Origin of the sequence: Mesonia phycicola (assembly GCF_900141885.1) — a bacterium.
Classification (GTDB): Bacteria; Bacteroidota; Bacteroidia; order Flavobacteriales; family Flavobacteriaceae; genus Mesonia; species Mesonia phycicola.
The window spans coordinates 173,015-230,685 of sequence record NZ_FQYY01000005.1; the positions used below are offsets into that span (position 1 = coordinate 173,015).

The window sequence follows — 57,671 nt, forward strand, 5'->3', positions numbered from 1 at the left end:
TCCGTCTAAATCATACATTATCCATTCTCCATGTAATTTCCCTTCTTTATAGGTTCCTTCTTGGCTTACGGTTCCGTTATCGTGAAAATAAGTTCCTTTTATTAAATCTCCTTCTTTTTCAAAATTAGGTTTTACTTCTTGTGCACTCACACTTACTCCTAGTAATACCACCATCATCAATATTATCTTCTTCATCATATTCTTTTTTTAAGTTAACTTCACAAATATAAGTATTATTTACATTAAATCAATATTTAGGTAACATTAAATTAACATTAGAGTTGTTTTTAATTGATTAACAAAGGTTTAATGATGTTGCTAATCGTAATATTTATACATATTTTATCTCCATATTTGTAGTGCAAAACAGTATATCTTCTTATTTTTGCGCCAAATTTCAATTACAATAATAGATGTATAGAACGCATACAAACGGAGAATTAAGGCTAAGTCATAAAGAAGAAACAGTAACTTTAGCTGGTTGGGTACAAAAAGTAAGAGATAAAGGTTTCATGATATGGGTAGACCTTCGTGATCGTTATGGTATTACTCAGCTTATTTTTGATGAAGAGCGTACTCCTGCAGAGGTTATGCAGCAAGCAAAAAATTTAGGTAGAGAATTTGTTATTCAAATTGAAGGAAAAGTAATTGAGAGAGAATCTAAAAATGATAACATGCCAACTGGTGATGTAGAAATTTTAGTGACTCAACTAACAGTTTTAAATGAAGCATTAGTGCCTCCTTTTACTATTGAAGATGAAACAGATGGAGGAGAAGAATTACGAATGAAATATCGTTACTTGGATATTCGTCGTAATCCAGTAAAAAATAGCCTTATCTTCAGATCTAAAGTAACTCAAGAAGTAAGAAATTACTTGTCTAAAGAAGGGTTTATTGAGGTAGAAACACCATATTTAATAAAATCTACCCCAGAAGGGGCGCGTGACTTTGTGGTACCTTCTAGAATGAATGAAGGTCAGTTTTACGCACTTCCACAATCACCACAAACCTTCAAGCAGTTGCTAATGGTAGGTGGTATGGATAAATACTTTCAAATAGTAAAATGTTTTAGAGATGAAGATTTAAGAGCAGATAGACAGCCAGAATTTACACAAATTGATTGTGAAATGGCTTTTATCGAGCAAGAAGATATTTTAAATGCTTTTGAAGGTTTAACACGTCATTTATTAAAAGAAGTAAACGGAGTAGAGGTAGAAAAATTCCCAAGAATGCTTTATGATGATGCTATGCGTTTATACGGTAACGATAAACCAGATATTCGTTTTGGGATGCAGTTTGGAGAGTTAAATGAAGTAGCCCAACATAAAGATTTTGGAGTATTTAATAATGCCGAGTTGGTAGTAGGTATTGCTGTACCTGGCGGAAATAAATACACAAGAAAAGAAATAGATAAATTAATAGATTGGGTAAAGCGTCCGCAAGTAGGTGCCTTAGGGATGGTTTACTGTAGATGTAATGAAGATGGAAGTTTCAAGTCTTCTGTAGATAAATTTTACGATCAAGAAGATTTAGCTAAATGGGCAGAAGTTACAGGAGCAAAGCCAGGAGATTTAATTTGTATTTTGTCTGGAAATACTAACAAAGTAAGAGCTCAATTAAGTGCTTTACGTATGGAGTTAGCAACTCGTTTAGGTTTAAGAGACCCAAAAGTATTTGCACCATTATGGGTAATAGATTTCCCGTTATTAGAACTTGACGAAGAAACAGGGCATTACCACGCAATGCACCACCCATTTACTTCTCCTAAACCAGGACAAATAGAATTATTAGATACGCACCCAGGTGAAGTAAAAGCAAATGCTTACGATTTAGTATTAAACGGAAATGAAATAGGTGGAGGTTCTATAAGAATTCACGATAAAGAAACTCAAGCCATTATGCTAAAGCATTTAGGTTTTTCTGAAGAAGAAGCAAAAGCGCAATTTGGTTTCTTAATGGATGCTTTTCAATACGGAGCACCACCACACGGAGGCTTAGCTTTTGGTTTAGATAGATTAGTTGCAATTTTAGGAGGACAAGAAACTATTAGAGATTTTATAGCTTTCCCTAAAAATAATGCAGGTAGAGATGTAATGATAGATGCACCTGCTGCTATAGATGAAGAGCAACTTAATGAGCTACACCTCAAAGTAGAGATAAAATAATAGTGAAATAAAAAAAATCCTGTGACAGCAGGATTTTTTTAGCACTAGAAATGAGCAAAATTTTATGTTGAAGAAAAAAACTCCTTTTACACGTTTTTTAATTTGGAGATACAAGCATATTTCTACCAAAAACTTTACTTATATGTTAAGTATTTTGGTAGGTCTTCTTGCTGGGCTTTCTTCTGTAGCTTTAAAAAATATAACACATTATATTGCTATGTTTTTTGAAAATGGAGCTTTGCATAGTTACCATGCCTATTTATATTTTGTATTTCCTTTTCTAGGATTGTTTTTGGTGCTTTTGGTAAAAAAGTTTCTTTTAAAACAAGAAGTAGGGCACGGTATACCTATGGCGTTACTAGCTATTTCTCAGAAAAACGGAAAGATGGAAAGGCGTAATTTAATAAGTTCTTTACTTACTGCGCCATTAACCGTTGGTTTTGGGGGTTCTGTTGGGTTAGAAGGGCCTTCGGTTGCAACAGGAGCTTCATTTGGATCTAACATTGCAAAAATGTTTCATATGAATCCGCAAACTAGAAAATTACTTTTAGTTTGTGCTGCAGCAGGATCTCTTTCTGCTATTTTTAAAGCCCCAATTGCTGCTATTTTATTTGCTATAGAAGTATTTAGTTTAGACTTAACCTTTGCTTCATTATTACCATTATTAATGGCATCTGTAGCGGCTGTGGTAACGAGAATGTTTTTTATAGGAGAGCAGTATATTGTTGATTTTCATTCTATTCAAAACTTTAATATTCAAAATATATTATTTTACGCCATACTTGGGGTAATTACTGCAGGGGTTTCTATTTACTTTTCTAAAGTTTATTTTGCTACAGAAAAATATTTTAAAAAAATTAAAAATGATTATTTAAAAGTAATCACAGCAGGTCTAATTATAGGGCTATTAACATTTTTAGTGCCGCCATTATATGGTGAAGGTTTTACGTTTATGAATCAGTTAATTGCTCAAAACTACAACCAAGCCTTTGATGCGTTTTTGTATAAAGATATTTTAGGTAGTAGTTGGGTGGTTATCGGACTTATTTTAGGCTTAATAATATTAAAACCTATTGCAACCTCGGTAACTTTAAGTGGCGGTGGTGTTGGTGGTATTTTTGCGCCAGTTTTGTTTTTGGGAGCTGTAACTGGTAGCTTTTTTGTTAACTTGTTTAGGCAATTAGGTTTTACCCTATCTTCAGAAAATTTTACGATGGTAGGTATGGCAGGGCTTATGGCAGGAGTATTGCAAGCCCCAATGACGGCAATTTTCTTAATTGCAGAAATTACAGGAGGCTATCAATTATTTGTACCATTAATGATTACTGTAACTATTGCTTTTTTATTATCTAAAGCAAGTACAGATTATAATATTTATACTAAAGAATTAAAAGACCAAAATGCATTATTAACGCATAATAAAGATCAAGCTGTTTTAACCTTGCTAAAATTAGATAAGATTATAGAAACTAATTTTATAAGTTTAAAACCAGAAATGACGCTTAAAGAAATGGTGTACCAAGCCGTAGCAAAATCTAAAAGAAACTTATTTCCGGTTTTAAATGATGAGAATGAATTGGTGGGGGTAATTGGTTTAGATGATATTAGAGAAATGATGTTTAATACAGAGTTGCAAGATTCTGTATTGGTTAAGTTTATTATGCATGATGCTCCAGATTATATTATTTATGGGCAAGATAGTATGCAAACCGTAATGAATAGATTTCAAAATACAGGAGCGTGGAATTTACCAGTAATAAAAGATGGGAAATATGCAGGCTTTGTTTCTAAATCTAAAATGCTTACAGCATATAGAAGAAAGTTAATTTCTTATTAATTTAAAAATTGAAAGAATGAAATATGTAATCTCAGTTATATTTATACTAGTAGTATTGGCAATAGGTGTTGGTTTTTACTTCAGAATTTTTGAAGACGATGAAAAAACAGGTGATATTATTATTGGTATTTCTGTACTGGTAAGCTGTTTTATTATGATGCCACTTTTTATTTATCACCGTTGGAAAGGTAAAAACTTAAAAGATTATACCCTAAGTCCTGAAAATATTCAGAAAATGAAAGACAAAGGTTTGTATTAATTTATTATACAAACCTTTGTTTTTCATTAATTATTTAAACTAATAAGCATCATTTTATTTTTGGTGTAATCTGTAGAGAAAGTTTCACTCTCTTTATAATCAGTATCTAAAGAATTATAATAAGTAAGATTTTCTTCTAATAGCTGTTTAGTTTTTTCAAGATCATTTTTTGCTGCATACACTTGTGCTAAAAAATAGTTGTATTTGTGGTACTCTATTTTATTTTCCATCGTATTATCTGTCTTTTTTAATGCCGACTTATAATTTTCACAAAGTTTCATTACTTTGTCTCCTTCTATATTCTTGTTTTGTAAATAAAAAATCTTGGCCATCAAGCCTAAAAGCTCACCATTCTGCATAGTAGGTTTTGTTTGGTAATTTTTTTTGGCCTTTAAAAAAAGAGGTTTTACAAATTCTTCTGCTGTAGTAAAATCTTTGTGATTTAAAGCGGTTTTCACAGCAATGCTTCTAAATTCATCTAATTCTTCTTTTTCAAAATATTTTTTAGCACTTAGTGCATCTTTAGTAGCGGTTAAGTAATTTTTATAATTATTGTTCTCTAATTCTTGTGAGATATAGTCTAAAAACACTTTTTTTATGTACCATTCTTGAGGTTGTAATGCATTTTCTTTAATAAGAGATTTATTATAAGAACTGTCTGAGACTCTCTGCTTAAAAACTTGATAGGTGTAAGAACTAATTTTTTCTTGCTGAATAATTTCATCTAAATAATACGGATATACATCTTCAATTTTCAGGTATTTAAAATTTTGACTAACCTCACCAGGCTTGTATAAATTATAACTTGTTTTAAAGTATTTGGTATTATTATTAGAAGTTATAGTGTATTTTGTAGCGCCAATACTATTGTGATTAATAATATTGTATTGTGAGGTTTGTAATTCTTTAAAAACACTATCGTTTACATCTTTTTTGTATTGGTAATCTTTGTAAAAAGTTTTTTCAATAAAATTATTATCATCATATTTTATTTTCTGAACAAACCCTTCTTCTGTATTCGCTGAAAATGAATAAAGCTTAAAGCTACTTGTTAATTGATCTTTATCATCATATGAATAATAGATATAACCTTTAGGACCTTCGCTAGTTTCAGAAATTACATTGTAATTTTCTAATTTTTCCGTTTCTAGTGGTAAATAATCTTTATTGGTTTTTTTTACTATTTCAATATTATACTGTGGTTCTTCTAAATCTGGAGTTTCCTTTTTTTCAAGTATAGAAATTAAAACTCCACTTTTGTAGATATAATGTTGCGTGTATTTGGTGTCATTTCCATAATCTGTAGAAATATTTTTTATATACCCATTCGGGTAAAAACTAACAATTTGTGTAAAAGATTTAGAAGTCTTGTAATCTTTTGATGTCTGCGTGCTAATTACCTGTTGTACAGGTTTGTTGTTATATGTTTTCCAACTATTTTGACTATACCCCAAAAAAGAAAAACCTATAAGAAAAACAGTTGCTAAAATTCTAATCATAATAAATAAATCTTGATGTTTTATCTTCAATTTACTTGTATTACAATAGATTATGCTTTTTCAAGATGGTGTTTAGTATAAGTTTAGGAGTGTTTCTTAATGTTAACTATAAACCATCTAAAAAATATGTAAATTTAAAGGTCTTCTTAACTAAATCATTATATATGGCAGAGAACTGTTTAGAGTGCGGTGAAAAAATTGTAGGTAGAGCAGATAAAAAATTTTGTAGCGATTATTGTAGAAATAGTTATAACAATAAGTTGAACAAAGACAGTAAAAACTTAATTAGAAACATAAATAATCGACTGAGAAAAAATTATAGAATTTTAGAAGAGCTGAACCCTCAGGCAAAGTCTAAAGCTACCAAATCTCAATTATTGAGTAAAGGTTTTAATTTTGAATACATTACAAGTATTTATACAACCAAAAAAGGAACCGTATATTATTTTGTTTACGATCAAGGATATTTACCCTTAGAGAATGATTATTTTGCACTAGTAAAAAGGTTAGATTCTTAATATGAAAAATGTAATTTCTAAAATAGGCGTACTTATAGCCATTTTTGTATTGGTATTTGTTAGTTTTTATTCACTTACACCAAAACCTAACGATTTTGCTAAACATAACAATCTTGGTTTTTCGTTAGAAAATGCAAATAAGCATATCAAAAATATAAGCAAAAAACCACACTCTATAGGTACCAAAGCACATAGTGAGGTTAGAAATTATATTGTACAAGAACTACAAAAAATGGGTTTGCAAGTGCAAACTCAAAAAGGATACAACTTAAACAAAGAAGGAGTTTTTACAGCTCCAGAAAATATAATTACTAAAATAAAAGGCTCTAACCCTCAACCTAAAAGTGACCTTATGGTCATGACTCATTATGATAGTGCAGTACACTCCTCTTTTGGAGCTAGTGACGCTGGATCTGGCGTAGCAACTATTTTAGAAACTTTAAGGGCTTTTTTAGAAAAAGAAACTAAACATACCAACAACATCATAGTGTGTTTTACAGATGCAGAAGAAATTGGTTTAAATGGAGCAGATTTGTTTGTAAAAGGTCACCCTTGGGCTAATGAGGTAGGATTGGTATTAAATTTTGAAGCAAGAGGTAGCGGAGGCCCTTCTAATACTATTCTAGAAGCCAATAGCGGAAATCAAAATTTAATTAATGCTTTTGCAAAAGCAAAGCCAGCTTACCCAGTTGCAACTTCTTTAATGTATTCTGTATATAAAAAATTACCAAATGATACTGATGCAACTGTTTTACGAGAAGAGAAAAATATACCCAGCTTTTTCTTTGCATTTATAGACGATCATTTTGATTATCATACCGCTAATGATACTTTTGAAAATCTAGATCAAAATTCATTAGCGCATCAAGCAAGCTATTTAACCGCGCTGCTTCCTTATTTTTCTAATATAAATTTAACCGATTTAACTTCAGAAAAAGACAATGTTTATTTTAATTTTCTTGGTATAGGGATGTTGAGTTACTCTAATTCTTTGATATTTCCTTTGGTGATTTTAGCTTGGGTAATTTTTATAGCTATTAGTGTTTACGGTTTCAGAAAAAAAACTTTTACGCCATTCTCATTAGTGAAAGGTGTTGCTTGGTATATATTAATTTTAATAATCACATCTTTAGCAACGTACTTTCTTTACCAATTAGTTTACCAGTGTTACCCAGAATATATAGAAAATCAAAATGGTTTTACTTCTAACGGGCATCAATATATTGCAGCATTTGTAGCTTTTACTTTAGCGCTTACATTTTTGTTTTATCAATTAATTTATAAAACAGAAAAACCAATAAAATCTATAGGGGCTCCTATATTTATTTGGTTAGTAATAAATACTGTTATCGCATTTGTATTTAAAGGGGCTGCATATTTTATATGGCCTGTGTTTTTTGCTTTAATAGGTTATTTTTTAGTAGCCAAACAAAACACACCCAAGCTTTGGTTGTTATTGCTACTAAGTATTCCTGCATTATTTTTATTAGCACCACTAGTGCAGTTTTTTCCTGTAGGTTTGGGGCTTAAAATGTTAGTGATTAGTAGTTTTTTTACCGTGTTAATAGTAGGTCTTCTTATGCCAATTTTTTCATTTTATAAGAAAAAACATATATTATCTCTTTTCTTTTTCTTAATTGCTTTAGGTTTTTTTGTAACAGCTCATATCAATGCAGATTTTTCTAAAAGTAATCCAAAACCCAATAGCTTATTGTATTTATTAGATGTAGACCAAAATAAAGCTTGGTGGGCAACGCACGATTATCAATTAGATAGTTTTAATAAAGACTTTTTTGCAGAAGATAATAAGGTGGTAGATTCGGTGGTGTTTGACAGTAAATACCATTTACAGTTTACCAAACAAAACAAAGCACCTTTAAAACCAATAAAGCACGCTAGTGTAATTGTAGAAAAAGATACAAGTGTTACAGATCTTGTTTTTCAGCAATTTGAAGTAAAAATAGCTCCGCAGAGAAAAATAAATAGAATAGAGTTATTTGCAGATGCACAAATAGATTTTTATAATTTTGAAGTAAACGGAAAAACTATAGATTCTACAAATAGTAATTTATTTTATCAGCACAGAAAAAACGATAAATTGTTAACCTATTACGCTATAGATAAAGATACGTTGAGGTTAAAGTTTCAATTGAAAAATGGAGTGCGCTTGCCGTTAAAAATTTATGAGTCTAGTAATAATTTGCTAACTAATCGTAATTTTAAAATACCTAAAAGAACCAAAGCTATGATGCCAAAACCTTTTATTTTAAACGATGCAATTATTACAAAACAAACATTAACGATTAATACTGATTAAAATGAAATTTTTTAGTTTAGAATATAGAATGAAAAATAAATGGAAGTTTTTTGCTTGGGAATTATTTTTATATGCTTTACCACTTTCGCTATTTTTAGAGTGGATGCATGCAGATTGGGAAATTGATAATACAAATGTTGTTAGGTTTTTATTCTATTTCTTTTGTTTTACTTTATTTGGAATGCTAAGAAGTTACCTTTTCTTGAGGTCTAGAGAAAATCAACTAAAAGAATGGGAGAATAGATAATGAAAACAGTTTCTATTTTAGGTTGTGGTTGGTTAGGACTTCCGTTAGCAGAAAGGCTTATAGAAAAAAGATTTACTATAAACGGATCTACAACTACTTTAGATAAAATAAAAATTTTAAAGAGTAAGGGAATAAATTCTTTTTATGTTGAATTAACTGAGGAAGAAATTAAAGGTGAAGTTTTTTCTTTTTTAAATGGAGTAAAGATCTTGGTAATAGATATACCACCAGGGTTGCGCAAAAATCCAAATTCTAATTTTGTAAAAAAAGCAGAACATCTAATAAAGAAAATAGAACTATCTTGTATTGAAAAAGTAGTTTTTATAAGCTCAACTTCTGTTTTTGAAGATGCGTTAGATTTTCCTGAATATAATGAAACTTCTATCCCTAACGGTAAAAGTAATTCTGCACAGCAGTTATTAAGCGTAGAAAAACTTTTACAAAGCAATTCTCATTTTAAAACTACTATTGTAAGAATGGGAGGTTTAATAGGGGAAAATAGGCATCCCGTAAAATTTTTATCAGGCAGAAAAGGTATTTCAAGTGGAGATGCTCCTGTTAATTTAATTCAGCAAAAAGATTGTATTGCATTAATAGAGAAAGTGTTAGAGTTAGATGCTTTTGCAGAAGTTTTTCACGGAGTGTATCCGTCTCACCCAACTAAAAAAGATTATTACCAAGAGCAAGCAAATGATAGAAATTTAGAACTTCCTGAATTTGATGAAAATTCAACTTCTACAGGAAAAATTATATCTTCTACTTTTACGGAAGAAAAGTTGAATTTTTCTTTTACTTGTGAGATATAAAAAAGGCTTGTCGAAATTGACAAGCCTTTGGTTTTAAAAGTTCTATATAATTACCAAATAGAAACTCTATCTTTTGGTGCTACATACATAGAATCTCCTTCTTTAATATCAAAAGCTTCATAAAAACCTTCTATATTTTGTAAAGGCACGTAAGCTCTATACATACCTGGTGAGTGTGTATCTCCTTTAATTCTAGAACGTAATGCCTCCTCTCTCATTTTGGTTCTCCACACAGTAGCCCAAGAAAGGAAAAAACGTTGTTCTGGTGTAAACCCATCAATATTTTCTGGACGTCCGTGTTCTTCTAAATACATTTGAAGACCATCATACGCAGCTAAAACACCACCTAAATCTCCAATATTTTCTCCTAAGGTAAATTTACCATTAATATATACGCTATCTAAAACTTCAATAGCGCTATATTGTTCTGCTAATTTATCTCCTCTTTCTGTAAATTTTTCCAGGTCAGCATCTGTCCACCAATTTTTAAGATTTCCATCGGCATCAAAACGAGCACCACTATCATCAAATGCGTGAGAAATTTCGTGTCCAATTACTGCTCCAATTCCACCGTAATTTACAGCAGCATCAGCTTTATAATTATAAAAAGGTGGCTGTAAAATAGCTGCAGGGAAAACAATCTCGTTATTAAACGGATTGAAGTATGCGTTTACTGTTTGTGGAGACATACCCCATTCTTTCTTGTCTACAGGCTCATTAATCTCAGCAAGATTTTTCTTGTAGCTCCAAGAAGAAACAGCAACCATATTATTGTAATATCCTTTATCTGCAGAAACTTCTAAGTTAGAATAATCTTCCCACTCGTCAGGGTAACCAATTTTCACAGTAAATTTATCTAGTTTTTCAATAGCTTTTAATTTAGTGCTATCTGTCATCCAGTCTAGACGCTCAATTCTTTTTTGAAAAGAAGTGATTACATTTGCAATCATTTCTTCTGCTTTTTCTTTTGCTTCTGGCGGAAATTTTTCATCTACATAAAGTTTTCCTAAAGCTTCACCAACAGATCCGTTTACGGTAGATAATGCACGCTCTTTTGCAGGAAGTTGTTTTTTAGCTCCGTTTAAAGTTTTGCTATAAAAATCCCAATTTGCTTTTTCAATTTCTGTAGTTAACATACCAGCAGCATTGTTTAAAGTAGCCCAACGCATAACTGTTTTCCATTGTTTAGCATTTCCTTCAGCTAACACGGTTTGTAGTACTTCCATATATTTAGGTTGCATTACAATAACAGTATCTAGCTTTTTATCTACACCTAGATCGGTAATGTATTTTTCCCAGTTAATTGCAGGTACCATAGCTTGTAATTCTGCAATAGACTTAGGATTGTTAAAGTTTCTAAAATCACGACTTGCAACTTTATCTAATTTAGGTTCAGCCAAACGTGTTTCAAAAGCTAAAATCTCTTGAGCTTGGGCAGTTGCACTTTCTGCATCATCTCCTATATACTGAAGCATTCTTGTAATATGCTCTACGTATTGCTGTCTAATTTCTTTAGATTTCTCGTCTTGATCTGTATAGTACTCTTTATTAGGTAAACCTAAGCTACCTGGAGTAATGTATGCAGAATTCATATTGCTATCACTAGGGTTTGAGTAAGCTGCAATACCTATAAAAGGGTCTGAAACTATAGCAGAGTTTTTAGCAATTGTTTCTTGTAGGTCTTCTACATTTTCTATGCTAGCTATTTTATCTAACGCAGGTTGTAATGGTTTTAAACCAGCCTCGTTTCTTGCAAGTGTGTCTAATTTAGTGTTAAATATAGCTAATGCTTTTGCTTGGTCTGTATCTGCTCCATATTTACCACTTTTCTCTGCAGTATCTATAATTTTTAATACATCATCATCTGTACTTTTTCTTAGTACTTGAAATCCTCCCCAAGTTGTTCTATCTGCAGGTATTTCTGTTTCTTTCATCCAATTACCATTCACGTAACTGTAAAAGTTATTTTTTGGACTAACAGTGGTGTCCATATATTTTAATTCGATACCAGGAGTTTTTTCCTCCTTTACTTGCGCTACTTCTTTTTGCTCGTCTTTACAACTTACCAGAGTAAGTGCGGCAGTAGCTAAAAGAAGTACTGGTTTGATACTTTTTTTCATTTGTTTGATATTAAAGATATATTGATAAGTATAAAATACGGGTAATTGTTACAGTTTTAGTATATTATTTTAATTGAGGTATAAGTGTTTGGTCATGTTTTTGGTTCATTTTTTTTACTGCAGAAACATTTTCATTAGGGATAGTTACAGAAAGTACATAATGTTTAATTTTCCATCCATCTGGTGTTAGTTGTAGTACGCCAGAACCTCTGCATAAGCCTAAGTCTGTTTGTAATAACTCATCAAACCAAGCAATTTTTTCTTTAGAGTTATGGTATATATTTCTTTGTAAAGCAATAAACTTCCAAGCTTTTCCTTTATCAAAATGTGGTTTGGCATAAACTTTAAACTGTTCCACATTCCAGTTTTCAGAAGCATCTGTGCCTATAAACACAGCATCTTTTGTCATTAATCCAAAGTACTTTTCAAAATTTGCTTCAGCAGCTGCTTGGTGCCATAAATTTAAATTCGTATCAATATTATCTTTTTCTGTTTGAGAAAAAACTTGAAAAGATATTAGGCAGACTAGAAAAAAGAAGTTTTTCATTATTTAATTTTTTTAAGAGGTTCTTTTTTTGCTTTTGCAAGGCTGTCTTGTATTCTAATGCGTTCATCAAGTTCAAGATCGAAATCTTCCATAGGTTTTAAGAAGGCTTCGTTTAATTGAATTTTTAAATTGTTAAATTCATTATATAATTCAAAACTCAATGTGTCTATTTTTCCAGCATTTGGGCGTTGTCTCTCTGCCTCAGTCTCTAATAAATAGGCCTTAGTAAGCAATACATTTAATCTAGTTTTAATTGGTGTTTTTTCAAAATCTGTAGGGATAGAGTCTTGTAATTGCTTTACAGATCTAAAAAAATTATTACTATTATTTACCACTTCTTGAAGTGTAAAATGGTCTATGCGTTCTATTTCATTTTTTGCAGTAATAAAAGCCATCCAGTTAGAACTTGCGGCTTCTGCATCTGGTAGTAAACTAACTGTTCTGTTTGACGGAATATTTACTTTTTGTGAAAACTTTTTAGCATTTTCTTCTTGAAATGTAGACTCAGAATCTGCTGTGTTGGTTGGTTGGTCTTCACAAGCTACCAAAAAGATTACTAGTGAAATTGAAAAAAAGACGTTGTAAATTTTTAATGCTTTCATAAGGTTGAAAATACTGCGAAAGATAATAAATTTTATATTGTCTAACAGTTAAAAAAGATTTTGTAATCAGTGTTAAAAATTGTTATTTTGATAAAATTATTGCTTTTTAAACCCCTAATATTAAACTTACTTCAATAATGGCAACTAAAATACTGATTATAGGCGCTTGTGGACAAATAGGTACAGAACTTACCCTTGCATTAAGAGCTAAACATGGAAACGAAAATGTTATAGCCGGAGACATTAGAGAAGGTGGAGAAGAGTTGATGAAGTCTGGTCCATTTGAACAAGTTGACGCTACTAATTATAAAGCTATTGAAGATATTGTAATGCATTATGAAGTAGATCATATTTATTTAATGGCTGCTATGTTGAGTGCAACAGCAGAAAAATTCCCTATGCGAGGGTGGAATTTAAATATGGATTCTCTTTTTAATGTATTGAATCTTGCTAAAGATAAAAAGATAAGCAAAATATTTTGGCCTTCTAGTATTGCTGTTTTTGGACCTACAACTCCTAAAAATGACACACCACAAACTACGGTAATGGAACCTACAACGGTTTACGGAATTAGTAAACAAACAGGTGAACGTTGGTGTGAATATTACCATCAAAAATATGGTGTAGATGTTAGAAGTATACGTTATCCAGGTTTAATTAGTTATAAAACTCTTCCTGGTGGTGGTACTACAGATTATGCCGTAGAAATTTTTCATGAAGCTTTAGAAAAACAAGAATACACTTCTTTTTTAAGTGAAACTACTGCGTTACCTATGATGTTTATGGATGATGCTATTAGAGCTACTATATCTCTTATGGAGGCCCCAAATGAAAATTTAACCGTTAGATCTTCTTATAATTTAGGCGGAATTAGTTTTACACCTAAACAACTTGCTGAAAGTATTAAGACTGAAATCCCTTCGTTTAGTATTAATTATGAGCCTGATTTTAGACAACCTATAGCAGATTCTTGGCCTTCTAGTATCAACGATGAGCAAGCTCAAAAAGATTGGGACTGGAAACATGAATATGATTTACCAAAAATGACAAAAGCTATGTTAAATGGACTAGAGTCTTTAAAATAATCTGTTAAATAAATAGAAAATAAAAAATCCCAAATTCAATATTGAATTTGGGATTTTTTATTTTGATGAGTTAAGGTATTAACCTTTTGTATTAGCACTCATATATTCACGGTTCATACGTGCAATGTTCTCTAAAGAAATACCTTTAGGACATTCAATTTCACAAGCACCAGTATTACTACAGTTACCAAAACCTTCTTCATCCATTTGTCTAACCATTTCTTGTACACGGTCTGCAGCTTCTACTTGACCTTGTGGCAATAAAGCATACTGTGATACTTTTGCAGAAGTAAACAACATAGCACTTGCATTTTTACAAGCTGCTACACAGGCTCCGCAACCAATACAAGTTGCAGCTGCAAATGCATCATCTGCATCGTGTTTATTAATTGGGATACTGTTAGCATCAATAGTATTACCAGAAGTGTTTACAGAAATGTAACCTCCAGCGTGTTGTATACGATCAAAAGAAGATCTATCTACAATTAAATCTTTTACAACAGGAAAAGCTTTTGCTCTAAATGGCTCAATTACAATGGTATCTCCATCTTTAAAAGAACGCATATGTAATTGGCAAGTAGTAACCAATTTATCTGGACCGTGAGGTTCACCATTAATTTGTAAAGAACAAGCTCCACAAATTCCTTCACGACAATCGTGATCAAATTCTACAGGCTCTTCTCCTTTATTAATTAATTCCTCATTTAAAACATCTAACATTTCAAGAAAAGACATATCACCTTCAACTCCATCTATAGGATAGGTTACCATCTTCCCTTTTGTGTTAGCGTTTTCTTGACGCCATATTTTAAGTGTAAGTTTCATATGATTTAGATTTTAGTATTGAGTATTGAGTACTGAGTCGCTAATTTGTAACATCTCATAGCTCAATACCGCATCTATTTATAACTTCTTGTTTTTAATTCAATATTTTTGAAGTCTAATTCTTCTTTATGCAGTTGCGCATCTCTTGGGTTACCTTTGTATTCCCAAGCTGCTACATACTTATAGTTCTCATCATCTCTCAGTGCTTCTCCTTCTTCTGTTTGGTACTCTTCTCTAAAGTGACCTCCACAAGATTCGTTTCTATGTAAAGCATCTTTAGCAAATAATTCTCCAAGTTCTAAGAAATCTGCTACACGTCCTGCTTTTTCTAATTCAGCATTTTTACCTTCAGTCTTTCCAGTAACTTTTACGTTTGCCCAAAAATCTTCTCTTAGTTCTTTAATTTCTTCTAAAGCTTCTTGTAAACCTTTAGCGTTTCTTGCCATACCACACTTGTTCCACATAATTTTACCAAGTTTCTTGTGGTAATAATCTACAGAATGTTGGCCAGAGGCATTCATTAAACGAGAAATTCTTTCTGTTACTTCTTTTTCAGCAGCTTCAAACTCTGGGCTATCTGTAGAGATAGCTCCTGTTCTAATATCTTTAGAAAGGTAATCTCCAATAGTGTAAGGAAGTACAAAATAACCATCAGCTAAACCTTGCATTAATGCAGAAGCTCCAAGTCTGTTAGCTCCGTGATCAGAGAAGTTTGCTTCTCCTGCAGCGTAACAACCAGGGATAGTTGTTTGTAAGTTATAATCTACCCAAAGACCACCCATTGTATAATGTACCGCAGGGTAAATCATCATTGGAGTTTCGTATGGGTTTTGATCTACAATTTTTTGATACATTTGGAAAAGGTTACCATATTTGGCTTCTACTACCTCTTTACCTAATTTTGTGATTTCAGCTTTACTTGGGTTTTTATGTCCAGAAGTAAATGCTTTTTCTTTACCATAACGCTCAATTGCACTAGCAAAATCTAAGAAAACAGCTTCACCTGTTTTGTTAACACCAAAACCAGCATCACAACGTTCTTTCGCTGCTCTAGAAGCAACATCACGAGGTACTAAATTACCAAATGCAGGGTATCTTCTTTCTAAGTAGTAATCTCTTTCGTCTTCAGATAAATCGGTAGGTTTTTTTCTACCTTCTCTAATAGCGATAGAGTCTTCTTTTTTCTTAGGTACCCAAATACGCCCGTCATTACGAAGAGACTCAGACATTAATGTTAATTTAGACTGATGTTCTCCAGAAACAGGAATACAAGTTGGGTGAATTTGTGTGTAACAAGGGTTTGCAAAGTAAGCTCCTCTACGGTGCGCTCTCCAAGCAGCAGTTACATTACTTCCCATAGCATTGGTAGATAGGAAGAAAACATTACCGTAACCGCCAGAACCTAAAACAACTGCGTGAGCAGAGTGTCTCTCGATTTCTCCTGTTACCATATTACGTGCTATAATACCACGAGCTTTACCATCTACAATTACTAAATCCATCATTTCATGACGATTGAAAGCTTGAATCTTCCCTCGGTTAATTTGACGGTTCATTGCAGAGTAAGCCCCTAATAAAAGCTGTTGTCCTGTTTGACCTTTTGCGTAGAAAGTACGAGAAACTAGTACCCCACCAAAAGATCTGTTATCTAAAAGACCACCGTATTCACGAGCAAAAGGAACCCCTTGCGCAACACATTGGTCAATAATATTTCCAGATACTTCGGCTAAACGATAAACGTTTGCTTCACGAGATCTGTAATCTCCACCTTTTACGGTGTCGTAAAATAATCTATAATTAGAGTCACCATCTCCTTGGTAATTTTTAGCGGCATTTATACCACCTTGTGCAGCAATAGAGTGTGCACGTCTAGGAGAATCTTGATAACAAAATGTTTTTACATTATAACCTAATTCAGCTAGAGTAGCGGCTGCACTACCACCAGCTAATCCTGTACCAATAATTATAACATCTATGTTACGTTTATTAGCAGGGTTTACCAAGTTAATATCGTTCTTATGCTTTGTCCACTTATCTTTTAGTGGCCCTTGTGGTATTTTTGAATCTAAAACTGACATATTCTCTGGCGTATTATAAGTTATTGATATAGTGAAAAAGAGCTATAAAAATGAACCCAAGTGGAATAATAATAGCATAAGCTACAGTGAAATTTCTAATACCCTTAGAGTATTTGTTGTTCCAACCTATAGATTGGAAAGACGAAGAAAAACCGTGTAGTAAATGCAACATTAAAAACACAAAAGCAACAACATAAAGACCGGTTCTTACAGGGCTTTCAAATTTAGCAATTGTTTCACCATAATATCTGGTAGCATCTTCTGGATGAGATTGTACATATTTATGTACTAATTCTGGCACCCAAAAATCGTAAAAATGTAATGCTAAAAATGCAAGAATAGCTAAGCCAGACCAGATCATGTTTCTAGACATCCAGCTAGAATTGGCAGCGCCGTTATAACTTACATAATTAACGGCACGAGCATTTCTATTACGAATTTCTAACACAAATCCCATTACAAAATGGAAAATAACTCCGAAAATAAGTATAGGCTGCAAGAGCGCTTGTACTAAGAAATTGGTTCCCATAAAATGAGATAACTCATTAAAGGTATCTGGAGAAATTACAGATGTGAAATTGATAACGAAATGTTGACCTAAAAAAAGAACAAGAAAAAGTCCCGATAAAGCCATAGCAAACTTTTTTGCTACAGAAGATTTTATTAATCCACCCATTGGTTTTGAGTATTTGTATAAATTTCTAACAAAAATACGCTTCAAATTACTTATCCACAAACTTTCACAATTGTAATTTGTTATTTAGAATTAGTATAAGCTATTGCGTTTTCGTAAATATGAAATATTTGATGCTAAGAGATATGAGTTTTCTCTTTTTGTGGTTAAATAATTAGGTGTTTTTTAATTATGAAAACTTAATTTTTTGTTGCTAGATGAAAGATTGTCGGTGTGCTTTCTTAAATTTGAAAAAATTCAATATTTATGAGATATCAACCTATAAATTCAGATTTGTTTATACATAATCGTAAAAACTTTATGGCTAAAATGAAGCCAAATAGTTTAGCGGTATTTAATTCTAATGATATTTACCCAATTGGGGCCGATAGTACCATCCCTTTTCAACAAGATAGAAATATTTATTATTTAAGTGGAGTAGATCAAGAAGAGAGTATTTTGGTGTTATTTCCAGATGCACCTCATGAAAAGCATCGTGAAATTTTATTTTTAACTGAAACTAATGATCATATTGCTGTATGGGAAGGTGAAAAACTAACAGAAGAAAAAGCTTTAGAAATTTCTGGCGTAAAAACGGTTTACTGGTTAAAAGATTTTCAGAAAATATTTTATGAGTTAATGGCTCAAGCAGAAACGGTATATATTAATACAAATGAACATTACCGCGCAAATGTAGAGACAGAAACACGTGAAGCTCGTTTTAATAAATGGCTAAAAGATAGTTACCCTGCACACAGTGTAGCTAAAAGTAATCCTATTTTGCAACAATTACGTGCCGTAAAACATCCTTTAGAGCTAGAAGCTATGCAGCGCGCTTGTGATATTACAGAAAAAGGATTTAGAAGAGTGCTAGGTTTTGTGAAACCAGGTGTGTGGGAATATGAAATAGAAGCAGAGTTTATGCATGAGTTTTTGCGTAACCGCTCCAGAGGTTTTGCTTACACGCCAATTGTAGCTTCAGGTAAAAATGCTAACGTTTTGCATTACATTGAAAACAAAATGCAATGTAAAGAAGGAGAGTTAATTTTGTTAGATGTTGGAGCAGAGTATGCAAATTACGCAAGTGATATGTCTAGAACAATACCTGTTTCTGGTAGATTTAGTAAGCGTCAAAAAGAAGTTTACAATAAAATTAATCAGATTAAAAAAGACGCGACAAAAATGTTAGTGCCTGGTACAGATTGGGCAGAATACCATAAAGAGGTTGGTAAAATGGCAACTTCAGCATTTTTAGATCTTAATTTACTAGATAAAGCCGATGTGCAAAATGAAAACCCAGACTGGCCAGCTTATAAAAAATATTTTATGCACGGTACCTCTCATAACCTTGGTTTAGATACGCACGATTATGGCTTGTTGCATCAACCAATTGTGGCTAACCAAGTGTTTACCGTAGAACCTGGAGTTTATATTCCTGAAGAAGGATTTGGAATTAGATTAGAAGATGATGTGGTAGTTCAAGAAAAGGGAGAGCCTATTAACTTGATGAAAAACATCCCAATTGAAGCAGATGAAATTGAAGATTTAATGAATAAGTAATCATTAGTCAATAGTATGTATAAAAGCTATCTAGAAAATTAATTTTCGTCAACCTGAAAAACATCAGAATGACGGTTTTGAAAATTTTCTAGATAGCTTTTTTGTTTTAAATAGATTTGAATTTCGCTTCTGCGGAAGTCTTACTTACCTTCAATTTTTGTAAAATGCAAGTCTTCAAAATCGAAACTAAAATCTGTGATTGGAGCGATAGGTTTCATGATAGCTTCTTTTGCTATTCCATTTTCATCAAAAGTGAATAAAACAAATACATCTGCATCAAAACTACGATTATCCCATTTTGCTACATAAGTAGTTGCATTATAAGGTAAAAGTTCTCCTTTAATAGCGGTATTTCTTTCAGAGTGGATAAAAAACTGATTATTTTGCTTAGAAATTACAAGATTTCCAAACCATTCGTCTTTATAAGAACCTTTAATTTTAAGGCTGGCATCGGTATTCTTTTTTAGCATTTGGTCTACTTTTTTATACACCGCTTTTTTAATGCTATCGTTATAAGAAATCCAACCTTCGTTTGATTTTCCTTTCTTTTCTACCCAATTTCTGTCTTTATAACCTAGGTAGCTATCTTTAATAGTATTAGTGATAGAGCTAAAAGAACTCCCTACCATTTGGTTGGTAAGTACTACAATACCTAAATCTAAATCGGGTATCATAGTAAACTGAGTTACTGTACCTAATAATCCACCTGTGTGAGCTACTTGTAAATGACCATTAACATCGCTCACAAACCAACCTAAAGAGTAGCCAGAAAAGTGAGTATTGTAATCGTTATTTTTTCTTACAGGTAAAGGAGTTTGTAATTGCCACAAATTATGCATTTGTTTTTCGCTTAATAACCTTTCTCCATTTTTAGTAACAGCATCATTCATTAAAAAGTCTGCCCAAGTAAGCATATCTGTAACGTTACTCATAATACCACCAGCGGGATTTGCTAAGTCACTCCAGTCATGAGGTATTTGTATTACTTTGCCCTCTGTTCTGGTATGTGCATCAATAATATTGGTTTTATCGGTAACACGGTTGTAAGAAGCTTTACTGTTTTTCATTCCAACCGGCTGTAAAATTCGTTGTTCAATAAACTCTTCCCAAGTTAATCCGCTTACTCGATGAATTACTTCTCCAGCAATAATAAACATGTTGTTGTTGTATTTAAATTCTGACCTAAAAGAACTTTCTGGAGTTTGTTTGCTCATATTAGCAAGCACATCATCTATAGTAAAATTACCTCCTTCAGGTAAAAACATTAAATCTCCTGCTCCTAGACCCAATCCGCTACGGTGAGTAACTAAATCTCTAATAGTAAACTCTTCGGTTACCCAGGCATCTGGCATTTTAAATTCTGGTATGTGTTTTCTTACTTTATCATCCCAATCTAATTTTCCTTCATCTGCCAAGAGAGCTAAGGCAAAGCAAGTAAAACCTTTACTGTTAGAAGCAACACCTACTAAGGTGTTTTTATTCATTTCTTTTTTATTAGTTAAAGATCTTACGCCGTGACCTTTGGCGTAAACTATTTTCCCGTCTTTAATTATCCCTACAGAAATACCAGGAACATCAAAAGTTTCTAAAGAATGCTGAATTACTTTGTCAAGTTTTCTTTCTTTTAATTGTGCTAAAACACTAATTGAAACAAAAAGAGTGAAAAGTAAAAGGAGGTTTGTTTTTTTCATGAAATGGTTTTTTTAACAAGATTACGTCCTGCTGAACTAGATTCAGCATCGCATTAAGTTATTCAATTTTTAGTTTTGTATTTCAAAATTTTTAAATGCTCGAAAAGACACTATTTTTGCGCTATGCAAGAATACATTACTTACAAAAATATACAAATTGCTTTTACTACTGAAGGTAAAGGTGAAAGTATCGTTTTATTACACGGTTTTTTAGAAAGCTCTGCTATTTGGAGGGCTATAACGCCTATTCTAATTAAAAATCACCAAGTAATTAGTATAGATTTATTGGGTCACGGTGCCAGCCAGCGTTTGGGTTATATACATACAATGGAAGAAATGGCACAAACTGTACATCAAGTTCTTCTTCATTTAAAGGTAAATAAAGCTTCTTTTGTAGGGCACTCTATGGGTGGTTATGTGGCGTTGGCTTTTGCTGAATTATTTCCGAAGAAAACAGAAAAATTAATTTTATTAAATTCTACTTCTGAAGCAGATTCTGTAGAGCGAAAAGAAAACAGAGATCGTGCTAAGCGTTTAATTAAACAAAATAAAGATGCTTTTGTGAGTATGGCGATTAAAAATTTATTTGCTGAAGAAACAAAAGAAAAATTCCCAGAAGAGATAAAGCAGTTGCTTATTGAAGCAAAAAAAATACCTGTAGAAAACATCATTGCTACTGTAGAGGGTTTAAAAAATAGAAAAGATAGAACCGAAGTTTTGCAGAATTTTAAAGGTAAAAAAATGATATTAGCAGGAAAAAGTGATCCAGTGGTTCCGTTTATGGCGATAGAAAAGTTAGCAGAGCAAACCAATACAGAGCTGGTAAGTTTTTCTAACGGGCATATGAGCTACTTAGAAAATACAGAAGAGTTAATAAATACCTTAAACAATATATTTTAAAATGAAAAAAAATCTACTTTATAGCCTTACTTTATTAATTGTTTTAATTTCTATTATAAGTTGCAGTTCTCTATCAGATGGGAAACTAATTGTAAAAGACGGTAGTTATTATTCTAGTTATGAGGTTTACGAAAATAAGAAACGAGATACCTTAAAAAAATATATTTATACTATAGAGTCAGGTTTAGAAAAATTAGAAGGTGGAGGTTTTGAAACTATGATTAGGTTTTTAGAACATTCTTATGAGGAAAAAGAATTTGTTTTTAAAGATGTGGAAGATACAGTTTCTTTAGATATTTTTTATGAAATTAGTCTAGAAGAAGATAGAGAATTAGAACTTGTAAATCGTGTATTGGATTATTATGATTTATTCTTGTCTGTTGAAAGTAAATATGTTGATTATTGGGAGTTGTATGTTGAAGATGAAAATAAAGTAAAGAAATTTAAGTGTGAGTCTAAATATGGAGAAGGTGTTATAGATAAATCAGGTGCAAACATTAAAATTAAATGTATGAACCTTTTTGCTGTTACTGGACAATTAAAAAGTAATGGAGATAAACTAATTTATAAAGGTGATCATAAGCCTAAATTCAATTTAGATTTTTTAGACGATAGTTTATCTAAAAATAAAGAGCTACTAGATAAATATGGCTTAGCAATAAAACCTATTCAGCAAGAAGTAGGTGTTTATACAATTACTAAAAAATAAAAAGGCTCCCAAGTGGGAGTCTTTTGTCGGTTAAACACTTATTGATTTAAGCAAACATTGGTTTTGTATTAAAAACATACTGGTTAAGTAGCTGTAAAGTTTGTTCTTTATCTGGAGTATTAATTAGTAATGAAATATTATTGTTACTACCACCGTAAGCAATCATTCTTACATTTACATCTTGTAAGATGTGAAACAATTTAGGGGTATTTTCGTGATGAATAATATTGTTACCTACCAAACACACAATAGTTTTATTTTCTTCTACTTCTACGTGAGAAAATTTTACTAATTCTGCTGTTATTTCTTCTAAATAAGTAGTGTTGTCTATAGTTAGAGAAACTGCAATTTCTGAAGTAGTAATCATATCTATAGAGGTTTCATACTTTTCAAAAATCTCAAATACTTTTTTAAGAAAGCCGTGTGCTAATAACATACGTTCAGATTTTATCTTAATAGTAGTAATGTCATCTTTTGCGGCAATAGCTTTAATACCTTCTCCAGTAATGTGATTAGAGATTAATGTACCCTCTGCTTCAGGTAAATTAGTGTTTTTTAATCGAACAGGTATTTCTAGTTCTCTCACAGGAATTACTGTTTGCGGATGCAAAATTTTTGCTCCAAAATAAGCCAATTCCGCAGCTTCATCAAAAGATAGTTGTGCAATAGATTGGGTGTTGTCTACAAATCTTGGATCGTTATTATGGAAACCATCAATATCTGTCCAAATTTGTACTTCTTCTGCTTTAATTGCAGCTCCAATAATAGTTGCGGTATAATCGCTTCCGCCACGTTTTAAATTGCTAATTTCTCCATCATTATCTAAACAGATAAAACCTTGGGTAATGTAAATTTCTTGGTTTGGTGTGTCTTTTAAAATTCTGTTTAAACCTTGTTGAATGTAAAAATAATCAGGTTCTCCTTCTTTATCTACACGCATAAAGTCTAAAGCAGGTATTAAAGAAGACGCAATACCTTGTTCTTGTAGGTATTGATTTACTAAAAAGGTAGAAAAAAGTTCACCTTGAGCCACAATCTCATTGTAGTTACTGGTTTGGTTGTCTACAAAAGATTGTAATTGTGCAGAAAGTTGAGAAATATATGTTTTAATATTTTCTGCTCTTTCTTCTTGCTTAATTAATTCTGAAACCGCGGCTAAATATTTTTGTTCTAGTTGGTTAATAATAGCTCTGCTTTCGTTGGTTTGGTTAGATTTTATAAGTTGAGAAAGTTCTACTAGTTTATTGGTACTACCGCTCATTGCAGATAGAACTACAATTTTAGGTTCACCATTATTAATTATTTCTTTTACTTTTTGAATATTAGCAATGCTTCCTACTGAAGTACCTCCAAACTTTAAAACCTTCATCTTTCATTAATTTTGTGCAAATGTAATGTGGTAAAGAGAGTTTACCTTGAAAATTCAATAATTTTACTAATTTTACACAACAAGTTAAATAATTAACAAAATGAAAACAGTAGCGCAAAGTGTAGAGCAAATTTTAAAAGCACAACCTTTTTTAGAAGAAGCGTTGCAAAGAAGTATTATAAACTATAGTGCATTAGCAGAAGAGTTACAACCAGAAATTGCTTCCATTTTAAAAAAACCTGTAAAAACCGGAGCAATTATGATGGCGCTTAGAAGATATCAATCCCCTGTTGGAGTGAGTAATAATTTTAAAATTAAAAATGCTTTTAAAAATCTAGGAGATATTACCGTACGTTCTAATATATCTGCATTTACATTTAAAAATACAACTACCTTGGTAAATTGTCACGGAGAGTTACTGAGTTATGTGTCTGAAAACACTCATTTATTTTATGCCTTTACCCGTGGTATTTTAGAAAGTAATATTATGATTTCTGGGTCTGAAGCTACAAAAGTGAAAACATTTTTTAAAGAAGAAACACTCATTGTACAACGAGAAGGCTTGGCAGCAATTAGCGTGCAGTTACCGCAAGATAATTTTAAAGTTGCTGGTTTGTATTACCAGATTTTTAAACATTTAGCTTGGCAAAACATTGCTTTGTATGAAGTGGTTTCTACTACTAACGAGTTTACCGTTTTAGTCGAAGAAGAATTGGTAGAGCAAGCTTTTGCAGCAATTAAGAACTTAAAAGTTTAATGAATTATTGTAAATTGGTAGAATGAAGAATAAATAACTTAGGATTGCAGTAATTCTTCTTGGAGCATTAAACGTTTTTCAGGGAGTGCAGTTATTTAGAATTTTAGAAAATTATAAAGAAGTAGAAATGTGGAGAATGGTTTTTGCTATTGCAGGATTTTCCATCATCTTGCTATTTTCTGTTTTTGTATTCTATAGAATACGTAAATTATCGAGGAAATAAAATATTTTCTCCGTCAACCTGAACTTGATTCAGTTTCTCATTATAGTTTTCCGTTTTATGTAATACGGTGTGATGCTGAAATCGAATATTCAACGGAGTTAAATAAATTCAGAATAATATTTCTTTTACTTTTTATAAGGTAATTTAGGAAGAGTCATATAATATTCTCCTTTTGAATCTTTTACTTTTCTTACTTTAAATTTTGCTTTGGCTCCGTATTTTAATCCCCAATCTTCATTTAAGTCTGTCCATATTCTAATAAAAATGGTTTCAGGGTTGTTGGTGTTTAATGAGTTGTATATATAATTCCAATCTTCAATAAGTTCGTCTTTAGAGATGTCAGTATTAATAAATACTAATATTTTGTATTGATAAGAATCAAAATTACTTTCTTTAGGTAAAATAATTTTACTTGTAATTTCATGAAAATTTCCTAAATAACTATCTATATCTGTGTCTAAAGTGATACTGTCGCATTGAGCGTAATTATCTTTTATGGATGATTGTCTAAGTGTGTCTAGTTGAGTTATTCCGCAGTGTGTTTCTCCGTTATAACACATAAGGGAGTTGTTTTTATCATAGATGTATGTTCTGTAAGGAATAGACATGTAGATGAAACTTTTAATAGTTTCTGTATCTAAATCTTGACTTAATTGAGCATCTATAACATTGTTTTCTATGGGGGCTTTTTTAATATTACTATCTATTTCTTCTTGAGAATATACAGTTAACTTGGGTATGCCTGCTATAGTCTTAATTATGCTTCCACAAGAAACTAAGAGTATAACTGTGCTAGCGATAAATATATAGGTCAATGTTTTTGATAAGTTTTTCATTTTATAAACCATTCCAATTACTTATAACCTTATAAATATTACCTTGATAGAGTTTTTATATTTTTTTAATTAGCTAAACCGTTAATTTTTATAAATTTCAATTAACTAGCTTAAATTAATAAATATAGGATTTAACTATTAAAATTTAGATGAAAAAATTAGTCTTTATAGCTTTAATCTCTCTATTTTATTCTTCCTGTAAAAAGGCAATACAAAAAGAGGAAATTTTAGAAATTAAAGAAAATTCTTTTACGTGTAAAATAGAAGCGGCTAACTTAAAGGTAAATGTAAATAACAACGAACAGTGTGCTAATTATTTTAATTATACCCAAGATAGTGAAAATGGTTTTAAGTTAGAGGCAGGACAGTTAAAAGATGTAGTTGGGATATTGCTAAATATTAACCTCATTAATTTTCAGGTTAATTCTAATAAAACTAAAGGAAAATTTTTCTATGTAGATTATAAGGGTGAATTGAATGATGAGCATAAAACAATGGTGGTAAATCGACTTTTAGAACATTACAATCTGAAAATTGATACGGTACAGAAAAAAGTTGCTATTAATTCATTGAAAATTACTAATAAAGACAAATTAGGTAGTTTTTTGTCTAAAGTAGATAGACAAAAACAGTTACGAACAAGTTTGAAGGTTTCGGGAAATGAGGCAGTTTTTGAGAATTTTACTTTGTCTGGGTTTGCAAAATAACTGCAAAAATTTTATTTACAACGCTTTGAATTTGAAGAAAAGGAAGGAGCTGGTAATTATTATAGTTTTGAAATGATATTTAGTAAAAACCTAAATGAGATTTTAAATTTTCTAGAAGAAGAATTAGGAGTTTCTATGGAGAAAGTCTACCGAGACGTTAATATGGTATATGTATTAGATAAATAAAATAAGTTAAATTTAGAGAATAGTTTTTGTTGTTGTGAGTTTTTCTATCATTTTTCTATTTTTTAGAATACGTAACTATCGAGGCAATAAAATATTTTCTCCGTCAACCTAAACTTGATTCAGTTTCTAATTCTGCTTTTGTGTTTAGTTAAGTAAATTTTTGATATTGAAGATTCAACAGAGTTAAATAAATTCAGAGTGACACTTGTTTTAATTTTTTAATATATCAAAGAAGTTTTATTCTTAGTCCTTAGCATCTGTAAAAGAATTCCATCCGCGAGATTGGATAGGGATTTTTTGGTTGGCTCTGGTAATTAAATGCATCCCTTCGTGTTCTTCCGTCATATGTCCAATTACGGTAAGATTAGGGTTTGAGTTTAAGTATGTTAAACAAAAGTTAAATAAATAAGATTCTTTAACAGTGTTTTTATATTTATATACGTTACGTTAAGATTTTTCGTTTGGCATTTGTATGCTGTCCCCCTCAATCGTAAAATCATAAATCTAAGTAAACTAATACTTTATTTATGATCAAAAATTATTAATCCCTCCCCTCTCTTCTTTATTTTTTTTTGCTTGTCAAAAAGATGATTTAAAGGAAAGCGATAATAATAGCATCGATTCAAGAGATTTCTTAACAACCGAAATAGATGATAACGGAAACACAATAACAAATAACTGTGAATAATATGAAAACGAAATTATTAATATTAATACTTATAACCTTTTCTGTAAATTTGAGTAGAGGTCAAATGACAGTTAACTCGCTTACAAGTAGTGAATATAACACAATAGAAATTAATGGAGTTTTGCTTAATACTATCAAAAATACCAATGGATCAATTACTCAAATGAACAGTTTGTTCGGTAATCCAAATAATATAATTGAGAAGGGTAGTTCAATAAATGAGCTTCATAGAATTTTTATTTACGGTTTGAATGATGGTAATACCATCGAATTTAGTGGTTTATCGCTTAATCAGACACCATCTGTCATCCGTTTACATACTCCTTCGATTAAAATTAAAGGTATTAGCGTTAATGTTCAAGATAATATTACCTCATTACCTTCTATGTGGATTAAAGGTCAAAATAATGATGGTAGCTATTCTATTCTTTTTTCTAAAGATAATGGCGATTGTTGTGTTTTTACTATTGAATACGATAATTCAACCAATCTTGTAACGATGATAAAATATGAAGAATTCACTTAAAAATTGTTGATTTTAATTACTAGGATAAAGGTATATAAATGAAAAGCATTACTCATGTAAGTCTTGTTTGTTTTGTCCTAAGTAAGACTTTAGAAACCGATAACTACCCTAGTTGTCGGTTTTTTCTTGCTCTAAATTTTCATCGTCTCCTAAGGTTCTTAAATTTGGTTCTTTTAGCGTTTTCTTGTTTGCAATATTTCTTTCTAATGAAAGTAATAGTTGTGGTTAGAATTATAAAAAGAAAGGTATTTTTCAGTTGACAGATAAAGATAATTATAACGCTTATCATGACTTTGTGGAGAGCAAGAATACAGGGTGGACTTATACAGGTCCTTCTGATTTAGAAAATAGTTTCCATGCTATATTGAGTGCTTTGTGGTTTTATCAAGAGAACGTTCTAGATAATATTGATATTGATGAGAATACTACTGCAGATTCAAAAGTGCGAATACACATGCATACCAATTATATATTTTCTGGTGGTTTAAAAACAGAAACTACCCCAAGTGTACAAGATTTATTTGGGTTTGCAGATTTTTATAAAACAAAGAAAGACTTAGGTGCAGATGACAGTGAGGATATTACAAGTATTGTGGTAAGTAGGAGAGGTCTTTACGCTTTAAGAATAGGTGACCCACAAAAAGTTGAAAATTTTGCTTCCGATATAGATAATCCTAATTTAGAAGATAAAGGGGTTACTTACAAACAAGCACTTAAGAATTTATATGATAAAAATGTATTGGAGGAAACAAAATTAATGTGCAATAATTGTCCAGATGCTTATGAAGCAGCCTTGTTTGAAATGAATTTTATTGAGTTTGTGAAATATATTCCAGGAATAAAGGTTTTTCGAAGATTAAATGATGGTAATGGTAATTATACTTGGGAAGAAATATAAATTAATTAATAAGAAAAAAATGAAATATATATATATTATAACTATCTGTCTATTAATGTCTGCTTATAGTGTTAATGCTCAAAACGAAACAATAGTACCTATTGAAAACTGGTGCACCGTAAATTTATCTGATGATATTTATTATTTTAAAGATGTAAATAATTATTTAGATAAATTTGTAGGGGTATGGGTATATTCAAATAACAATACCTATCTAAAATTAGAAATTATAAAAGAAACTCACCAAGATATGAATGGTGGTTTTCCTTTGAATTTAGATGATTTTGAAGACTATATAGTAATCTCTATGCAGTATATGGAAAATGGTATAGAAAAATACAACAGCCTGCCTTTAACTATCAATAGAGATAACCCAAGAATGAGTGGGAATAATATTGATGCTAACAATACAAATAAAATAAAAATCACTTATGCCGAACCCTCTTTAATTAGTTGTGAAAGAATTATGCAGGCAGATTTATTTTTAGAATTTTTAGGAGAGAATCCTAACCAATTACAATGGATCCGCGTAGATGGTTTGCCTGATTATGGTAGCCCAAACATATGCCCTAGTGGAGTAGAAGACGACACGTCATTTTTAATACCAGCCAATTTAATATTGGCTAAGCAATAACAATAACAAAAAATCCCGCTATCAAGCGGGATTTTTTGTTATTTCAGCCAAAGAAAATTATTCTTCGTCCTTAGCATCTGTAAAAGAATTCCATCCGCGAGATTGGATAGGGATTTTTTGGTTTGCTCTGGTAATTAAATGCATTCCTTCGTGTTCTTCCGTCATATGTCCAATTACGGTAAGATTAGGGTTTGCTTTTATTTTTTCAAAATCTTTTTGGTCAATAGTGAAAAGTAATTCATAATCTTCGCCTCCGCTTAAAGAAACAGTAGTGCTATCTATATTAAACTCTTCGCAAACAGAAATAACAGCAGGATCTAATGGTATTTTTTCTTCAAACAAATTAGCACCAACTTTAGAGTTTTTACACAAGTGTATAATTTCAGAAGAAAGTCCGTCGCTAATATCAATCATAGAAGTAGGTTGTACTTCTAACGCTTTCAAAAGACCAGGAATATCTTTTCTTGCTTCAGGTTTTAATTGTCTCTCAACAATATAAGTGTAAGGCTCTAAATCTGGTTGAGAGTTTGGGTTTACTTTAAAAACTTGCTTTTCACGTTCTAGCACTTGTAATCCCATGTAAGCCGCACCTAAATCGCCGGTAACCACAAGTAAATCGTTTGGTTTTGCTCCGCTTCTTGTAGTAATAGCTTCTTTTTTAGCTCTACCAATTGCGGTAATGCTAATTACTAAACCAGAAGTAGAAGAGGTAGTGTCACCACCAACCACATCTATATTATAAGTTTTAGAAGCTAGTAAAATGCCAGCATATAATTCTTCTAATGCTTCCACAGGAAATCTATTAGAAGCAGCAATAGAAACGGTAACTTGTGTAGCCTCTGCATTCATCGCATACACATCAGAAAGGTTTACCATAATTGCTTTATAGCCTAAATGCTTTAACGGCATAAAAGACAAATCAAAATGAACACCTTCTACTAGCATATCTGTGGTAATTACCACTTCGTCATTTTCAAAATTTAAAACCGCAGCATCATCGCCAATACCAATTTTGGTAGAAGTTTGTTTAATGTCAAAAAACTTAGTTAAGTGATCTATAAGTCCAAATTCACCTAATTCAGATAAGCTGGTTCTACTTTCTTTATTATCGAACATAATTTTTCGTTTTCATTTTGAGTTTGCAAAAATAAGCTTTTTGAAAACGATAACCTTAACTTCAATTAAAACATTACTTCTGAAAAGAATTTAGTTTTTTTACGACCAATATTTGTGTGAGCAACCGCTATTAGCGTGATAGCATTTTCTAATTGTAAAATAAATTAGAATAATGTTTCGCTATATGGTATTCACGGTTGTAAATGGTATATTTGTGCAATTAAATTAATTAACGATTTGCGTTATGATAAAAGTTAGTAATGAAGCAAAAGCAAAAGTGGCGCAGCTAATGGCTGAAGACGGGTTTGATGTTGCGGTAGATTTTGTGAGAGTAGGAGTGAAGAGCGGAGGGTGCTCTGGACTTTCTTACGATTTAAAATTTGATAAAGAACAGGTGGAAGGAGATAAGCTTTTTGAAGATAATGAGGTAAAAATCTTAGTAGATAAGCGCAGTTTTTTATACTTGGTAGGAACGACACTAGAGTTTTCTGGAGGTTTAAACGGGAAAGGGTTTGTATTTAACAACCCTAACGCGCAGAGAACTTGCGGTTGCGGAGAGTCATTTTCACTATAATTTTTAGAAGAAAACAAGAAATGAATAAGTTTACAGAAGACGATTTAAAGAAAGAACTTGAAACCAAAGAGTACGAGTATGGTTTTTATACAGATATAGAGTCAGATACTTTTCCTGTTGGTTTAAATGAAGATATTGTACGTGCAATATCTAAAAAGAAAGAAGAGCCAGAATGGATGACAGAGTGGAGGTTAGAAGCTTTTCGTGTTTGGGAACAAATGGAAGAGCCAGAGTGGGCAAATGTGAATTATGAAAAGCCTAACTTTCAAAACATCTCTTACTACTCTGCACCCAACAAAAAACCTAAGTACGATAGTATAGATGATGTAGATCCAGAATTGTTAGATACTTTTAAACGATTAGGGATTTCTTTAGACGAGCAGAAAAAACTAGCAGGTGTAGCGGTAGATGTAGTAATGGATTCTGTTTCTGTAACCACAACTTTCAAAAAAACATTAGCAGAAAAAGGAATTATTTTCTGTTCAATTTCAGAAGCAATAAAAGAACATCCAGAATTAGTGAAAAAACATTTGGGTACAGTGGTTCCGCAGAAAGATAATTTCTACGCAGCGCTAAACTCAGCAGTTTTTAGTGATGGTTCTTTCTGTTACATCCCAAAAGGAGTAAAATGCCCAATGGAGCTTTCTACTTATTTTAGAATTAACCAAGCTGGTACAGGTCAGTTTGAAAGAACTCTAGTAGTGGCAGATGAAGGTAGTTATGTAAGTTACCTAGAAGGTTGTACAGCACCGTCAAGAGATGAAAACCAACTACACGCAGCAGTTGTAGAGCTTATAGCTTTAGATGATGCAGAAATTAAATATAGTACGGTACAAAACTGGTTTCCAGGAGGTAAAGATGGTAAAGGTGGAGTTTTTAACTTTGTAACCAAAAGAGGACTTTGTGAGAAAAATGCAAAAATCTCTTGGACACAAGTAGAAACTGGTTCTGCAGTTACTTGGAAGTATCCGAGCTGTGTATTAAAAGGAGACAACTCTATAGGTGAGTTTTATTCTATTGCAGTAACCAATAACTACCAACAAGCAGATACAGGTACTAAAATGATACACTTAGGTAAAAATACTAGAAGTACTATTATCTCTAAAGGTATCTCTGCTGGGAAATCTCAAAATAGTTACCGTGGTTTAGTGCAAATAAATAATAGAGCAGAGAATGCAAGAAACTTCTCACAATGTGACTCTTTATTAATGGGTAACAAATGTGGAGCACACACTTTTCCGTACATTGAAGTAAAAAATAAATCTGCAAAAGTAGAGCACGAAGCAACTACTAGTAAAATTGGAGAAGATCAAATATTTTACTGTAACCAACGTGGTATAGACACAGAAAAAGCAATTGCATTAATTGTAAATGGCTTTAGCAAAGAAGTGTTAAATAAATTACCAATGGAGTTTGCGGTAGAAGCTCAAAAATTATTAGAAATTTCATTAGAAGGTTCAGTAGGATAATATATTAAACAATGAAAAAAATCATAATCACGCTACTTACTGTAGCTGCTATCACAGCAAGTTGTAAAAATGAAGAAAAACCAGTAGAGAAAGAAGTAGAAGAAACTACTACTCTAAAGGCAAACCCGATTAATAGAAATACTTTATTGCAGGGAGAGTATATTTATACAGAAGAAGCAGCCGTATTAAAAGGAAACAGCTTTATATATGGAGTGAAACTTGATAGTATGGCACAAGTATTAGCCAATCAAGTAGAATCTTTTAAGAGAGAAGATTATGATATGGTACCAGTAATTGTAAAGGGCTTAATTAGTAAAAACCCAAATAAAGAAGGCTGGGAAGAAATTGTTGAAATTAAAGAAATTATAAAAGTATCTGAGCCAACCTCAGAAGCAGCTATTAAAGTTAAAGGAGAATAAAAGAGAATAAGATATGTTAAAGATAAACAACTTACACGCAAGTGTAGAAGATAAAGAGATTTTAAAAGGAATTAATCTAGAAGTAAAAGCTGGAGAAGTTCATGCTATTATGGGGCCAAATGGTTCTGGTAAAAGTACATTGGCAAGTGTAATTGCAGGGAAAGAAGAGTATGAGCAAACAGAAGGAGAAATTATTTTTGATAACGAAGAAATTTCAGAATTAGAAGCAGAAGAAAGAGCTCATAAAGGTCTTTTCTTATCTTTTCAATATCCTGTAGAAATTCCAGGTGTTTCTGTAACTAACTTTATGAAAACTGCGATTAATGAAAATCGTAAAGCCAAAGGTTTAGAAGACATGCCTGCTAAAGATATGTTGAAAATGATTAGAGAAAAATCTGAGTTGCTAGATATGGATAGAAAGTTTTTGTCTAGATCTTTAAATGAAGGATTTTCTGGAGGAGAGAAAAAACGTAACGAGATTTTTCAAATGGCAATGTTAGAGCCAAAATTAGCTATTCTAGATGAAACAGATTCTGGTTTAGATATTGATGCGTTAAGAATTGTTTCTAACGGGGTAAATAAATTAAAAACTAAAGATAATGCTGTATTAGTAATTACGCATTACCAACGTTTGTTAGATTATATCGTGCCAGATTACGTACACGTTTTATTAAACGGTAAAATTGTAAAATCTGGAGGTAAAGAGCTTGCTCACAAATTAGAAGAGCACGGTTATGATTGGATTAAAGAAGAGTTAAAAGCGGTATAAAAACCACACTATTCTCTAAATCACTTTAACCCAAAATACAAATTAACATGGAATTAAAAGATAAATTAATTTCTTCATTCTTCGCTTTTGAAGAGAACGTAGATGTAAATAGCGACATTCATAACATTAGAAGTGCCGCTATGAAGAATTTTGAAAGCCTTGGTTTTCCTTCTAAAAAAGAAGAAGACTGGAAATACACTTCTCTAAACTCAGTTTTAAAAGAAGATTATAGCATTTTTCCTAAAAAAGAAGATGCAATAGATTATAAAGATGTAAAAAAATATTTTATTCACGATATAGATACTTATACCGTAGTATTTATTGATGGGATTTACTCTTCACATCTATCTAACACTACGCATGATAAAATAGATGTTTGTTTAATGTCTTCAGCTTTAACTAAAGACAAGTACAAGCCAATTATAGATAATTACTTTAATAAAATTGCACCTGCAACTAGTTTAAACAGTTTAAATACTGCTTTCTCTAAAGAAGGAGCTTTTATTAATATACCTAAAAATACATTGGCAGATAAGCCTATTCAGATTTTAAATTTCTCTACAGGAAATGAGTCTGCACTTATGCTTCAGCCAAGAAATTTAGTAATAGTAGGAGAAAACTCTCACGTTCAAATTATAGAGCGTCACCAAAGCTTGACAGAAAATTCTGTATTCACTAATTCTGTTACTGAAATTTATGCAGAAAAAAGAGCAATGGTAGATTATTACAAAATCCAGAATGATCATTCTAGTGCTTCTTTAATAGATAGTACTTACGTAGATCAAAAAGGAGAGAGTAACTGCTCTGTACATACATTTTCTTTTGGAGGAAAAATAACTCGTAATAATTTACAGTTTTTCCAGAATGGAGAGCGCATAGACTCTACCATGAAAGGAGTTACTATTATAGAAGATAAACAACACGTAGATCATAATACATTAGTTCATCATATAGAGCCAAATTGTGAAAGTCACCAAGACTACAAAGGTATTTTTGATGATAAAGCAGTAGGTGTTTTTAATGGTAAGGTTCTTGTAGAAAAAGAAGCACAGAAAACAAACGCTTTTCAGAGTAACAACAATATTTTAATTAGTGATAAAGCTACTATCAACTCTAAACCTCAATTAGAGATTTTTGCAGATGATGTTAAATGTAGTCACGGTTGTACTATTGGACAGTTAGATGAAGATGCTTTGTTTTACATGAAATCTCGTGGTATTCCTGCTAAAGAAGCAAGAGCTTTACTTATGTACGCTTTTGCTAATAATGTTTTAGAAAGTGTAAAAATACCAGAGTTACAAAAAAGAATAAATAAGTTAATAGCCAATAAGTTAAATGTAAACTTAGGCTTCGATTTATAAATCTGGATTTTAAATCATTTTATGAGCAACTCATTCAACATAGAAAAAATACGAGCAGATTTCCCTATACTTTCTCGTAAAGTAAACGGACATCCGTTAGTGTATTTTGATAATGCAGCAACTTCACAAACTCCAAGTCAGGTAATTCATGCTATTGTAGATTATTATGAAAACTACAACGCAAATATTCACCGTGGAGTGCATACACTTTCACAAGAAGCTACAGATGCTTATGAAGAGGCAAGAGAAACGTTAAGAGCTCATTTTAATGCAGCCAAAAAAGAAGAAATTATATTTACCTCAGGTACCACTCACGGTATAAATTTAGTAGCAAGTGGTTTTGCTTCAGAATTAAAAAAAGGAGATGAGGTAATTGTATCTGCTTTAGAGCACCACTCTAATATTGTACCTTGGCAAATGTTGTGTGAAAAAACAGGAGCTATTTTAAAAGTAATCCCAATGACAAATTCGGGAGAGCTTGATATGGCTGCTTTTCAAGATTTACTTTCTGCTCAAACAAAATTAGTATTTGTAAATCACGTCTCTAACGCATTGGGTACAGTAAACCCTATAAAAACTATTATTACAGAAGCGCATAAAAAAGGAGCCGCAGTATTAATAGATGGAGCTCAAGCAGCACCACATATTAAAGCAGATGTTCAAGCATTAGATGTAGATTTTTATGTGGTTTCTGGTCACAAAATGTGCGGGCCAACAGGAGTAGGAGTTCTTTACGGTAAAGAAGAATGGTTAAACAAATTACCACCCTACCAAGGTGGTGGTGAGATGATAGACCAAGTAACTTTTGAAAAAACTACCTACGCAGGCTTACCACATAAATTTGAAGCAGGTACTCCAAATATTTGTGGAGGTATTGCTTTTGGTAAGGCTATAGATTATTTAAATGAAATTAGTTTTGAAGCAATTGCAGCTTATGAACACGAACTTTTAGAGTATGCAACAAAACAGCTTCTAGAAATAGAAGGAGTTACAATTTATGGTACTTCTAAAGAGAAAACCGCTGTAATTTCATTTAATATAGAAGGGATTCACCCTTACGATATTGGTACAATTATAGATAAGTTAGGGATAGCAGTAAGAACAGGGCATCACTGTGCGCAACCTATTATGGATTTTTATAAAATACCAGGTACAGTTAGAGCATCTTTTGCATTCTATAATACAAAAGAAGAGATTGATGCATTTGTAGCAAGTGTAAAGCGTGCTAAAATTATGTTATCTTAAATTTTAAATTTAGAAATTAATATCCATTATGAAACTAAGATATATAGCTTTTTTACTAATTATTTTTACAGTAACAGCTTGTAAAGAAACTGCAGATAATAAAGAAGAAAAGAGTAAAGAGGTAGAAAACACGGTAGAAGTTGTAGAGGAAACACAACCAAAAGTTGAAAAAAATATTAGACCACTAGAATCTGGAGAGTATTTTACTTTAAGTATAGGAGAGACTTCTGCAGAGAAATACAAGCCACATTTTAATTTAAATGTAGAAGAAAATCGAATTTCAGGATTTTCAGGATGCAATAATTTTAGTGGAAGTTTTACTATGGAAGATGGAAATATATCTTTTGATAAAATGGTATCTACAAAGAAAATGTGTGCAGAAGGAATGGAGTTTGAAAGTCAGTTTTTAAAATCTCTAGAAGAAACTGAAAAATTTAATTATAAGGGATATACCATTCAGTTTCTTAACGAAGATGATGAAGTATTAATGAAATTTAAAATTAAAGATTAATTTTGAGTAATATTAAAGAAATAAAGGAAGAGATTGTAGATGAATTTGCAATGTTTGATGATTGGATGCAGCGCTATGAGTATATGATAGAGCTTGGTAAATCGCTTCCACTTATTGATGAGCAATATAAAAACGAAGATCATATTATTAAAGGGTGCCAAAGTAAAGTTTGGGTTCACGCAGATATGAAAGATGGTTTGGTAGTTTTTACAGCAGATAGTGACGCAATTATTACCAAAGGAATTATTGCAATTTTAATAAGAGTATTTTCTAATCAAGCACCAAATACTATTTTAGAAACCGATACAGATTTTATAGATGAGATCGGTCTAAAAGAACATTTATCACCAACCAGAGCAAATGGTTTGGTAAGTATGATTAAACAAATTAAAATGTATGCTTTGGCATACCAAACCAAAGTAAATTAAAATTATGTCTGTAGAAGAAATAGATACTAACGAGTTGGGAGAGAAAATTGTAAAGGTTTTAAAAACTATTTACGATCCAGAAATCCCAGTAGATATTTACGAGCTTGGTTTAATTTACGATGTTTTTGTAAATGAAGACTACGATGTAAAAATATTAATGACTCTAACTACACCAAACTGCCCTGTAGCAGAAACAATGCCGCAAGAGGTAGAAGAAAAAGTAAAGTCATTAGATAGTGTAAATAATGTAGAACTAGAATTAACTTTTGATCCGCCTTGGACACAAGATTTAATGAGTGAAGAAGCAAAGCTAGAATTAGGGATGCTTTAAACTTTCTCTAAATAGTTAAACGAATAATATATGCAAGCCGAATTAATTTTCGGCTTTCTAATTGGTAAAAAGATGGAAAAAGAAATTGTAAATAGAGTTGCTCAAAGTAAATTAAAAACTTTTGATCTAGAAGATTATTATCCTGCTGGAGAGCGGGTAGTTTTTGATATTAAAGATTGGTTATTTCAAGGTTTTGTATTGCGTGAAAAAGAGTTTAGAGATGAAGTGAAAAACCATGACTGGTCACAGTACAAAGATAAATACCTAGCGCTAACCTGTACTACAGATGCAATTATCCCTGTTTGGGCTTATATGCTTATTACAACTGCCTTACAGCCATTTGCAAAAAAAATAGTGCTAGGAGATAAAAAAGAACTAGAAACTAGTATTTATCAAGATATTATTTCAAAAATAGAAGTAGATGAGTACAAAGGCTTACCAGTAATTATCAAAGGTTGCTCTAAAAAACCTGTGCCAGATAATGCCTATTTGCAAATAATACAAAAGCTGCAGTTGGTAGCAAAAAGTATAATGTTTGGTGAAGCTTGCTCTTCTGTGCCTTTATTTAAACAGAAAAAATAGCATATTTAAAAATCTTTTAGTGAGCTATTAACAAATAAGTTTACCTTTGTTGCCGATTTTTAAAATATAAAATTATAATTATGAAAAAATTATTATTTATTGCATTGGCATTGCTAGCTACTCAAATTGGTTTTTCTCAAGATGAAGAACAAAATGGAGATGAGCCAAAACAAGGTTGGGTTGGTTCTGGTACGTTTTCTTTATTATTTAATCAAGCTGCTTTTAATGCAGAATGGCAAGGTGGTGGTACTTCAAACTACGCAGGGAATGCAACAATTAGTTACAGTTTAAATTACAACAAAGATAATTTTACTTGGGATAACAGTTTTTTAGGAGACTTTGGTTTAACTAAAATTAAAGACCAAGAATATACAAGAAAAACAAATGACCGTTTAGAGCTTAACTCTATAGCTGGTTGGGAGATTAACGACTCTAATTGGTACTATTCTGCATTTGTAAACTTTAGAACTCAATTTGCTAAAGGTTATGAGTATGATAGTGATGATGACTCTGTAAGAGAAGAAACAACACGTTTTATGTCTCCAGGTTATTTACAAGTTGGTCCGGGCATGTTATGGAAAAAAAATGAAAACTTTAGAGTTAACATAGCTCCAGCTACTGCAAGATTTATATTTGTAAGCGATAAGTTTACAACTACAGCAGGTTATGTAGATGGTGACTATTTTGGTGTAGATGAAGGAGAAACTATGCGTTTTGAATTTGGTGCATCTCTTAGCGGATACGCTAAATTTAAGGTGGTAGAAAATGTTTTTATGGAAAATACATTAAACCTTTACTCTAACTATTTAGAAAACCCTCAAAATGTTGATATAGATTACACAGGTCAACTTAACATGAAGGTAAACGATTATCTTTCTGCTAACTTTGTTTTCCAAGCGATTTATGATGATAATGCAGTAGGAGCATTTCAAATTAGAGAAGTTTTAGGTGTTGGTTTTACTTACAACATTAACCCAGTAAAATAATTTTACTACAATATAATTAAAAAAGGCTTCTCATATTGAGAAGCCTTTTTTTGTTACTATAATACAAGCAAGTGAAATTTAACTTACTGTATTTTTATTCATTTTTATCTGTAACCACATTTTAAATTTAGTAACTAAGAAGTATAAAACAGGAACAATAATTAAGGTCAAGAAAGTTGCAATAAACAAACCATAAATAACAGTTTTAGCTAAAGGTCCCCAGAAAATTACGTTATCTCCACCAAAGTAGATATTTGCATCTAACTCAGAAAATAAGGTGAAAAAGTTAAGGTTAAACCCTATAGATAATGGTATAAGTCCTAAAATGGTGGTAATAGCTGTTAGTAATACAGGTCTTAAACGAGCTTTACCAGCTTCAACTACACTTTCAAAAAGGTCTGGAGTGCTCAAGTATTCTTTCTCACCTAAACCAAGTTTTAGTTTTTTTCTATCTACAATAAGCTGCGCATAATCTAATAACACTACTCCATTATTTACTACAACTCCGGCTAAAGAAATGATCCCTACCATAGTCATCATAATTACAAAAGCTTCTCCGCTAATTACTAAACCTCCAAATACACCAATAAAGCTTAAGAAAATTGCCAACATGATTATAGTTGGTTTAGAAATTGAATTAAATTGGAATATTAAAATAAAGAAGATTAAAGCCAGTCCAGTAAAAAATGCACCTACTAAGAAAGCCATTTGCTTGTTCTGTTCTTCTATTTGCCCAGTGTAATCTACGTGTACATCGTCAGACATATTTTCAAAACCTTTCATTTCGTCTTGTATCTGAGTCACAATTGCGCCAGCATCTGTAAATCCAGGAGCCAATGCAGAGTAAACAGTAACTATACGTTTAGTGTCTTTGTGCTTAATGGCGCTAAACCCAGAGGTGTTTTTGTAAGTTGCTACAGTAGATAACGGTACACTTTTCACCTGTCCGGTATTATCTCTAAATGTAATATTTTGGTTAAATAAAGCACTTCTATTATATCTATTTTCTTCATTAAAACGAACATAAATATCATAATCGTCTCCATCTTCTTTGTAAATACCTGCTTTAGATCCGAAAATAGAGTTTCTTAATTGTTGTCCAATTTGAGAAGCACTAATACCTAATTCACCTGCTTTTTCACGATCTATTTCAATACGCATGCTAGGTTTGTCTTTATTAACATCAATTTTCAATTCATCAATCCCTTGTATGTTTTTAGAGTTGATAAATTCACGCATATTTTCAGCAGTATTGATTAATTCATTATAATCATTTCCTTGAATTTCAATATTGATTGGAGAACCTGCTGGAGGACCGTTTTGATCTTTTTCTACTGAGATTAAAACTCCTGGGTATATACCTGTAAGGGCTTCTTGTACCTTTTGTCTAAGAACTTCACTGTCTTTTCCTTGTCTAAATTTAAACTCACGCATAGAAGCGGTAATTTTTCCTTTATGTGGCATTTCTGCAGAAGAACCTCCATCTGTTTGTGGGTTACCAGCACCTTCTCCTACTTGAGAAACTGCGCTTTCTACCATAAAGTTATAGTCACCATTTTTATACTCATCATTATCAAGCACCTTAAAAACACGTTGTTCTATTTTTTTGGTAATAGCATTTGTCTTTTCTATTGAAGTACCTTGTGGGTACTCTATATAAACAATAATTTGATTTGGCTTATTGTCTGGGAAAAACTCTATTTTAGTACGTTTTTGCCCCAAAGAAATCCCAAAGGCTACAAAAGATAAAATAAGTAATAGAAAAGTACCTATTGATAGAATGTATGGTTTTTTGCCAGTAAGAGATTTTCTTAGTTGACGTTCGTACCAGTTTTCTAGTTTTACAAGAGTTTTAGTTTGAAAACTATTGGCCCATTTTCTAAGAAATAATCTGTATACCCAAAGCATGATAGCAGTAAACACCATAAGCGTACCAAGTGCTTGGTATACGCCACCCATAATAAGAATTAAAACACCTATTATGGCCATACATACGGTAAGAATAACAATGCGTTTTATAGGCATATCTTTATCTTCAATAGTCATAAAATCTGAAACCAAAACCGAATTGAAGAAAATGGCTACAAATAATGACGACCCGAGTACGGTAGATAAAGTAATAGGTAAAATAATCATAAATTCACCCATAATTCCTGGCCACAAACCTAGCGGAATAAACGCGGCAACTGTGGTAGCGGTAGAAATTATAATAGGAAAAGCAATTTCTCCAATACCTTTTTTAGCAGCTTCCATTCTGTTCATGCCTTCTTCTTCCATAAGACGGTAAACATTTTCTACTACTACAATACCATTATCTACCAGCATTCCTAATCCCATAATTAAACCAAATAAAACCATGGTGTTTAGAGTGTACCCTAATGCTTCTAACAACATTAAAGACATAAACATAGACATTGGTATAGCAAAGCCTACAAAAATTGCATTTTTGAATCCTAAGAAAAACATTAGTACGGTTACTACTAATAGCACTCCAAAAATAATGTTGTTAACCAAGTCATCTACTTGCCCAATGGTAACAGAAGACTGGTCGTTAGCTATAGTTACTTGTACATCTGCAGGAAACTCGTTTTCTTGTGCGTTTGCTACTATTTCTCTTACCTGCTCTGCAGCATCTACCATGTTTTTACCTGCTCTTTTCTTTACATCTAGCATTACCACAGGCTTTCCAAATTCTCTAGCGTAGGTGGTTTTGTCTTCTTCTTTAAAACTTACACTTGCTACATCTCTAAGGTAAATAGGTTTTCCGTTTTCAGATTTTACTACAAAATTATTTAGTTCTTTAGGGTCTTCTATTTCTCCTAAAATTCTAATGGTTCGTCTTTGTCCGCTAGCTTTTATATTACCTGCAGATAGAGTAACATTACCTGCATTAATACTGTTAATAATGTCGCTAAAAGTAACTTTAGCAGCCATCATTTTATAAATATCTACGGCGACTTCTACCTCTTTTTCTTGTGCACCACGAATAGAGGCTTCTTTAATTTCGTTTAAGTCTTCAATATCATCTTGAAGGTATTCTGCAAATTCTTTTAATTTCTCAATAGTGTAATCTCCAGAGATATTAATATTAAGAATAGGCATTTCTTCAGATAAACTAAGCTCAAAAACATCTGGCTCTACTTTAGCGCCATTAAAGGTAGGCCAGTCTTCGCTTGAAGTTTCTGTATCTATCTCGTCTTTTACTTTTTGTTTGGCTTTTTCTACAGAAATATCTTCGTCAAACTCTACCATAATCATCCCGTAATCTTCTTGAGAGGTAGAGGTGATTTCAACTACATTACTAACAGTTTTTAGTTGATCTTCTAGTGGGTCTATTACTAGTTTTTCAATATCTTCTGCAGTGTTACCTGGGTAAATGGTACTAACGTAAATTTTAGTTTCGTTTACTTCAGGGAAATTTTCTCTTGGCATATCGAAAAAAGACGAGATACCTAGATAGAAGATTACCAATATTAAAACATAGATGGTAGTCTTATTGTTGATGGCCCAGGATGATAATTTAAATTCCTTATCAACTTGATTTTTATTGTCTGTCATGTTTATTTACTTTAAGAAATTTAGAAAGTTACTTGCTTTCTTCATAAGAAATCATCTCTACCGATTGCCCATCTTTAACGCTTCTGGCTCCTTCGTTAATGATTAAATCGTCTTTTTGAAGTCCTTTAGTAACTTCTACTACATCTCCTTGTATTTTTCCTGTTTCAATAATGGTTCTATTGGCGTTTCCAATATTTTTATCATTTGCATTTTTTACTACGTAAACATACTGTTCTCCATTAGCATTTTCAGAAATGATACTTTGCGGAATTAAAATTGCTTTTTCACTAGAGTAATCATTTATTCTCACTTTTGCAGTTAAATTAGGTTTGATGTTTTTCTCTTTGTTTGGTACATCAATCTCTACTTTAAAAGTTCTGTTGCTTGGGTCTACATAATTGGCAACTTGTTTTATTTTGGTTTCTATAGTTTTGTTAAGCACCGGAATAAAAACTTCTGTTTTTTTACCTTTAGTAACACTTTCTATATAACGCTCTGGTACATTAGTTTCAATGTACATGTTATCTAAGTTTACAATTCTGATTAATGGAGATTGTCCTGGAGATACTACATTTCCTTGCTCTGTAATTACATCGTCAATAGTACCTGTGAATGGTGCGCGAATTTGAGTTTTACCAATTTGTTGTTGCAATTGGCTTACCGCTTTTTGTTGAGCTTTGTAATTAGACTCTGCTTGTAAAAATGTGATTTCACTACCAATGTTTTGGTCCCAAAGACGTTTTTGTCTCTCGTAAGTAGTTTTAGCTAATTCTTCTTGAATTTTTAACTTTGCTAATTGTGAGCCAAGGCCACCATCATCAATTTTTGCTAAAAGTTGCCCTTTTTTAACTTGGTCACCTTCGTTAACATATACTTCGGTAAGAATACCGCTGTATTCTGGGTATATAGTAAGTACTTGTTGGGTAGTAATATTACCTTGTAATTCTAATTGGTGTTCAAAATTTTCTTCAATTGCTTGAATAGTGGTTACTAATGGAATTTTTTTAACCGTATCTAGCTTAGAAATTTTAGTGTCTAGCTCTTTAATTTTAGAGTTTATGTTTTCTTGTTGAGAAACTAGCTCAGTTCTTTTTTGTCTTATTTTGGTAAGATCGTTAGATTCTAAAGCTTTTTCAAAAGATTTTTCTTCTTTGTTACCGCAAGCGCTAACAACCATTGAAGCGATGATGATTAGTATATAATTTTTCATGATTATTGTTGAGAATTGGTAAAGTTAAGGTTTGGTGTGTTTAATAGAGTTTCTAATTCTGCTTTAGCATTAAGAACCTCTAGCATAGACTGTAATAATTCTTGCTGTGCAGCGTAAAGTTGTGTTTGTGCTTGTCTCAGCTCAAAACTAGTAGCAATACCTTCAGAAAATTTAATTTCATTTTTATTTTCTATACGTTCTGCTAAATCTAAATTTTGTTCTTTAATTCTATACTTGTCTATAGCGTATTGATAATCATTTTTAGCTTTTGTCATTCCCAATTTAATTTGAGCTTTTGCTTCTTTAAATTGAGTTTCAGCTTGATCTAATGCTATTCTAGCTTGTGCGGTTTGTGCACTTCTTTTAAGTGAACTAAAAATAGGAATGTTTAAACTTACCCCCCAAATAGAAGATTGAAAGTATTCTTGACTGCTATCAAAAAAAGTAAATTCTTGAGTATAAGCACTAGTGCCATAATTTAGAAATGTAGATAAACTAGGTAATGCTTTAGATCTTTGTAAATCTAGTTCATGTTCTCTTTGTTCAATTTGTACATTAGCTAACTGGTAATCTAAATTGTCTTCAATATTAATATCAGAATTAAGTAGTGTTAAGCTAATATTTTCTTCAACTAAACTTTCTAGAGAATCTACTAATTCTACAGATTTTTCTAACGGTATGCCTAAGGTTAGTTTTAGAGCATCTTGTGCAATTGCAACTAATCTATTTGCGTTGTTTAAATCATTGCTTACTTGTAAAAAAGTAATCTGTAGTTGTTCTACACTTTCTTCTTCTTGAAGTCCGTTTTCGTATATTTTACGGGTTTCTTCTAAATTATCATTTAGTTTTTCTTTATTGTATTTTAAAATTTTAGCACTTTCTTGGGCTAATAACACATTTCCGTAAGCGTCTATAACGTCTTTTCTAATTTCTAGGGCTGTTTTTTCTGCATTGGTAGTAGTGTATTTTTCAAAAGTTTTAGCAGCTCTAACCCCTACAATGTAAGAGCCATCAAATAAAAGTTGAGTGGCTGTTGCAGTTGCAGAAAGACTTTGTTTAGTACCAAAAATTACTGGGGAATAAGTACCTGCTGTACCTCCAAAAAATTCAGAAGGTATTAGTGTTACGGGCTGTTTTAAGTTGTTTTGGTAATCTACACTAGCATTAATTTGTGGTAAACCAGCAGCAGTGGTTTCCCATTTCTTTTTTGCAGCAGCAGCAATATCTCTTTTAGCATTTATAGCAGTATAGCTACTATCTAAAGCAAAAGTTATGGCTTCTTTTAAGCTAAATTTATAGTTTTCTTTAGTTTCTTGCGCTTGTAGTATACAGCTAAAAAGCAAAAGAAAACAACTTAGGCGTATTTTCATGAGTGGCAGTTATGGTTTAGGTTATTAATGTATTTTAATCCTTTTTCTGAGGCTATTGCTCTAAAATGGTATTCTAAAAAATGATCTACTAAAAACGGTATAGTGTATTTTTCTATAGGAAAATAATCACTGTTTTTAATGCCTTCTAATGTCATAAAGTAAAAATTCTGAACAATTTCTATTTCAATACTTTCTCTGTAAAGACCTTCTTCTTTCCCTCTTTTAAGATTGTTACCTATGCATTTTCGCATATTTTCTATTTTTCTAGCTTTTAACTTTTCTTCAATTTTTGGGTAATACTTGCATAATTGAAATTGTGGCGAAGCTTTTTCTTCTTTGAGTCTTTTTAAAATATATTCATGAATAAGTAATAGCTCATCAATGGGGTTATGGTTTTCTTCTATAATTTTGTCTATTCCATTAGTAATAATGTTAAAAAGCTCCATGACACAAGTTTCTACAAGCTTTTCTTTATTAGGGTAATGTGCGTAGATGGTTTTTTTTGAAATACTTAATTTTTCGGCAATGTCATTCATAGTGATGCTTTTAAACCCAAGGGTTAAAAACATTTCTGTCGCGGTATTTAAAATTTTTTCTTTCATAGCGTTTGCAAAAGTAATATGGAAACTTTAAATACCAATAGGGTTTCCTTAGTTTTTTTTTAGAATTCATATTATCTTTATGTGAGTATTTTAAAATCGCTTATTTATGGTATTTTAGCTGAAAATTTTAAGCTATGAGTGACCTTTCTTTTTATAGAGAAGAGTTTTTAAACTACCTAGAGAGTAATTTATATAAAAAAGAACCCGTTAACCTTTATGAGCCGATATCTTATATCTTAAAGTTAGGAGGAAAAAGATTAAGACCTGTATTAGTATTAATTTCTGCAGAAGCTTTAGGTGTATCTTATAAAAAAGCATTAGATGCTGCTTTAGCGGTTGAGGTGTTTCATAATTTCTCTTTGGTTCATGATGATATAATGGACGATGCTCCTTTAAGAAGAGGGAAAATGACAGTTCATGAAAAATGGGATGTAAATACAGGTATATTATCTGGAGATGCTATGTTAATTAAAGCATATCAATTATTTGAGAACTACGAAGGAGAGCAGTTTAAAGAGTTGGCAAAACTATTTAGTAAAACAGCTATAGAAGTTTGTGAAGGGCAGCAGTATGATATAGATTTTGAAACTAGAGAAGATGTCACAATTGATGATTATCTTAAAATGATTGAGTATAAAACTGCTGTTTTGGTTGGTGCTGCTTTAGAGATGGGAGCAATTGTAGCAAATGCACCAAAAGAAATTAGAAAACAAATTTATGAGTATGGTAGATTAATAGGTGTTGCTTTTCAGTTACAAGATGATTATTTAGATGTGTTTGGAGACCCAGAAACTTTTGGTAAACAAGTTGGGGGAGATATTATTGAAAATAAAAAAACATATCTTTATCTAAAAGCATTAGAAAAATCTTCTGCAGAAGATGCAGACCAATTAAGACATTTGTATACTATTTTGCCTACAAATACCACGCAGAAAATAGAAACTGTAAAGCATTTGTTTGAAACAAGTGGAGCGGCAGAGGTGACACAGCAAGAAATAGCAAGGTATACAGACAAAGCGTTTGCGGTGCTAAACGATTTAGAAATTAAAGAAGAACAAAAGCAATTATTAAAAGATTTAGGAGAGGTTTTATTAGTTAGAACCACTTAATTGATTAAGAAATAATTTTATTAATTTCTGACTTACTAGAGAGCTATAAGCAAAAATATCTATGTTATAACAGAAATTTATAATTTATTAGAGGCTATATCTCGTAAAAATTGTATTTTTGGTAATGTTTTAAAAACATAATTGTATATTCCTATTTATGGATCAATTTTCATTTCTTAATGCGGCAAATACCGCATATTTTGCAGAACTTTACGATCAATATCTACAGTTTCCTGATAGTGTAGAGCCAAGTTGGAGAGCATTTTTTCAAGGTTTTGATTTTGGTAAAGGCAGTAGCGTTGTTGAGCATGAAGAAACTTCAACACAAAACAATACTATTTTAGAGCCAGCAAATGGCACAGTTGTAAATATTCCCGATAACGTTTTAAAAGAGTTTCAGGTAGTTCAGTTGATAGACGGCTATAGAGTTAGAGGTCATTTATTTACAAGAACAAACCCAGTAAGAGAAAGAAGAAAGTACGAGCCTACTTTAGAAGTAGAAAACTTTGGTTTAAGTCAAGCAGATTTAGATACAGAATTTTCTGCAGGAGAAATTCTTGGTATTGGTACAACTTCTCTTAAAAATATTATTCAGCATTTAAAGAATATCTATTGTGAGTCTATAGGTGTTGAGTATATGTACATAAGAAAACCTGAAGAAATTCAGTGGATTCAAAATCATTTAAACGTAAATGAAAATCATCCGAAGTTTTCTAACGAGAAGAAAAAACAGATTCTGAAAAAATTGAATGAAGCTGTTTCTTTTGAAGGTTTTTTACATACAAAATACGTTGGTCAAAAACGTTTTTCTTTAGAAGGAGGAGAAAGTTTTATTCCTGCTCTAGATGCTTTGATTGAAGCAGCTGCAGAAAAAGGAGTGAAAGAGTTTGTAATGGGGATGGCTCACCGTGGTCGTTTAAGTACACTTACAAATATTTTTGGTAAAAGTGCTAAAGATATTTTTAGTGAATTTGATGGTAAAGATTACGAGCAAGAAGTGTTTGACGGAGATGTGAAGTACCACTTAGGTTGGACGTCTTGTAGAACAACAGATAGTGGCAAAGAAATTAATTTAAATATAGCACCAAACCCTTCGCACTTAGAGACTGTAGGTCCTGTTGTAGAGGGTATTGCACGTGCTAAGCAAGATGGTCACTATTTAGGTTCACCTAAAAATGTACTTCCTATCGTTGTGCATGGTGATGCTGCAATTGCTGGTCAAGGTGTAGTTTATGAAACTGTTCAAATGTCCCAATTAGAAGGGTATAGAACAGAAGGTACTATACATATTGTAATAAATAACCAAATAGGTTTTACAACTAATTATTTAGATGCAAGATCTTCTACTTACTGTACAGATGTAGCTAAAGTTACTTTGTCTCCTGTGCTGCACGTAAATGCAGACGATGCAGAAGCTGTAGTGCATGCTATGCTTTTTGCTTTAGATTTTAGAATGGAGTTTGGTAGAGATGTGTTTATAGACTTATTAGGTTATAGAAAATATGGGCACAACGAAGGTGATGAGCCACGTTTTACACAGCCAAAATTATATAAAGCTATTGCAAAGCACGACAACCCAAGAGATATTTATGCAGAAAAGCTTATAAAGGAAGGGGTTATCGACAAAGATTTTGTAGCAAAATTAGAAAAAGAATACAAAGATAATTTAGAGGAAAGTTTAGAAAGCTCTCGTAAAGAAGAAACTACCGAGATCACTCCGATAATGCAAGACGAGTGGGAAGGTTTTACTTACGGTACAGAGAGCGATATGATGGAGCCTGTAGATACTAAAGTGGATTTAGAAGAACTTACTTTAGTAGCAGAAAAAATCACAAACTTACCAGAAGATAAAAAGTTCTTAAGAAAAATAACTAGACTTATTGGTGCAAGAAATAAAATGTATTTTGAGAGCAATAAGCTAGATTGGGGTATGGCAGAGCTTTTAGCATACGGTACCTTGTTAAAAGAAGGGCATAATGTAAGAATGACGGGTCAAGATGTAGAAAGAGGTACTTTTTCTCACCGTCACGCAGTTTTAAAGGTAGAAGAAAGTGAAGAAGAAGTAGTTCTTCACAATCAAATTGCAGAAGAGCAAGGGCATTTCTATATCTATAATTCTTTACTTTCAGAATATGGAGTAGTTGGTTTTGATTATGGTTATGCTATGGCTAACCCAAAAACGTTAACCATTTGGGAAGCACAATTTGGAGATTTTAGTAACGGAGCGCAAATTATGCTAGATCAGTACATTTCTGCAGCAGAAGATAAGTGGAAATTACAAAACGGTTTAGTAATGTTTTTACCACACGGTTACGAGGGTCAAGGGGCAGAGCACTCATCTGCTAGAATGGAAAGATACCTTCAGCTTTGTGCAAAAGATAACATGTACGTAGCAGATGTTACTACGCCGGCTAACCTGTTTCATTTAATAAGAAGACAAGTAAAATTAGGATTTAGAAAGCCACTTATTGTGTTTACTCCAAAAAGTTTGCTAAGACATCCAAAAGTTGTTTCAACAAAAGAAGAATTAGCAGAAGGAAGTTTTCAAACAGTACTTGACGATGTAACTGCAGAAGTTAAGAATATAAAAACTTTAGTATTTTGTACTGGTAAATTCTATTATGATTTATTAGAAAGAAAAGAAAAAGAAGAGAGAAACGATGTTGCATTAGTGAGAGTGGAGCAATTGTTCCCAATCCCTACAAGCAGAATATCAGAAATTATCAATAAATACACAAATGTAGACGATTTAGTTTGGGCGCAAGAAGAACCAAGAAATATGGGGGCTTACGGCCATTTCTTATTACATTTAGATGAAGCTAAAAACTTTAGAGTTTGTAGCAGAAGATTTTATGGTGCTCCTGCAGCAGGTAGCTCTGTAAGATTTAAAAGAAGACACGAGAGAGTAATAGATAGTGTTTTCGATAAAACAATAAACGACTAATTCAAGAAATACGATACCGAAATAATTTAAATTATGGCTTTAGAAATGAAAGTCCCTTCACCAGGGGAATCAATTACAGAAGTTGAAATAGCACAATGGCTTGTTGAAGATGGAGACTTTGTAGAAAAAGATCAAGCAATAGCAGAAGTAGATAGTGATAAAGCAACACTAGAATTACCTGCAGAGGCAAGTGGAGTAATTACTCTTAAAGCAGAAGAAGGTGATGCTGTGCAAGTGGGTGAAGTAGTGTGTTTAATAGATACAGATGCTGCAAAACCAAGTGGGGGAGAATCTGAAAAGAAAGAAGAAAGTAAGCCGGAAGCTAAAACTGAAGAGCCTTCAAAACCTTCTACTCCAGAGCAAAAACAAGATGATAAAAATTACGCTACAGGAACTCCTTCTCCAGCAGCAAAGAAAACTTTAGCTGAAAAAGGAATTGACGCTAAAGATGTGCAGGGTAGTGGTAAAAATGGAAGAATTACTCAAGATGATGCGGTAAACGCAAAACCATCTATGGGAACTCCAGGTAACGGTACACGTAGTGAGTCTCGCAAAAAAATGTCTATGCTTCGTCGTAAAGTAGCAGAGCGTTTAGTGAGTGCTAAAAATGAGACAGCGATGTTAACTACCTTTAACGAGGCAGATATGTCAGCTATCTTTAATTTAAGAAAACAATACAAAGAAGACTTTAAAACTAAACACGGAGTTGGTTTAGGTTTTATGTCTTTCTTTACACTTGCGGTAGTGCGTGCATTAGATATGTACCCTGCAGTAAATAGTATGATTGATGGTAAAGAAATGATTACCTACGATTATAAAGATATTAGTATTGCAGTATCTGGACCTAAAGGTTTAATGGTACCTGTAATGAGAAATGTAGAAAACTTAACTTTTAGAGGAGTAGAGTCTGAAGTTAAACGTTTAGCATTAAGAGCTAGAGATGGTAAAATCACGGTAGATGAAATGACAGGTGGTACTTTTACTATTTCTAACGGAGGTGTTTTTGGCTCTATGCTTTCTACACCAATTATCAACCCACCACAAAGTGGTATCTTAGGTATGCACAATATTATTGAGCGTCCGGTAGCTGTAGATGGGAAGGTAGAAATTAGACCAATGATGTACTTAGCACTTTCTTACGATCATAGAATTATTGATGGTAAAGAGTCAGTTGGTTTCTTGGTAGCAATAAAAGAAGCCTTAGAAAATCCAGAAGAATTATTAATGGATGGCAATGTAAAAAGAGCTTTAGAGCTGTAATAAATAAACCGTATTTCTATTAAAAAGCCTTGATTGAAGAATCAAGGCTTTTTAATTCTTTTTATTTAAGCTTACTTTCAAGTAATGTGCTTCACTTTAAATAAAGCGTTTTTGTTTTATAATCTATTACCGCTTTTCCTTTCTTTAAAATATCTGCACCAATAATTCCATGAACTTTTTCTGCTTTATGGTCGGTTAATGCTTGGTTTACGTGACTTAAATCAAAAACCACTAAGTCAATTTTCTTTTTTTTCCAATTGTTAATTGCTACGGTGTTTTTAGTAGAAACTTGGGTAAGCATATTTGTTGCCCCAGCACCAGCAGCTTTTACATCACTATCTTCTGCAAACAAATCAAAATATTCTACCATTTCTCTACCAATACAGCTACTAGATGCGCCAGTGTCTAAAATAAAATTCCCTTCAATATTATTTATACTAGCTACTAGCTCTAAATGGTTAGTTGCGGTAGTCTTTAATTTAGTACGTTGGTAGCCTTTTTCTGTTAAAAATCTTCGTAAGCTTGACATTCTTCTTTTTTCAGCAAAGATAGACGAAGAATTTAAATTAGTTTTGCCAAACGAAAAGCTTTATTTTGATTTTTGCAAAAATTGAACTGTAAGCATTTTGGTAAAATAATAATTGATTTTAATGAAGTTAATAGACACGCATACTCATTTATATAGTGATGCTTTTGCTGAAGATAGGCAAGATGTTGTGAATAGAGCAATAGAAAGCGGAGTAGATAAATTTTATATTCCTGCCATAGATTCAGAGACTACGCAGGCTATGTACGATTTAGAAAAAGCATTTCCAGGCCGTATGTATTTAATGATGGGGCTTCATCCAACTTCTGTTAAAGAAAATTATGAAGAAGAATTGAAGCATGTAGAAGAAGAATTAGCGAAACGAAAATTTTATGCTATTGGAGAAATTGGGATAGATTTATATTGGGAGCAGTCTACTTTAGCAATTCAGCAAGATGCGTTTAGAAGGCAAATTAAGTTAGCTAAAAAGTATAATTTACCTATTGTAATTCATTGCAGAAATGCTTTTGATGAGGTTTTTGCTATTTTAGAAGAAGAAAAAGGAGAAGGTTTATTCGGAATTTTTCATTGTTTTACAGGAAATTTAGAACAAGCCAAGAAAGCAATTTCATATAACATGAAGCTAGGTATTGGTGGTGTAGTAACTTTTAAAAACGGAAAAATTGATCAGTTTTTGCATGAAATAGCGCTAGAGCATATAGTTTTAGAGACAGATGCTCCTTATTTAGCACCTACGCCATTCCGCGGTAAAAGAAACGAAAGTGCTTATGTGGTGAATGTGGCAGAGAAAATGGCAGAAGTGTATCAAATTTCTGAAGAAGAGTTAGCGCAAGTAACTACCCAAAATGCGCTAAAGATTTTCAATTTAAAATAATATATAATATGACTAACAGTAATTCTAAAATTCTATTGATTTATACCGGAGGTACTATTGGTATGATTAAAGATTTTGAGACTGGAGCCTTAAAAGCATTTAATTTTGATGAATTACTGCAAAATATTCCAGAATTAAAACTGTTAGAGCACGAGATTGAAACTGTAAGTTTTAAAGAGCCAATAGACTCTTCTAACATGAATCCGGAGTATTATGTGATGATAGCAGAGATTATCGAGAGCAATTATAATGCTTATGATGGTTTTGTAGTATTGCATGGGAGTGATACGATGGCGTATTCTTCTTCTGCATTAAGTTTTATGTTTGAAAATTTAAATAAGCCAGTAATTTTTACAGGTTCTCAATTACCAATTGGTGATTTAAGAACAGATGCAAAAGAAAATTTAATAACTTCTATTCAGTTAGCGGGATTAAAAAAGAATGGAAAACAGGTGATTAGAGAAGTTGGTCTGTATTTTGAGTATAAACTTTATCGAGCTAATAGATCATCTAAAGTAAGTGCAACTCATTTTCAAGCATTCAATTCTCCAAATTACCCTCCATTAGCAGAATCTGGAGTAGAATTGCAGGTAGATGAACATTCTTTAAAAAGAGTTTTAGGTAAAAAAAAGTTCTTTGTACATAAACAATTAGATAATAATATTGTAATTGTGAAGCTTTTTCCTGGAATAAATGAAAAAACTTTAGCTCATTTACTGTCTCTAGAGACCATAAAGGCAGTAATTTTAGAAACTTATGGTAGTGGTAATGCTTGTAATGAGCCTTGGTTTACAAATATTGTTAAAAAAACAATAAAAGCAGGAGTGCACGTTATTAATGTTACGCAGTGTGTTGGAGGTAGTGTCGTTATGGGTCATTACGAGACTAGTACAGAGCTAAAGTCAATAGGAGTAATATCTGGCGGAGATATAACTACAGAAGCTGCGGTAGCAAAATTAATGTATTTACTACCTAAAAATCTTTCGCCAAAAGTGTTCAAAACTATATTTGAGACCTCGTTAAGAGGAGAAATGTCATAAAATTAACGTTAGACGCTTGAATGGGATTATTTTTTTTTGTTATTTGCCACCCCTTATAAAAAAGGAATAATTGAAGTTTAGCGTTTCAAGTAGAGAGAGAGGTGGCCGAGTGGTCGAAGGCGCACGCCTGGAAAGTGTGTATACGTCAAAAGCGTATCGAGGGTTCGAATCCCTTCCTCTCTGCTAAATTAAGATTTTTAATGAGTAATAATTTTTATATATTTAACCCTTTAACTAATTAAATTAAGACAACAAGTAATGAAAAGATTATTTTCTATTCTGGTAATCGCTACAATTATGGTCTTCAGTGGCCTTAATGCTAAAGCGACTAATAGTGTAAACAATTTCGCTTCAGCAACAAGTTTTATCATCCAAGAGGATGAAGAAGCTGCACCTGCAGAGGCTACAGAAGAAAACGTAAGTTTTCATCAAGAATTAAAAAGACGTTTTATAGAAGGGGGTCCTGCATTTATGGGGATTGTACTTTTATGTTTAATCTTAGGATTAGCAATTGCTATAGAACGTATTATTTTCTTAAATTTATCTACAACTAATTCTAAAAAATTAGCACAAAGAGTAGAAGATGCTTTAAATAGCGGTGGAGTTGATGCAGCAAAAGAAGTTTGTAGAGATACAAAAGGGCCTGTTGCTTCTATTTACTACCAAGGTTTAGATAGAGCAGATGAGAGCTTAGAAGCTGCAGAGAAAGCAGTAGTTGCTTACGGAGGTGTACAAATGGGACAATTAGAGAAAAACGTATCTTGGGTTTCTTTATTTATCGCTTTAGCACCGATGCTTGGTTTCATGGGTACTGTAATTGGTATGATTGAAGCGTTTGATAAAATTCAAGCAGCGGGAGATATGCAACCATCACTTGTAGCAGGAGGTATTAAAGTAGCTCTTTTAACAACAGTATTTGGTCTTATTGTAGCTATTATTCTTCAAATTTTTTATAACTATATTATCGCTAAAATAGATAGTATCGTTAACGATATGGAAGATGCATCAATTACTTTAATTGATATCTTAGTAGACTACAAAAGAAGAAAGTAATTTAAACCAATAAATAATTATGACTTTACATAAAGTTTTAAAATATTTAGCATTGGTGATTGGTGTAATTGGTCTTGTGCTTTTAGCAAGAGTGGTTATTACTGGTGATGATGCTTTAGAGACATCAGCAGACCTTCAAGGAAGTGTGCTAGAACCATTAATGTGGTTATCTTATTTTGTTATTGCAGCTATTATTGTTTTGGTAGGAGTTTCTGTAGTAAAAGACTTAATAAACGGTAACATCAAAAAAACATTAATTTCTGTAGGTGTATTTGCAGTAATTGTATTGCTAGGTTACATTCTTGCTGATGGAGTAGAGACTGAAATGACAGATGGCGAAATGCTTTCTGCTGGAGCTTCACAATGGGTTGGTGCTGGTTTAATAGTATTTTATATTTTAGCAGCAGTGGCTATTGGAGCAATGGCTTTTTCAGGAGTTAAAAAATTAGGAAAGTAATTTATTATGGCAAAAAGAAGTGCACCAGAAGTTAATGCAGGGTCGATGGCAGACATCGCATTCTTGCTGTTAATCTTCTTCTTGGTAACAACTACTATTGAGACCGATGCAGGTCTTAATAGAAAATTGCCGCCAATTCAAGAAGAACCACAAGATCCCCCACCATTAAAGAAAAAGAACATTTTTCAGGTTTTAATTAACCAACAAAATGATCTTTTGGTAGAAGAGAGAGAAATGGAACTTGGTGATTTACGTCAAGCTGCTATAGACTTTTTAGATAATGGAGGTCAAGGTTGTGACTATTGTCAAGGTAAAGGAGATGCCGCTTCTTCAGATAACCCAACTAAAGCAGTAATTTCATTGCAACATACTAGAGAAACAGATTACTCTACATATATAGCAATACAAAATGAATTAGTTGCAGCTTATAATTTCTTAAGAAATAGAGAAGCAAACAGGTTATTTGGAATGAGTTTTACAGAAATGGAAGCAGATTTTAACGATGCTCAATATAATGGCAATAAAGATCAATTAGAAGATAAAATTGGCGTTATTAGAGATATGTTCCCAATGAAACTTTCAGAAGCAGAACCTAAAGAAAATAATTAACTAAGACTAATACAGATTAATTATGTCTAAATTTAAAAAGAAAAAAGGTGGAGAGTTACCAGCAATTTCAACGGCATCACTGCCAGATATTGTATTCATGCTTTTATTCTTCTTTATGGTGGCTACTGTTATGCGTGAGAATACGTTAATGATTAAAAACGAACTTCCTTTCGCAGATCAAGTTGAAAAACTTCAAAAGAAAGATTTGGTAATGTATGTTTACGCAGGGAAACCAAGTGAACGTTACCAAAGACAATATGGAACAGAAGCTAGGGTTCAATTAAATGATAAATTTGCAGATGTTAGTGATATCAAGCAATTTATTATTGAAGAAAGAGAATCTAAACGTGAAGAGCTTAAAAATAAGTTAACTACTTCATTAAAAATTGATGGAGAAACTAACATGGGGTTAGTTTCAGACATTAAATATGAATTAAGAAGAGCAGAAGCATATCGTATAAATTATACCACCAAAAAAGGTGATGCTGCTCAAAACATGCAATAATAATTACTTGTTGTTAGCATATAAAAACATCCAACATTACGTTGGATGTTTTTTATTTATAATCCTTTTTTGATTACCTTTTATTAATGAAACGATTTCTCTTTATAGCTGCTGTAACCATATTTGGTAATTTCTCTTTATTTGCTCAGCAAGAAATAGAACCAAAAGTAGATTCTATTGTTGTAGGGGAAACCAAAATAGATAGTTTGTATAGAGAAGATCAATTTTATTTTGGTCTTACCTTAAATTTATTGCTTAATCAACCTTCTGGTATTAGTCAATCAGACTTTTCTGGTGGTTTACAATTAGGTTATCTTAGAGACATGCCTATAAATAAACCTAGAACATTAGCTATTGCTGCAGGTGTTGGTTGGTCTGCAAATACTTATAATCAAAACCTACAAATTACAGATAATAATGGAGTTACCGAGTATTACGAGTTAGATGATGACGATGTAGATTATAGTAAAAATAAATTTTCTACCTACCTTGTTGAGTTTCCTTTAGAGTTTAGATGGAGAAATAGTACACCAACAGATTACAAATTTTGGAGAATTTATGCCGGGGTAAAAGCTAGCTATTTATATGGTTTTAAATCTACTTATGAGGGAGATGGTGGTAATGTTACCGTAAAAGATCTTGACGGTTTAAATAAATGGCGCTATGGGGTGATGTTTACTTTTGGTTATAATACCTTTAATTTTCATTTTTACTATAGTTTAAACCCTCTGTTTGATGCTAAAACGACAGATAATAATTACGATATAGGTTTAAATCCGTTAAAAATGGGACTTACCTTTTATATTTTATAATGTAAAATGGTTAGTTACCAATATAATTAATTGCGGAAAAGCTCCTATTAGTAAACCTACTATTAACTCGTGTGTAGAATGTGCTTTTTCTTGAATTCTAGAAGAGGCTGTCCATCCTATACTAAATACTAAAAAAGCTATTATATAAGTTAAATTTGTACTGTATATGATGCTTAAACAGGTTATAAATGATGCTAAGCCTGCTATACCTATTAAATGTAAGCTTACTTTGTATTTAAATATAACCAATAGTAAAGCAATGATAGATGTATATAAAATTGCTGAAAAATAATAGTATAACGTTCTAAACTCTTCCCCTATTAATATAAAATTTAATACTGTAAGTATTACTAAGCAGAAAAAAACCATGGGCAATCTTCTTTCTTTAACATTGCTTAGCTGTATGGTATTGGCAAGACCAAGGTTTTTTAATAAATAATAGAATACTACAGGGATAAAGATAGTAAGTATAGCAACTGCTAATAGTTTAGCACTAATAATAGAAGCAGGTAAAAATCTTGGAGTTATTTGAAAATAGGCAAGAGTCCCTATAAAAGGCATCCATAACGGATGAAAAATATAAGATGCACTTTTAATAAACCACTTCATTTAAATTTCTTTACGTAAACGAGCTACAGGTATATCTAATTGCTCTCTATATTTTGCAA

The 57,671-nt window shown here is 32.0% G+C and carries 56 protein-coding genes, 1 tRNA gene and 1 pseudogene (2 of these 58 running past the window's edge); 38 read left to right on the forward strand and 20 right to left on the reverse strand.

The genetic code is table 11. The features are described 5' to 3' along the window. On the reverse strand, positions 1-198 hold the 5' portion of the coding sequence (locus BUC03_RS08755; protein ID WP_317041162.1) for a toxin-antitoxin system YwqK family antitoxin. Its footprint begins 156 nt before the window's first position; only the first 198 of its 354 coding nucleotides appear in the window; its start codon is at positions 196-198; its stop codon lies off the left edge, out of view. A 215-nt stretch (positions 199-413) separates the two neighbouring features. On the opposite strand from BUC03_RS08755, the gene aspS reads away from it, so the two are divergent. The 3 genes from aspS (at position 414) to BUC03_RS08770 (ending at position 4,261) form a co-directional block, all read left to right on the forward strand. Further along, a complete protein-coding gene (gene aspS, locus BUC03_RS08760; protein ID WP_073150522.1) occupies positions 414-2,165 on the forward strand; it encodes an aspartate--tRNA ligase in 1,752 nt (583 codons plus the stop codon). 64 nt (positions 2,166-2,229) lie between these two features. Then, positions 2,230-4,002, forward strand: a complete 1,773-nt coding sequence (locus BUC03_RS08765) for a chloride channel protein (protein ID WP_073150525.1) — start codon at positions 2,230-2,232, stop codon at positions 4,000-4,002. 16 nt (positions 4,003-4,018) lie between these two features. After that, positions 4,019-4,261 carry a hypothetical protein gene (locus tag BUC03_RS08770; RefSeq protein WP_073150528.1) on the forward strand — a complete coding sequence of 81 codons (243 nt, stop codon included), beginning with the start codon at positions 4,019-4,021 and terminating at the stop codon, positions 4,259-4,261. Between the two features lie 26 nt (positions 4,262-4,287). Here the strand turns inward: BUC03_RS08770 and BUC03_RS08775 are convergent, their stop codons facing one another. Next, positions 4,288-5,760, reverse strand: coding sequence for a hypothetical protein (locus BUC03_RS08775; protein ID WP_073150530.1), 1,473 nt, complete (start codon positions 5,758-5,760; stop codon positions 4,288-4,290). A 164-nt stretch (positions 5,761-5,924) separates the two neighbouring features. On the opposite strand from BUC03_RS08775, the gene BUC03_RS08780 reads away from it, so the two are divergent. The 4 genes from BUC03_RS08780 to BUC03_RS08795 are packed head-to-tail and all read left to right on the forward strand — an operon-like array spanning position 5,925 to position 9,648. Beyond that, on the forward strand, positions 5,925-6,278 hold the full coding sequence (locus BUC03_RS08780; protein WP_073151023.1) for a hypothetical protein: 354 nt from the start codon (positions 5,925-5,927) through the stop codon (positions 6,276-6,278). 1 nt (position 6,279) lies between these two features. Beyond that, positions 6,280-8,595 (forward strand): M20/M25/M40 family metallo-hydrolase, encoded by a 2,316-nt coding sequence (locus BUC03_RS08785; RefSeq protein WP_073150533.1) that lies wholly within the window; start codon positions 6,280-6,282, stop codon positions 8,593-8,595. A 1-nt stretch (position 8,596) separates the two neighbouring features. After that, complete coding sequence (locus tag BUC03_RS08790) at positions 8,597-8,842, forward strand: hypothetical protein (RefSeq protein WP_073150536.1); 246 nt, start codon at positions 8,597-8,599, stop codon at positions 8,840-8,842. Then, positions 8,842-9,648, forward strand: a complete 807-nt coding sequence (locus tag BUC03_RS08795) for a Rossmann-fold NAD(P)-binding domain-containing protein (RefSeq protein WP_073150538.1) — start codon at positions 8,842-8,844, stop codon at positions 9,646-9,648. The genes BUC03_RS08790 and BUC03_RS08795 overlap by 1 nt, the downstream gene beginning before the upstream one ends. 50 nt (positions 9,649-9,698) lie before the next feature. Here the strand turns inward: BUC03_RS08795 and BUC03_RS08800 are convergent, their stop codons facing one another. The 3 genes from BUC03_RS08800 to BUC03_RS08810 form a co-directional block, all read right to left on the reverse strand. After that, the gene (locus BUC03_RS08800) at positions 9,699-11,768 is read right to left on the reverse strand and encodes a M13 family metallopeptidase (RefSeq protein ID WP_073150540.1); all 2,070 of its coding nucleotides are present in this window, start codon (positions 11,766-11,768) and stop codon (positions 9,699-9,701) included. Positions 11,769-11,832: 64 nt separating this feature from the next. Next, on the reverse strand, positions 11,833-12,315 hold the full coding sequence (locus tag BUC03_RS08805; protein WP_073150543.1) for a nuclear transport factor 2 family protein: 483 nt from the start codon (positions 12,313-12,315) through the stop codon (positions 11,833-11,835). Further along, positions 12,315-12,917, reverse strand: a complete 603-nt coding sequence (locus BUC03_RS08810; RefSeq protein ID WP_073150546.1) for a hypothetical protein — start codon at positions 12,915-12,917, stop codon at positions 12,315-12,317. The genes BUC03_RS08805 and BUC03_RS08810 overlap by 1 nt, the downstream gene beginning before the upstream one ends. A 137-nt stretch (positions 12,918-13,054) precedes the next feature. On the opposite strand from BUC03_RS08810, the gene BUC03_RS08815 reads away from it, so the two are divergent. Then, on the forward strand, positions 13,055-14,002 hold the full coding sequence (locus BUC03_RS08815; protein ID WP_073150549.1) for an NAD-dependent epimerase/dehydratase family protein: 948 nt from the start codon (positions 13,055-13,057) through the stop codon (positions 14,000-14,002). A 78-nt stretch (positions 14,003-14,080) separates the two neighbouring features. Here BUC03_RS08815 and BUC03_RS08820 read toward each other — a convergent pair whose 3' ends face one another. The 3 genes from BUC03_RS08820 to BUC03_RS08830 all read right to left on the reverse strand — a co-directional run bounded on the left by BUC03_RS08820 (position 14,081) and on the right by BUC03_RS08830 (position 17,581). Then, a complete protein-coding gene (locus BUC03_RS08820) occupies positions 14,081-14,827 on the reverse strand; it encodes a succinate dehydrogenase/fumarate reductase iron-sulfur subunit (RefSeq protein ID WP_073150551.1) in 747 nt (248 codons plus the stop codon). A 74-nt stretch (positions 14,828-14,901) separates the two neighbouring features. Beyond that, on the reverse strand, positions 14,902-16,905 hold the full coding sequence (locus BUC03_RS08825; RefSeq protein ID WP_073150554.1) for a fumarate reductase/succinate dehydrogenase flavoprotein subunit: 2,004 nt from the start codon (positions 16,903-16,905) through the stop codon (positions 14,902-14,904). A gap of 13 nt (positions 16,906-16,918) precedes the next feature. Further along, entirely contained in the window at positions 16,919-17,581 is a 663-nt protein-coding gene (locus BUC03_RS08830) for a succinate dehydrogenase cytochrome b subunit (RefSeq protein ID WP_073150557.1), read from the reverse strand. A 264-nt stretch (positions 17,582-17,845) separates the two neighbouring features. Between BUC03_RS08830 and BUC03_RS08835 the strand changes: the two genes are divergently transcribed. Continuing rightward, positions 17,846-19,138, forward strand: a complete 1,293-nt coding sequence (locus tag BUC03_RS08835; RefSeq protein ID WP_073150560.1) for an aminopeptidase P family protein — start codon at positions 17,846-17,848, stop codon at positions 19,136-19,138. A gap of 140 nt (positions 19,139-19,278) precedes the next feature. On the opposite strand, the gene BUC03_RS08840 is transcribed toward BUC03_RS08835, so the two are convergent. Further along, positions 19,279-20,829 (reverse strand): serine hydrolase, encoded by a 1,551-nt coding sequence (locus BUC03_RS08840; protein ID WP_073150563.1) that lies wholly within the window; start codon positions 20,827-20,829, stop codon positions 19,279-19,281. A 123-nt stretch (positions 20,830-20,952) separates the two neighbouring features. On the opposite strand from BUC03_RS08840, the gene BUC03_RS08845 reads away from it, so the two are divergent. Together BUC03_RS08845 and BUC03_RS08850 are read left to right on the forward strand one after the other, a co-directional pair. Beyond that, positions 20,953-21,729 carry an alpha/beta fold hydrolase gene (locus BUC03_RS08845; protein WP_073150566.1) on the forward strand — a complete coding sequence of 259 codons (777 nt, stop codon included), beginning with the start codon at positions 20,953-20,955 and terminating at the stop codon, positions 21,727-21,729. Position 21,730: 1 nt separating this feature from the next. Next, entirely contained in the window at positions 21,731-22,438 is a 708-nt protein-coding gene (locus BUC03_RS08850; RefSeq protein WP_073150569.1) for a hypothetical protein, read from the forward strand. A gap of 46 nt (positions 22,439-22,484) precedes the next feature. Here the strand turns inward: BUC03_RS08850 and BUC03_RS08855 are convergent, their stop codons facing one another. Continuing rightward, on the reverse strand, positions 22,485-23,807 hold the full coding sequence (locus BUC03_RS08855) for an aspartate kinase (RefSeq protein ID WP_073150572.1): 1,323 nt from the start codon (positions 23,805-23,807) through the stop codon (positions 22,485-22,487). 100 nt (positions 23,808-23,907) lie between these two features. Here BUC03_RS08855 and BUC03_RS08860 point away from each other — a divergent pair, with 100 nt between their 5' ends. After that, positions 23,908-24,564, forward strand: a complete 657-nt coding sequence (locus BUC03_RS08860; RefSeq protein ID WP_073150575.1) for a hypothetical protein — start codon at positions 23,908-23,910, stop codon at positions 24,562-24,564. A gap of 348 nt (positions 24,565-24,912) precedes the next feature. Here BUC03_RS08860 and BUC03_RS08865 read toward each other — a convergent pair whose 3' ends face one another. Then, the gene (locus BUC03_RS08865) at positions 24,913-25,623 is read right to left on the reverse strand and encodes a hypothetical protein (RefSeq protein ID WP_143159167.1); all 711 of its coding nucleotides are present in this window, start codon (positions 25,621-25,623) and stop codon (positions 24,913-24,915) included. A gap of 149 nt (positions 25,624-25,772) precedes the next feature. Here BUC03_RS08865 and BUC03_RS08870 point away from each other — a divergent pair, with 149 nt between their 5' ends. Further along, positions 25,773-26,330, forward strand: a complete 558-nt coding sequence (locus BUC03_RS08870; protein WP_073150580.1) for a hypothetical protein — start codon at positions 25,773-25,775, stop codon at positions 26,328-26,330. Positions 26,331-26,759: 429 nt separating this feature from the next. Here the strand turns inward: BUC03_RS08870 and BUC03_RS15115 are convergent. Further along, a pseudogene (locus BUC03_RS15115) lies at positions 26,760-26,897 on the reverse strand (thiamine-phosphate kinase); the annotation flags it as partial. Between the two features lie 308 nt (positions 26,898-27,205). Between BUC03_RS15115 and BUC03_RS08875 the strand changes: the two are divergent. From BUC03_RS08875 to BUC03_RS08885, 3 genes are all read left to right on the forward strand, one after another. Beyond that, positions 27,206-27,730, forward strand: coding sequence for a hypothetical protein (locus tag BUC03_RS08875; protein WP_143159168.1), 525 nt, complete (start codon positions 27,206-27,208; stop codon positions 27,728-27,730). Between the two features lie 256 nt (positions 27,731-27,986). After that, the gene (locus tag BUC03_RS08880; RefSeq protein WP_073150586.1) at positions 27,987-28,628 is read left to right on the forward strand and encodes a hypothetical protein; all 642 of its coding nucleotides are present in this window, start codon (positions 27,987-27,989) and stop codon (positions 28,626-28,628) included. A gap of 19 nt (positions 28,629-28,647) precedes the next feature. Beyond that, positions 28,648-29,262 carry a DUF6705 family protein gene (locus BUC03_RS08885; protein ID WP_143159169.1) on the forward strand — a complete coding sequence of 205 codons (615 nt, stop codon included), beginning with the start codon at positions 28,648-28,650 and terminating at the stop codon, positions 29,260-29,262. 57 nt (positions 29,263-29,319) lie between these two features. Here the strand turns inward: BUC03_RS08885 and thiL are convergent, their stop codons facing one another. Beyond that, complete coding sequence (thiL, locus tag BUC03_RS08890) at positions 29,320-30,378, reverse strand: thiamine-phosphate kinase (protein ID WP_073150593.1); 1,059 nt, start codon at positions 30,376-30,378, stop codon at positions 29,320-29,322. 244 nt (positions 30,379-30,622) lie between these two features. Here thiL and BUC03_RS08895 point away from each other — a divergent pair, with 244 nt between their 5' ends. The 11 genes from BUC03_RS08895 to BUC03_RS08945 all read left to right on the forward strand — a co-directional run bounded on the left by BUC03_RS08895 (position 30,623) and on the right by BUC03_RS08945 (position 39,053). After that, positions 30,623-30,952, forward strand: a complete 330-nt coding sequence (locus tag BUC03_RS08895; RefSeq protein WP_073150596.1) for a HesB/IscA family protein — start codon at positions 30,623-30,625, stop codon at positions 30,950-30,952. A gap of 20 nt (positions 30,953-30,972) precedes the next feature. Beyond that, positions 30,973-32,421: a Fe-S cluster assembly protein SufB gene (gene sufB, locus BUC03_RS08900; protein ID WP_073150598.1), complete on the forward strand. Its 1,449-nt coding sequence runs from the start codon at positions 30,973-30,975 to the stop codon at positions 32,419-32,421. Between the two features lie 11 nt (positions 32,422-32,432). Continuing rightward, a complete protein-coding gene (locus BUC03_RS08905; RefSeq protein ID WP_073150601.1) occupies positions 32,433-32,840 on the forward strand; it encodes a hypothetical protein in 408 nt (135 codons plus the stop codon). Positions 32,841-32,853: 13 nt separating this feature from the next. Further along, positions 32,854-33,609 carry a Fe-S cluster assembly ATPase SufC gene (gene sufC, locus BUC03_RS08910; RefSeq protein ID WP_073150604.1) on the forward strand — a complete coding sequence of 252 codons (756 nt, stop codon included), beginning with the start codon at positions 32,854-32,856 and terminating at the stop codon, positions 33,607-33,609. Positions 33,610-33,656: 47 nt separating this feature from the next. Then, entirely contained in the window at positions 33,657-34,970 is a 1,314-nt protein-coding gene (gene sufD / locus BUC03_RS08915) for a Fe-S cluster assembly protein SufD (protein WP_073150607.1), read from the forward strand. 21 nt (positions 34,971-34,991) lie between these two features. Continuing rightward, on the forward strand, positions 34,992-36,215 hold the full coding sequence (locus BUC03_RS08920) for an aminotransferase class V-fold PLP-dependent enzyme (RefSeq protein ID WP_073150610.1): 1,224 nt from the start codon (positions 34,992-34,994) through the stop codon (positions 36,213-36,215). A 28-nt stretch (positions 36,216-36,243) separates the two neighbouring features. Beyond that, complete coding sequence (locus BUC03_RS08925) at positions 36,244-36,726, forward strand: META domain-containing protein (protein ID WP_073150612.1); 483 nt, start codon at positions 36,244-36,246, stop codon at positions 36,724-36,726. Positions 36,727-36,776: 50 nt separating this feature from the next. Beyond that, positions 36,777-37,154: a SufE family protein gene (locus tag BUC03_RS08930; RefSeq protein ID WP_073151026.1), complete on the forward strand. Its 378-nt coding sequence runs from the start codon at positions 36,777-36,779 to the stop codon at positions 37,152-37,154. Positions 37,155-37,158: 4 nt separating this feature from the next. Beyond that, positions 37,159-37,485 (forward strand): SUF system Fe-S cluster assembly protein, encoded by a 327-nt coding sequence (locus BUC03_RS08935; RefSeq protein ID WP_073150615.1) that lies wholly within the window; start codon positions 37,159-37,161, stop codon positions 37,483-37,485. A gap of 72 nt (positions 37,486-37,557) precedes the next feature. Then, entirely contained in the window at positions 37,558-38,067 is a 510-nt protein-coding gene (locus tag BUC03_RS08940) for a DUF2480 family protein (protein ID WP_073151029.1), read from the forward strand. Positions 38,068-38,147: 80 nt separating this feature from the next. Next, complete coding sequence (locus tag BUC03_RS08945) at positions 38,148-39,053, forward strand: DUF3078 domain-containing protein (protein WP_073150618.1); 906 nt, start codon at positions 38,148-38,150, stop codon at positions 39,051-39,053. Between the two features lie 78 nt (positions 39,054-39,131). Here BUC03_RS08945 and BUC03_RS08950 read toward each other — a convergent pair whose 3' ends face one another. The 4 genes from BUC03_RS08950 to BUC03_RS08965 are packed head-to-tail and all read right to left on the reverse strand — an operon-like array spanning position 39,132 to position 45,793. Beyond that, on the reverse strand, positions 39,132-42,611 hold the full coding sequence (locus BUC03_RS08950) for an efflux RND transporter permease subunit (protein WP_073150620.1): 3,480 nt from the start codon (positions 42,609-42,611) through the stop codon (positions 39,132-39,134). Between the two features lie 28 nt (positions 42,612-42,639). Beyond that, a complete protein-coding gene (locus BUC03_RS08955) occupies positions 42,640-43,821 on the reverse strand; it encodes an efflux RND transporter periplasmic adaptor subunit (protein ID WP_073150623.1) in 1,182 nt (393 codons plus the stop codon). A gap of 2 nt (positions 43,822-43,823) precedes the next feature. Continuing rightward, positions 43,824-45,191, reverse strand: a complete 1,368-nt coding sequence (locus BUC03_RS08960) for a TolC family protein (protein ID WP_073150626.1) — start codon at positions 45,189-45,191, stop codon at positions 43,824-43,826. Continuing rightward, a complete protein-coding gene (locus BUC03_RS08965; protein ID WP_073150628.1) occupies positions 45,188-45,793 on the reverse strand; it encodes a TetR/AcrR family transcriptional regulator in 606 nt (201 codons plus the stop codon). The genes BUC03_RS08960 and BUC03_RS08965 overlap by 4 nt, the downstream gene beginning before the upstream one ends. 134 nt (positions 45,794-45,927) lie before the next feature. Here BUC03_RS08965 and BUC03_RS08970 point away from each other — a divergent pair, with 134 nt between their 5' ends. The 3 genes from BUC03_RS08970 (at position 45,928) to odhB (ending at position 51,106) form a co-directional block, all read left to right on the forward strand. Continuing rightward, positions 45,928-46,902, forward strand: a complete 975-nt coding sequence (locus BUC03_RS08970; protein WP_073150631.1) for a polyprenyl synthetase family protein — start codon at positions 45,928-45,930, stop codon at positions 46,900-46,902. A gap of 157 nt (positions 46,903-47,059) precedes the next feature. Then, the gene (locus tag BUC03_RS08975; protein ID WP_073150633.1) at positions 47,060-49,846 is read left to right on the forward strand and encodes a 2-oxoglutarate dehydrogenase E1 component; all 2,787 of its coding nucleotides are present in this window, start codon (positions 47,060-47,062) and stop codon (positions 49,844-49,846) included. 33 nt (positions 49,847-49,879) lie between these two features. Further along, the gene (gene odhB / locus BUC03_RS08980; protein WP_073150636.1) at positions 49,880-51,106 is read left to right on the forward strand and encodes a 2-oxoglutarate dehydrogenase complex dihydrolipoyllysine-residue succinyltransferase; all 1,227 of its coding nucleotides are present in this window, start codon (positions 49,880-49,882) and stop codon (positions 51,104-51,106) included. Between the two features lie 91 nt (positions 51,107-51,197). Here the strand turns inward: odhB and BUC03_RS08985 are convergent, their stop codons facing one another. Then, positions 51,198-51,635, reverse strand: a complete 438-nt coding sequence (locus BUC03_RS08985) for a retropepsin-like aspartic protease (RefSeq protein ID WP_073150639.1) — start codon at positions 51,633-51,635, stop codon at positions 51,198-51,200. 121 nt (positions 51,636-51,756) lie between these two features. Here BUC03_RS08985 and BUC03_RS08990 point away from each other — a divergent pair, with 121 nt between their 5' ends. The 8 genes from BUC03_RS08990 (at position 51,757) to BUC03_RS09025 (ending at position 57,003) form a co-directional block, all read left to right on the forward strand. Continuing rightward, positions 51,757-52,527, forward strand: coding sequence for a TatD family hydrolase (locus tag BUC03_RS08990; RefSeq protein WP_073150642.1), 771 nt, complete (start codon positions 51,757-51,759; stop codon positions 52,525-52,527). A gap of 8 nt (positions 52,528-52,535) precedes the next feature. Beyond that, entirely contained in the window at positions 52,536-53,567 is a 1,032-nt protein-coding gene (locus tag BUC03_RS08995) for an asparaginase (protein ID WP_073150645.1), read from the forward strand. Positions 53,568-53,662: 95 nt separating this feature from the next. Beyond that, positions 53,663-53,750: transfer RNA gene (locus tag BUC03_RS09000), tRNA-Ser, on the forward strand. Between the two features lie 75 nt (positions 53,751-53,825). Next, positions 53,826-54,620: a MotA/TolQ/ExbB proton channel family protein gene (locus tag BUC03_RS09005; protein WP_073150648.1), complete on the forward strand. Its 795-nt coding sequence runs from the start codon at positions 53,826-53,828 to the stop codon at positions 54,618-54,620. Between the two features lie 19 nt (positions 54,621-54,639). Then, positions 54,640-55,077, forward strand: a complete 438-nt coding sequence (locus tag BUC03_RS09010; protein ID WP_073150650.1) for a hypothetical protein — start codon at positions 54,640-54,642, stop codon at positions 55,075-55,077. Between the two features lie 6 nt (positions 55,078-55,083). Further along, the gene (locus BUC03_RS09015; protein ID WP_073150653.1) at positions 55,084-55,686 is read left to right on the forward strand and encodes an ExbD/TolR family protein; all 603 of its coding nucleotides are present in this window, start codon (positions 55,084-55,086) and stop codon (positions 55,684-55,686) included. A gap of 22 nt (positions 55,687-55,708) precedes the next feature. Beyond that, complete coding sequence (locus tag BUC03_RS09020; protein WP_073150656.1) at positions 55,709-56,191, forward strand: ExbD/TolR family protein; 483 nt, start codon at positions 55,709-55,711, stop codon at positions 56,189-56,191. Positions 56,192-56,277: 86 nt separating this feature from the next. After that, a complete protein-coding gene (locus BUC03_RS09025; protein WP_073150658.1) occupies positions 56,278-57,003 on the forward strand; it encodes a porin family protein in 726 nt (241 codons plus the stop codon). On the opposite strand, the gene BUC03_RS09030 is transcribed toward BUC03_RS09025, so the two are convergent. Together BUC03_RS09030 and rpoN are read right to left on the reverse strand one after the other, a co-directional pair. Continuing rightward, a complete protein-coding gene (locus tag BUC03_RS09030) occupies positions 56,998-57,612 on the reverse strand; it encodes a hypothetical protein (protein ID WP_073150661.1) in 615 nt (204 codons plus the stop codon). The genes BUC03_RS09025 and BUC03_RS09030 overlap by 6 nt on opposite strands. Beyond that, positions 57,613-57,671: the final stretch of an RNA polymerase factor sigma-54 gene (gene rpoN / locus BUC03_RS09035; RefSeq protein WP_073150664.1), read on the reverse strand. The gene runs 1,399 nt beyond the window's last position; 59 of the gene's 1,458 nt are visible here — the last part of the coding sequence; its start codon lies off the right edge, out of view; the stop codon is at positions 57,613-57,615.

Coding starts and splice junctions, on each gene's coding strand:
- aspS (WP_073150522.1), top strand. CDS start 414: ATGTATAGAACGCATACAAACGGAGAATTAAGGCTAAGTCATAAAGAA.
- BUC03_RS08765 (WP_073150525.1), top strand. CDS start 2,230: ATGTTGAAGAAAAAAACTCCTTTTACACGTTTTTTAATTTGGAGATAC.
- BUC03_RS08770 (WP_073150528.1), top strand. CDS start 4,019: ATGAAATATGTAATCTCAGTTATATTTATACTAGTAGTATTGGCAATA.
- BUC03_RS08775 (WP_073150530.1), bottom strand. CDS start 5,760: ATGATTAGAATTTTAGCAACTGTTTTTCTTATAGGTTTTTCTTTTTTG.
- BUC03_RS08780 (WP_073151023.1), top strand. CDS start 5,925: ATGGCAGAGAACTGTTTAGAGTGCGGTGAAAAAATTGTAGGTAGAGCA.
- BUC03_RS08785 (WP_073150533.1), top strand. CDS start 6,280: ATGAAAAATGTAATTTCTAAAATAGGCGTACTTATAGCCATTTTTGTA.
- BUC03_RS08790 (WP_073150536.1), top strand. CDS start 8,597: ATGAAATTTTTTAGTTTAGAATATAGAATGAAAAATAAATGGAAGTTT.
- BUC03_RS08795 (WP_073150538.1), top strand. CDS start 8,842: ATGAAAACAGTTTCTATTTTAGGTTGTGGTTGGTTAGGACTTCCGTTA.
- BUC03_RS08800 (WP_073150540.1), bottom strand. CDS start 11,768: ATGAAAAAAAGTATCAAACCAGTACTTCTTTTAGCTACTGCCGCACTT.
- BUC03_RS08805 (WP_073150543.1), bottom strand. CDS start 12,315: ATGAAAAACTTCTTTTTTCTAGTCTGCCTAATATCTTTTCAAGTTTTT.
- BUC03_RS08810 (WP_073150546.1), bottom strand. CDS start 12,917: ATGAAAGCATTAAAAATTTACAACGTCTTTTTTTCAATTTCACTAGTA.
- BUC03_RS08815 (WP_073150549.1), top strand. CDS start 13,055: ATGGCAACTAAAATACTGATTATAGGCGCTTGTGGACAAATAGGTACA.
- BUC03_RS08820 (WP_073150551.1), bottom strand. CDS start 14,827: ATGAAACTTACACTTAAAATATGGCGTCAAGAAAACGCTAACACAAAA.
- BUC03_RS08825 (WP_073150554.1), bottom strand. CDS start 16,905: ATGTCAGTTTTAGATTCAAAAATACCACAAGGGCCACTAAAAGATAAG.
- BUC03_RS08830 (WP_073150557.1), bottom strand. CDS start 17,581: ATGGGTGGATTAATAAAATCTTCTGTAGCAAAAAAGTTTGCTATGGCT.
- BUC03_RS08835 (WP_073150560.1), top strand. CDS start 17,846: ATGAGATATCAACCTATAAATTCAGATTTGTTTATACATAATCGTAAA.
- BUC03_RS08840 (WP_073150563.1), bottom strand. CDS start 20,829: ATGAAAAAAACAAACCTCCTTTTACTTTTCACTCTTTTTGTTTCAATT.
- BUC03_RS08845 (WP_073150566.1), top strand. CDS start 20,953: ATGCAAGAATACATTACTTACAAAAATATACAAATTGCTTTTACTACT.
- BUC03_RS08850 (WP_073150569.1), top strand. CDS start 21,731: ATGAAAAAAAATCTACTTTATAGCCTTACTTTATTAATTGTTTTAATT.
- BUC03_RS08855 (WP_073150572.1), bottom strand. CDS start 23,807: ATGAAGGTTTTAAAGTTTGGAGGTACTTCAGTAGGAAGCATTGCTAAT.
- BUC03_RS08860 (WP_073150575.1), top strand. CDS start 23,908: ATGAAAACAGTAGCGCAAAGTGTAGAGCAAATTTTAAAAGCACAACCT.
- BUC03_RS08865 (WP_143159167.1), bottom strand. CDS start 25,623: ATGAAAAACTTATCAAAAACATTGACCTATATATTTATCGCTAGCACA.
- BUC03_RS08870 (WP_073150580.1), top strand. CDS start 25,773: ATGAAAAAATTAGTCTTTATAGCTTTAATCTCTCTATTTTATTCTTCC.
- BUC03_RS08875 (WP_143159168.1), top strand. CDS start 27,206: ATGAAAACGAAATTATTAATATTAATACTTATAACCTTTTCTGTAAAT.
- BUC03_RS08885 (WP_143159169.1), top strand. CDS start 28,648: ATGAAATATATATATATTATAACTATCTGTCTATTAATGTCTGCTTAT.
- thiL (WP_073150593.1), bottom strand. CDS start 30,378: ATGTTCGATAATAAAGAAAGTAGAACCAGCTTATCTGAATTAGGTGAA.
- BUC03_RS08895 (WP_073150596.1), top strand. CDS start 30,623: ATGATAAAAGTTAGTAATGAAGCAAAAGCAAAAGTGGCGCAGCTAATG.
- sufB (WP_073150598.1), top strand. CDS start 30,973: ATGAATAAGTTTACAGAAGACGATTTAAAGAAAGAACTTGAAACCAAA.
- BUC03_RS08905 (WP_073150601.1), top strand. CDS start 32,433: ATGAAAAAAATCATAATCACGCTACTTACTGTAGCTGCTATCACAGCA.
- sufC (WP_073150604.1), top strand. CDS start 32,854: ATGTTAAAGATAAACAACTTACACGCAAGTGTAGAAGATAAAGAGATT.
- sufD (WP_073150607.1), top strand. CDS start 33,657: ATGGAATTAAAAGATAAATTAATTTCTTCATTCTTCGCTTTTGAAGAG.
- BUC03_RS08920 (WP_073150610.1), top strand. CDS start 34,992: ATGAGCAACTCATTCAACATAGAAAAAATACGAGCAGATTTCCCTATA.
- BUC03_RS08925 (WP_073150612.1), top strand. CDS start 36,244: ATGAAACTAAGATATATAGCTTTTTTACTAATTATTTTTACAGTAACA.
- BUC03_RS08930 (WP_073151026.1), top strand. CDS start 36,777: ATGTTTGATGATTGGATGCAGCGCTATGAGTATATGATAGAGCTTGGT.
- BUC03_RS08935 (WP_073150615.1), top strand. CDS start 37,159: ATGTCTGTAGAAGAAATAGATACTAACGAGTTGGGAGAGAAAATTGTA.
- BUC03_RS08940 (WP_073151029.1), top strand. CDS start 37,558: ATGGAAAAAGAAATTGTAAATAGAGTTGCTCAAAGTAAATTAAAAACT.
- BUC03_RS08945 (WP_073150618.1), top strand. CDS start 38,148: ATGAAAAAATTATTATTTATTGCATTGGCATTGCTAGCTACTCAAATT.
- BUC03_RS08950 (WP_073150620.1), bottom strand. CDS start 42,611: ATGACAGACAATAAAAATCAAGTTGATAAGGAATTTAAATTATCATCC.
- BUC03_RS08955 (WP_073150623.1), bottom strand. CDS start 43,821: ATGAAAAATTATATACTAATCATCATCGCTTCAATGGTTGTTAGCGCT.
- BUC03_RS08960 (WP_073150626.1), bottom strand. CDS start 45,191: ATGAAAATACGCCTAAGTTGTTTTCTTTTGCTTTTTAGCTGTATACTA.
- BUC03_RS08965 (WP_073150628.1), bottom strand. CDS start 45,793: ATGAAAGAAAAAATTTTAAATACCGCGACAGAAATGTTTTTAACCCTT.
- BUC03_RS08970 (WP_073150631.1), top strand. CDS start 45,928: ATGAGTGACCTTTCTTTTTATAGAGAAGAGTTTTTAAACTACCTAGAG.
- BUC03_RS08975 (WP_073150633.1), top strand. CDS start 47,060: ATGGATCAATTTTCATTTCTTAATGCGGCAAATACCGCATATTTTGCA.
- odhB (WP_073150636.1), top strand. CDS start 49,880: ATGGCTTTAGAAATGAAAGTCCCTTCACCAGGGGAATCAATTACAGAA.
- BUC03_RS08985 (WP_073150639.1), bottom strand. CDS start 51,635: ATGTCAAGCTTACGAAGATTTTTAACAGAAAAAGGCTACCAACGTACT.
- BUC03_RS08990 (WP_073150642.1), top strand. CDS start 51,757: ATGAAGTTAATAGACACGCATACTCATTTATATAGTGATGCTTTTGCT.
- BUC03_RS08995 (WP_073150645.1), top strand. CDS start 52,536: ATGACTAACAGTAATTCTAAAATTCTATTGATTTATACCGGAGGTACT.
- BUC03_RS09005 (WP_073150648.1), top strand. CDS start 53,826: ATGAAAAGATTATTTTCTATTCTGGTAATCGCTACAATTATGGTCTTC.
- BUC03_RS09010 (WP_073150650.1), top strand. CDS start 54,640: ATGACTTTACATAAAGTTTTAAAATATTTAGCATTGGTGATTGGTGTA.
- BUC03_RS09015 (WP_073150653.1), top strand. CDS start 55,084: ATGGCAAAAAGAAGTGCACCAGAAGTTAATGCAGGGTCGATGGCAGAC.
- BUC03_RS09020 (WP_073150656.1), top strand. CDS start 55,709: ATGTCTAAATTTAAAAAGAAAAAAGGTGGAGAGTTACCAGCAATTTCA.
- BUC03_RS09025 (WP_073150658.1), top strand. CDS start 56,278: ATGAAACGATTTCTCTTTATAGCTGCTGTAACCATATTTGGTAATTTC.
- BUC03_RS09030 (WP_073150661.1), bottom strand. CDS start 57,612: ATGAAGTGGTTTATTAAAAGTGCATCTTATATTTTTCATCCGTTATGG.